This window comes from Erythrobacter longus, from assembly GCF_000715015.1.
GTDB lineage: Bacteria > Pseudomonadota > Alphaproteobacteria > Sphingomonadales > Sphingomonadaceae > Erythrobacter > Erythrobacter longus.
On sequence record NZ_JMIW01000001.1, the window covers coordinates 1,202,014 to 1,258,909 of the forward strand.

General features: G+C 57.8%; 52 protein-coding genes and 2 riboswitches (1 of these 54 cut by a window edge). Of the genes, 24 read left to right on the forward strand and 28 right to left on the reverse strand.

The genetic code is table 11. The annotated features are described in order from the left end of the window. The 3 genes from EH31_RS05650 to EH31_RS05660 all read right to left on the reverse strand — a co-directional run. Positions 1-111: the 5' portion of an HPF/RaiA family ribosome-associated protein gene (locus EH31_RS05650; protein WP_034958572.1), read on the reverse strand. It extends 234 nt beyond the left edge of the window; only the first 111 of its 345 coding nucleotides appear in the window; the start codon lies at positions 109-111; the stop codon falls past the left edge of the window. Positions 112-426: 315 nt separating this feature from the next. Then, complete coding sequence (locus EH31_RS16790) at positions 427-954, reverse strand: helix-turn-helix domain-containing protein (protein WP_051698962.1); 528 nt, start codon at positions 952-954, stop codon at positions 427-429. 113 nt (positions 955-1,067) lie between these two features. Then, positions 1,068-2,039 (reverse strand): hypothetical protein, encoded by a 972-nt coding sequence (locus EH31_RS05660; protein WP_034958573.1) that lies wholly within the window; start codon positions 2,037-2,039, stop codon positions 1,068-1,070. Between the two features lie 427 nt (positions 2,040-2,466). Here EH31_RS05660 and EH31_RS05665 point away from each other — a divergent pair, with 427 nt between their 5' ends. Continuing rightward, on the forward strand, positions 2,467-3,090 hold the full coding sequence (locus EH31_RS05665) for a lipocalin family protein (protein ID WP_051698963.1): 624 nt from the start codon (positions 2,467-2,469) through the stop codon (positions 3,088-3,090). Then, entirely contained in the window at positions 3,087-3,581 is a 495-nt protein-coding gene (locus EH31_RS05670; RefSeq protein WP_034958575.1) for a YaiI/YqxD family protein, read from the forward strand. Before EH31_RS05665 ends, EH31_RS05670 begins: the two co-directional genes overlap by 4 nt. Before the next feature lie 63 nt (positions 3,582-3,644). Here the strand turns inward: EH31_RS05670 and EH31_RS16795 are convergent, their stop codons facing one another. After that, complete coding sequence (locus tag EH31_RS16795; RefSeq protein ID WP_051698964.1) at positions 3,645-4,496, reverse strand: RidA family protein; 852 nt, start codon at positions 4,494-4,496, stop codon at positions 3,645-3,647. Between the two features lie 197 nt (positions 4,497-4,693). Between EH31_RS16795 and EH31_RS05680 the strand changes: the two genes are divergently transcribed. Next, entirely contained in the window at positions 4,694-4,990 is a 297-nt protein-coding gene (locus tag EH31_RS05680; RefSeq protein WP_034958578.1) for a GIY-YIG nuclease family protein, read from the forward strand. A gap of 324 nt (positions 4,991-5,314) precedes the next feature. On the opposite strand, the gene EH31_RS05685 is transcribed toward EH31_RS05680, so the two are convergent. The 4 genes from EH31_RS05685 to EH31_RS05700 all read right to left on the reverse strand — a co-directional run bounded on the left by EH31_RS05685 (position 5,315) and on the right by EH31_RS05700 (position 10,858). Next, a complete protein-coding gene (locus tag EH31_RS05685) occupies positions 5,315-6,253 on the reverse strand; it encodes a DUF4238 domain-containing protein (protein ID WP_081853236.1) in 939 nt (312 codons plus the stop codon). 6 nt (positions 6,254-6,259) lie between these two features. Further along, positions 6,260-8,149, reverse strand: coding sequence for a phosphomethylpyrimidine synthase ThiC (gene thiC, locus EH31_RS05690; protein WP_034958583.1), 1,890 nt, complete (start codon positions 8,147-8,149; stop codon positions 6,260-6,262). A gap of 36 nt (positions 8,150-8,185) precedes the next feature. After that, positions 8,186-8,296, reverse strand: a riboswitch (TPP riboswitch). Positions 8,297-8,341: 45 nt separating this feature from the next. Further along, positions 8,342-8,950, reverse strand: a complete 609-nt coding sequence (locus EH31_RS05695; RefSeq protein WP_034958585.1) for a hypothetical protein — start codon at positions 8,948-8,950, stop codon at positions 8,342-8,344. A gap of 207 nt (positions 8,951-9,157) precedes the next feature. After that, entirely contained in the window at positions 9,158-10,858 is a 1,701-nt protein-coding gene (locus EH31_RS05700) for a flavin-containing monooxygenase (RefSeq protein WP_241765833.1), read from the reverse strand. On the opposite strand from EH31_RS05700, the gene EH31_RS05705 reads away from it, so the two are divergent. Beyond that, entirely contained in the window at positions 10,859-11,977 is a 1,119-nt protein-coding gene (locus tag EH31_RS05705; protein ID WP_034958586.1) for an NAD(P)H-dependent flavin oxidoreductase, read from the forward strand. 22 nt (positions 11,978-11,999) lie between these two features. Here the strand turns inward: EH31_RS05705 and EH31_RS05710 are convergent, their stop codons facing one another. The 3 genes from EH31_RS05710 to EH31_RS05720 form a co-directional block, all read right to left on the reverse strand. Then, a complete protein-coding gene (locus EH31_RS05710; RefSeq protein ID WP_051698965.1) occupies positions 12,000-13,304 on the reverse strand; it encodes a metal-dependent hydrolase family protein in 1,305 nt (434 codons plus the stop codon). 74 nt (positions 13,305-13,378) lie between these two features. After that, complete coding sequence (locus EH31_RS05715) at positions 13,379-14,155, reverse strand: MipA/OmpV family protein (protein WP_206742012.1); 777 nt, start codon at positions 14,153-14,155, stop codon at positions 13,379-13,381. A 279-nt stretch (positions 14,156-14,434) separates the two neighbouring features. Then, on the reverse strand, positions 14,435-15,034 hold the full coding sequence (locus EH31_RS05720) for a DUF2585 family protein (RefSeq protein ID WP_034958587.1): 600 nt from the start codon (positions 15,032-15,034) through the stop codon (positions 14,435-14,437). Between the two features lie 103 nt (positions 15,035-15,137). On the opposite strand from EH31_RS05720, the gene crtY reads away from it, so the two are divergent. The 8 genes from crtY (at position 15,138) to EH31_RS05760 (ending at position 24,526) form a co-directional block, all read left to right on the forward strand. Next, positions 15,138-16,442, forward strand: coding sequence for a lycopene beta-cyclase CrtY (crtY, locus tag EH31_RS05725; protein ID WP_034958591.1), 1,305 nt, complete (start codon positions 15,138-15,140; stop codon positions 16,440-16,442). Further along, positions 16,439-18,019 (forward strand): phytoene desaturase, encoded by a 1,581-nt coding sequence (locus EH31_RS05730; protein WP_081853237.1) that lies wholly within the window; start codon positions 16,439-16,441, stop codon positions 18,017-18,019. Before crtY ends, EH31_RS05730 begins: the two co-directional genes overlap by 4 nt. A gap of 6 nt (positions 18,020-18,025) precedes the next feature. Further along, on the forward strand, positions 18,026-18,577 hold the full coding sequence (locus EH31_RS05735) for a hypothetical protein (RefSeq protein WP_034958593.1): 552 nt from the start codon (positions 18,026-18,028) through the stop codon (positions 18,575-18,577). Beyond that, a complete protein-coding gene (locus EH31_RS05740; protein WP_034958595.1) occupies positions 18,574-19,155 on the forward strand; it encodes an LOG family protein in 582 nt (193 codons plus the stop codon). The genes EH31_RS05735 and EH31_RS05740 overlap by 4 nt, the downstream gene beginning before the upstream one ends. A gap of 109 nt (positions 19,156-19,264) precedes the next feature. After that, complete coding sequence (locus EH31_RS05745) at positions 19,265-20,212, forward strand: phytoene/squalene synthase family protein (protein ID WP_034958596.1); 948 nt, start codon at positions 19,265-19,267, stop codon at positions 20,210-20,212. A gap of 161 nt (positions 20,213-20,373) precedes the next feature. Continuing rightward, positions 20,374-20,892, forward strand: a complete 519-nt coding sequence (locus tag EH31_RS05750) for a hypothetical protein (protein ID WP_152553466.1) — start codon at positions 20,374-20,376, stop codon at positions 20,890-20,892. Further along, on the forward strand, positions 20,892-22,778 hold the full coding sequence (locus EH31_RS05755; protein WP_034958599.1) for an acetyl/propionyl/methylcrotonyl-CoA carboxylase subunit alpha: 1,887 nt from the start codon (positions 20,892-20,894) through the stop codon (positions 22,776-22,778). Before EH31_RS05750 ends, EH31_RS05755 begins: the two co-directional genes overlap by 1 nt. A gap of 197 nt (positions 22,779-22,975) precedes the next feature. Beyond that, a complete protein-coding gene (locus tag EH31_RS05760) occupies positions 22,976-24,526 on the forward strand; it encodes an acyl-CoA carboxylase subunit beta (RefSeq protein WP_034958602.1) in 1,551 nt (516 codons plus the stop codon). Here the strand turns inward: EH31_RS05760 and EH31_RS05765 are convergent. Next, entirely contained in the window at positions 24,523-25,767 is a 1,245-nt protein-coding gene (locus EH31_RS05765) for a multidrug effflux MFS transporter (protein WP_034959115.1), read from the reverse strand. The two genes, EH31_RS05760 and EH31_RS05765, sit on opposite strands and share 4 nt — an antisense overlap. Positions 25,768-25,904: 137 nt before the next feature. Between EH31_RS05765 and dinB the strand changes: the two genes are divergently transcribed. Continuing rightward, the gene (gene dinB, locus EH31_RS05770) at positions 25,905-27,062 is read left to right on the forward strand and encodes a DNA polymerase IV (protein ID WP_034958603.1); all 1,158 of its coding nucleotides are present in this window, start codon (positions 25,905-25,907) and stop codon (positions 27,060-27,062) included. Here the strand turns inward: dinB and EH31_RS05775 are convergent. The 3 genes from EH31_RS05775 to EH31_RS05785 form a co-directional block, all read right to left on the reverse strand. Further along, positions 27,044-27,544: an NUDIX domain-containing protein gene (locus EH31_RS05775; RefSeq protein ID WP_034958604.1), complete on the reverse strand. Its 501-nt coding sequence runs from the start codon at positions 27,542-27,544 to the stop codon at positions 27,044-27,046. The genes dinB and EH31_RS05775 overlap by 19 nt on opposite strands. Then, positions 27,532-28,152, reverse strand: a complete 621-nt coding sequence (locus EH31_RS05780) for a 6-phosphogluconolactonase (RefSeq protein ID WP_034958607.1) — start codon at positions 28,150-28,152, stop codon at positions 27,532-27,534. Before EH31_RS05780 ends, EH31_RS05775 begins: the two co-directional genes overlap by 13 nt. Positions 28,153-28,219: 67 nt before the next feature. Further along, on the reverse strand, positions 28,220-28,783 hold the full coding sequence (locus EH31_RS05785) for a TMEM165/GDT1 family protein (RefSeq protein ID WP_034958609.1): 564 nt from the start codon (positions 28,781-28,783) through the stop codon (positions 28,220-28,222). 122 nt (positions 28,784-28,905) lie between these two features. Here EH31_RS05785 and EH31_RS05790 point away from each other — a divergent pair, with 122 nt between their 5' ends. The 3 genes from EH31_RS05790 to EH31_RS05800 are packed head-to-tail and all read left to right on the forward strand — an operon-like array spanning position 28,906 to position 32,008. Then, the gene (locus EH31_RS05790) at positions 28,906-29,700 is read left to right on the forward strand and encodes an SDR family oxidoreductase (protein ID WP_034958611.1); all 795 of its coding nucleotides are present in this window, start codon (positions 28,906-28,908) and stop codon (positions 29,698-29,700) included. Then, on the forward strand, positions 29,697-30,905 hold the full coding sequence (locus EH31_RS05795; RefSeq protein WP_034958614.1) for an acyl-CoA dehydrogenase family protein: 1,209 nt from the start codon (positions 29,697-29,699) through the stop codon (positions 30,903-30,905). Before EH31_RS05790 ends, EH31_RS05795 begins: the two co-directional genes overlap by 4 nt. A 5-nt stretch (positions 30,906-30,910) precedes the next feature. Beyond that, on the forward strand, positions 30,911-32,008 hold the full coding sequence (locus EH31_RS05800; RefSeq protein ID WP_034958617.1) for an acyl-CoA dehydrogenase family protein: 1,098 nt from the start codon (positions 30,911-30,913) through the stop codon (positions 32,006-32,008). A 21-nt stretch (positions 32,009-32,029) separates the two neighbouring features. On the opposite strand, the gene EH31_RS05805 is transcribed toward EH31_RS05800, so the two are convergent. The 12 genes from EH31_RS05805 to EH31_RS17940 form a co-directional block, all read right to left on the reverse strand. Continuing rightward, the gene (locus EH31_RS05805; protein ID WP_034958619.1) at positions 32,030-32,644 is read right to left on the reverse strand and encodes a hypothetical protein; all 615 of its coding nucleotides are present in this window, start codon (positions 32,642-32,644) and stop codon (positions 32,030-32,032) included. A 7-nt stretch (positions 32,645-32,651) separates the two neighbouring features. Beyond that, the gene (locus EH31_RS16800; RefSeq protein ID WP_051698967.1) at positions 32,652-34,319 is read right to left on the reverse strand and encodes a glycosyltransferase family protein; all 1,668 of its coding nucleotides are present in this window, start codon (positions 34,317-34,319) and stop codon (positions 32,652-32,654) included. After that, the gene (locus EH31_RS05815) at positions 34,312-36,678 is read right to left on the reverse strand and encodes a glycosyltransferase family 4 protein (protein WP_051698968.1); all 2,367 of its coding nucleotides are present in this window, start codon (positions 36,676-36,678) and stop codon (positions 34,312-34,314) included. Before EH31_RS05815 ends, EH31_RS16800 begins: the two co-directional genes overlap by 8 nt. Before the next feature lie 70 nt (positions 36,679-36,748). After that, positions 36,749-37,972: a polysaccharide biosynthesis/export family protein gene (locus EH31_RS05820; protein ID WP_241765834.1), complete on the reverse strand. Its 1,224-nt coding sequence runs from the start codon at positions 37,970-37,972 to the stop codon at positions 36,749-36,751. Positions 37,973-37,995: 23 nt separating this feature from the next. Continuing rightward, a complete protein-coding gene (locus EH31_RS05825) occupies positions 37,996-39,282 on the reverse strand; it encodes a glycosyltransferase family 4 protein (protein WP_034958621.1) in 1,287 nt (428 codons plus the stop codon). Next, positions 39,275-40,711, reverse strand: a complete 1,437-nt coding sequence (locus EH31_RS18095) for an ABC transporter ATP-binding protein (protein ID WP_081853238.1) — start codon at positions 40,709-40,711, stop codon at positions 39,275-39,277. The genes EH31_RS05825 and EH31_RS18095 overlap by 8 nt, the downstream gene beginning before the upstream one ends. Then, on the reverse strand, positions 40,708-41,511 hold the full coding sequence (locus EH31_RS05835; protein ID WP_034958622.1) for an ABC transporter permease: 804 nt from the start codon (positions 41,509-41,511) through the stop codon (positions 40,708-40,710). The genes EH31_RS18095 and EH31_RS05835 overlap by 4 nt, the downstream gene beginning before the upstream one ends. After that, positions 41,511-42,572 carry a KpsE/RkpR family capsule polysaccharide export protein gene (locus tag EH31_RS05840; RefSeq protein WP_241765835.1) on the reverse strand — a complete coding sequence of 354 codons (1,062 nt, stop codon included), beginning with the start codon at positions 42,570-42,572 and terminating at the stop codon, positions 41,511-41,513. Before EH31_RS05840 ends, EH31_RS05835 begins: the two co-directional genes overlap by 1 nt. Positions 42,573-42,604: 32 nt before the next feature. Next, positions 42,605-43,828, reverse strand: a complete 1,224-nt coding sequence (locus EH31_RS05845; protein ID WP_051698970.1) for a glycosyltransferase — start codon at positions 43,826-43,828, stop codon at positions 42,605-42,607. Continuing rightward, the gene (locus EH31_RS05850; protein ID WP_051698971.1) at positions 43,825-44,613 is read right to left on the reverse strand and encodes a phosphocholine cytidylyltransferase family protein; all 789 of its coding nucleotides are present in this window, start codon (positions 44,611-44,613) and stop codon (positions 43,825-43,827) included. The genes EH31_RS05845 and EH31_RS05850 overlap by 4 nt, the downstream gene beginning before the upstream one ends. 59 nt (positions 44,614-44,672) lie before the next feature. Next, complete coding sequence (locus EH31_RS05855) at positions 44,673-45,776, reverse strand: inositol-3-phosphate synthase (protein WP_034959123.1); 1,104 nt, start codon at positions 45,774-45,776, stop codon at positions 44,673-44,675. A gap of 446 nt (positions 45,777-46,222) precedes the next feature. After that, positions 46,223-46,468 (reverse strand): hypothetical protein, encoded by a 246-nt coding sequence (locus tag EH31_RS17940; RefSeq protein ID WP_241765847.1) that lies wholly within the window; start codon positions 46,466-46,468, stop codon positions 46,223-46,225. On the opposite strand from EH31_RS17940, the gene EH31_RS16810 reads away from it, so the two are divergent. Continuing rightward, entirely contained in the window at positions 46,361-47,272 is a 912-nt protein-coding gene (locus EH31_RS16810; protein ID WP_241765845.1) for a glycosyltransferase family 4 protein, read from the forward strand. The genes EH31_RS17940 and EH31_RS16810 overlap by 108 nt on opposite strands. Here EH31_RS16810 and EH31_RS05865 read toward each other — a convergent pair. Continuing rightward, positions 47,251-48,126, reverse strand: a complete 876-nt coding sequence (locus tag EH31_RS05865) for a CDP-alcohol phosphatidyltransferase family protein (protein WP_034958625.1) — start codon at positions 48,124-48,126, stop codon at positions 47,251-47,253. The genes EH31_RS16810 and EH31_RS05865 overlap by 22 nt on opposite strands. A 119-nt stretch (positions 48,127-48,245) precedes the next feature. On the opposite strand from EH31_RS05865, the gene EH31_RS05870 reads away from it, so the two are divergent. From EH31_RS05870 to EH31_RS05900, 7 genes are all read left to right on the forward strand, one after another. Then, entirely contained in the window at positions 48,246-49,307 is a 1,062-nt protein-coding gene (locus EH31_RS05870) for a CDP-alcohol phosphatidyltransferase family protein (RefSeq protein WP_034958627.1), read from the forward strand. A gap of 30 nt (positions 49,308-49,337) precedes the next feature. Continuing rightward, positions 49,338-50,459 (forward strand): non-hydrolyzing UDP-N-acetylglucosamine 2-epimerase, encoded by a 1,122-nt coding sequence (gene wecB / locus EH31_RS05875; RefSeq protein ID WP_034958628.1) that lies wholly within the window; start codon positions 49,338-49,340, stop codon positions 50,457-50,459. An 86-nt stretch (positions 50,460-50,545) separates the two neighbouring features. Then, a complete protein-coding gene (wecC, locus tag EH31_RS05880; RefSeq protein WP_034958630.1) occupies positions 50,546-51,802 on the forward strand; it encodes a UDP-N-acetyl-D-mannosamine dehydrogenase in 1,257 nt (418 codons plus the stop codon). A 66-nt stretch (positions 51,803-51,868) separates the two neighbouring features. Next, a riboswitch (cobalamin riboswitch) is annotated at positions 51,869-52,068 on the forward strand. A 193-nt stretch (positions 52,069-52,261) separates the two neighbouring features. Continuing rightward, positions 52,262-54,205, forward strand: coding sequence for a TonB-dependent receptor plug domain-containing protein (locus EH31_RS05885; RefSeq protein WP_034958631.1), 1,944 nt, complete (start codon positions 52,262-52,264; stop codon positions 54,203-54,205). Between the two features lie 29 nt (positions 54,206-54,234). Continuing rightward, positions 54,235-55,062 (forward strand): ABC transporter substrate-binding protein, encoded by an 828-nt coding sequence (locus EH31_RS05890; RefSeq protein ID WP_241765836.1) that lies wholly within the window; start codon positions 54,235-54,237, stop codon positions 55,060-55,062. Continuing rightward, complete coding sequence (locus EH31_RS05895; protein ID WP_034959126.1) at positions 55,055-56,032, forward strand: FecCD family ABC transporter permease; 978 nt, start codon at positions 55,055-55,057, stop codon at positions 56,030-56,032. Before EH31_RS05890 ends, EH31_RS05895 begins: the two co-directional genes overlap by 8 nt. Beyond that, entirely contained in the window at positions 56,029-56,805 is a 777-nt protein-coding gene (locus tag EH31_RS05900) for an ABC transporter ATP-binding protein (RefSeq protein WP_034958635.1), read from the forward strand. Before EH31_RS05895 ends, EH31_RS05900 begins: the two co-directional genes overlap by 4 nt. The last annotated feature ends 91 nt before the right edge of the window (positions 56,806-56,896 follow it).

Genomic DNA, 56,896 nt, shown 5'->3' on the forward strand with positions numbered 1-56,896 from the left:
GGTAAGGCGTTCTTCGAAGCGGGAGAGCTTCTCTCGCACCATCTCTTCAATTCGCTCCGCCACATTGGCGGTGCCCATGACGGAACTGTCGGAATTGAATTGAAATTGCATATTTGCATCTCCTCTTTTGATAGCACCTTATGTGCACTTCAAATGTGGTGATTAAGGGGCGGGATTTGAAGTGTTGTATCCTAGAGATTGATACTTAGGCGATACGCTGCCTAGCGTAAGCTTTGGACCGGGCCATCCGATGGTTCGTGAGGGGCGATCACACCCCGCTATGAGACACATGTGTCTCATAGCCTACACCTGTAGTCGTCATAACATTCTGAAATTGCTCGATTTCCCTTGTTAACCCTATGAGACACATTGGCGCGAGAGCCGGAAACCTGTCCATTTTACCCATGCAGTCTCACCCGTGCTGTTTCATCCATCCGGGGGCCACTCGTCACTCCACCGCTCCAGACCGAGCTCGATCCGCCGTAAAAGGCTCTCGAATTCGCTACGGGTTCCGTCGGGTCGATAGGCGGAAGCGGGGTGCGATTGCGGAATGTAACTGGGCCGCGCCTGCTCGCGCAGGGCCAGCAACGCAACCGTCAACCGCTCATCATATTTGCGCGATGTATGGATCAGCTCGCCTTTGTAAAAATGCGGGACTTCGACCCCGTTCAGCGCCCGGTCCAGCGCCGCATCAGCAAGCGCATCCATCCCGCACGAAAACGCAGCATCCCATGCAAGATCAAACGCCTCCCCCCTAAGATCAGCCCGCAATCGGTACGCCGACGAACGCCCAACCCCCACCATCCGCGCCGCGTCCGCGACACTATGGGTGGATGCAAGGGCGCGCAAAAAGGCGGTCTGCACATCAGGCGTCCAGCGCCTGCGCTCAGGTTCGATAATCGCCTGCGCTTGGTTTTGAGTAAGGTCGGTGCGGTTCGAAGATGTCTGTGTCATCCGCGATTATAAGGCAGATTTTCGTAAAGTAGGAAAGTTTGGCGGCCACCAGTGCACCCGCTCATTTCCCCAGCTCAGTACACCCGCTCAGTTCCCCAGCTCAGTGCACCAGCTCAATCCTTCAACCCAAACGCCTCATGATCGATGACATCCAAATTCGCCAGTTGCTGAACGGCGATATTGACCATTTCAGAGGGTTGCCCCTCAGCCTTGGTCGCGATTCTTTGGATCGAGGTATCAATCGCCTCTGACATCGGCGATGGCACGCGTACAGTCGCCAGAATGTTGTTGATCTCGGTGCTGCTAAGCCCTGCGACCTCGTTCAAGGTTGAGCGCATTTCGATCAGCGGGTTCACCAGATCACGCACCGGCTCATCCGGGTCGACGCGGTGGTGGTCAAATTCCTTGCCAAAAGCGGCGTTGATTTCGTTCAAGGAACCGGCAAGCTCGCCCACAAAATGCTGTTTTGCGTTTTGCACGTGATACAGATCGCGCAGGTGGAGTTCGGTCCAGCTTTTGTCCTTGGCTTTTGCCGCCGCGCGCGCATGGTCGATAATGTCGGTTTCCGCCGTCGAAAGCCGCTCAATCTCTGCGACCGCCTGCATGAAGCTTGTGACAGGGGCGGGAAGGTCGCCGGGAAGCGCAAGTTTGCGGGTGGGCACGGCTGGCACGTGCTTTTTATAGTCGCTGATCTTGGGATCAATTCCGCCGATCATGGTCGCAAGGCCAGCGCCTATGAGCACACTGCCACCTGCCGCGAGGATCGCGCCGATGGTGGATGTGGAGGCATTGGCCGCAGTGCCAGCCGCCGTCGCCGGCAAATTGGCCGCCACCGCAACCGCCCCGACAATTCCAACGGCAATCACACTAACGCCGGATGTGACCATGGAATGGCCGACACCGATCTTCTTCCAGTCAATCGCAATCGCGCCTTCTTTCGACAAAGCAAAATCGGGAAGCTCAGGCGTGTCGACGCCTGCTTCGGCCGGACGCGCATTGTCGGCACCGCTGCATGAGAACCAAGGGTTAGCGGGCCCGGGCAAGGTCTCTAAGGGATCACCGCCAAGCGGTCCTCTCCAGGGCATGTTCACTCCTTAAGCGCAAGGGCTTTGTTCAAATTGAGCAGCATTGCCAAACAGGCAGTGCTGTCAAAAGGACAGTCAAAAGGACAGTGCGAGCGATGCAATCGTGATTGAGTTATCACTTGAGCGATTGCTTGTTTAACCGGTCGCGCTGTCTATCATTTATTGGAAGTTTATTGTGCACTTGCGAATAACACTGTGCAGTTGGTCACACTATTTGTGAGCAATTGTAACATGATCGGTAAGCGCGCTTTGGCCCGCCCGCCTTTTACCCCCTGAACAGAAAGCCGAGCGCGGGCTCCCCATTGAAATCGTGAGGATACAAGCAACCATGCAGGCCGGGGTGGTTCAATTTACAAACCTTGTTAGGGTCAGGAGCCAAGAATTCTAACAAGCAAGAGTTTTTGGGCGTGCAAAGGAAAGCCAAGCTATGACTAAACCGAGACGCTCATGGGCAATCACTGCGACCGCACTCGCCCTCGCCGCGCCCATCGCGCTTGGCGCGTGTGTTGGATCGCCCGGCCCGGTTGGCAATGTGGCCGTGCCAGAGCCTGCAAAGCCGGTGGAGCTTAATGCCTATCTTGGCAAATGGTACGAATACGCCCGTTATGAGGCCCCTTTCCAGGAGGGCTGCGAAGGGGTGACGGCGGACTATTCGCTAAAAGAGACAGATGGGCGCGAGACCTCATCTGCCTCAAACATCCGCGTGGTCAATTCGTGCTTTGAGGGAAGCCTCTCCGGCAAATTCAGCCAAGCAACAGGCCGCGCTAGAATCGTCGAGGGATCGGACGGCGCAAAGCTCAAGGTCAGCTTCTTTGGCCCCTTCTTTGGCGATTACTGGGTGCTCGACCGCAGCGAACCGAGCGCGGATGGTCAATACGAATGGTCCATCGTTGGCGAACCCAGCGGGCGCTACCTCTGGATGCTCACCCGCGAGGCGGTGCCCAGCGAGGAGCGCCGCACCATGCTGGAGACCCGCGTGCGCGAGCTTGGCTATGACTGGGATCTGGTGCGCGTGACCAAACAGCCTGCACCCCCAGAGCCTGCTCCGTGAGTTCAATCACCATATTGATCGACGCGGATGCCTGTCCGGTGAAGGACGAGATTTACCGCGTCGCCGCCCGTTTCAAGGCACCCCTTCCCGAAGCACACGTGCGCGTGGTCAGCAACTCTCCTTTCCGCATTCCCGACAACCCGCGTGTAAAGCGCGTGGTGGTGGACGACAGCTTCGATGCCGCCGACGATTGGATCGCCGAGGAAGCCGTGCGCGTCTCCCCCAAATGCGTGGTCATCACCGGCGACATCCCCTTGGCCGACCGGTGTCTCAAAGCAGGCGCCCGCGTGCTCAGACACAATGGCGACGAATTCACCCCGGCCAGCATCGGCAGCGCCCTTGCCACGCGAGCCATCATGGAAGATTTGCGCGCAGGAATGGCCGGAATGGATGGAAGCATAGGCGGCGGCCCTCCCCCGTTCAGCAAGGCGGACAGGTCAAAGTTCCTGCAAAGCCTCGACCGGGTGATGATGGCACTATCTCGCAGTTAAGATGTTGGGGCGTAAGACGTCGCGGGGTTAATACGTCGCGGGGGTAACGCGCCTGCCCCTCCCCTATTCGCCGGAATCCACCACCGTTTCAGCCGGTGACGAACACTCGCCCAGCGCCTCAAAGTACTGGCGGAACGCCTGCACGTCCCCGCCAAGAGCCTTGCGTAGCCGCGCTTCAGCTTCCTTCGACGCGCTTTGCATGATGGCACGGTCCATATCATCGAGCCGGAAAAGGTTAGCCAAAGCAATCGCCTCTTCCAGAAACAAGGGCCGCGTAAAGGCCTCGAGAGCAGGCTTTGGGAAAAAACCGTCATCTATCGCATCAGCGTGAAGCCTCCACCGGCCCACACAAACGGTCGCTTCCTCAGGCGTGTAGGCATTGGGAGCCTTCGCCTCGCCCGCGTGGAGATAGGTGACCGCCATATCCCAATCGACACCTTGCACCGGCGCCTCTTTCGGATTGTGCGCGGTGCACTCGATCTCGATTTTGGCTCCGCCCACAAGTTCCTTCACTGCCATGGTAGAGCGCACGGGATAGCGGCCTTCTTGGAAGAACTTGGCGTACACCGCATTAAACGCGCCAAAGTCGTCGATGTCAGCCAGCCAAACGGTGCATTTGAACAGCGCATCGTGGGTGAGGCCATAAAGCGCCAAAGTCTCCCCAATCCGCTCCATAGCCCGCCGCGTTTCGGCCTCGATGCCGTTTGTCTTGTCGGTGTCAGAGGAGCGCGCAAGGCCGAGCTGCCCCGCAAGGTAGAGCGTATCGCCCACCTGCACCGCCCGCGAAAACGGCGCAGAGGAGGCACTGTTGGGGAGGAACTCGGGGGTGCTCGCCGGAGTGCTTTGCGCGATGGCAGGCGTGGCTGCGAGCGCTAGGGTGAGGGCTGCGGTTAGGGTGGTGGTGGGGTTGGTCATTGGAGGAGCATACACTAGAGAAACGTCATCCTGAACCCCGCCCCGTCATCCCGAACTCGTTTCACCGCATAACGCTACAATGCTCGTCATCCCGGACCTGATCCGGGATAACCCCAGCAACCACGCGCCAAGCATCGAGGGTTATCCCGAAACAAGTTCGGGATGACGAAGATGATTGCAGTCGTTATCGCAGTGTGATGGCGAAACACCCCTGCGTCTACATCCTGGCGAGCGGCAAACGAGGCTACATCTACATCGGCGTCACCTCAGACATTGCCGCGCGATACCACCAACACCAAAAAGGCACCTTCGAGGGCTTCGCCAAACGCCGCAATTGCAAACGGTTGGTGCACATTGAGATGTTTGCAACGATGGACGAGGCTATCACCCGCGAAAAGCAACTCAAAAACTGGCACCGCGATTGGAAGATCAATTTGGTGGAGGGGGATAACCCGGAATGGCGCGATTTGGGGCTGGAGATGGGATTGCGATGAGGAAGCGTCGTTAACCCCACCGTCCGCCCCATTAGTCATCCTGAACCCAACACCGTCATCCTGAACTTGTTTCAGGATAACCCCATCAACCACGCGCCAAGCCTCCAGTGTTATCCCGGATCAAGTCCGGAATGACAATTAGAATGGACCACCACACACCACCCTCAACCTTGCCACAAACGTCATTCCGAACTTGTTTCGGAATAACCCTCGCCATTTGGCACAAACCCGCTGTTATCCTGAAACAAGTTCAGGATGACGAGAAATAGGAAGGCAGAACAACAGAGTTCTCACCCTTCTTGTAACATCAGCATCGACGTCGGCTCAATCAGACACAATATCAATCGACCTACATATCATTGCGCCCCGTTCTTTATGTGTTTTACGGCTTACCAAGCCTAAGCGATGGCTTGCATACTTCTTAACAAGCCTTGCAATTCCGTGCGATGAAATTGGCGAAAAAACGAAATCCTCGGCACACCTCACAACTTGCCGATTGAAGATGCGAACTTGAGCTGGTGTCACATCAACTAACCTAAAGCGAAAGTCTCTTGGGTTGTCTTTCAACGTGGGCGATCTCACAACCGGAGATACCTTGATCGCAAGATCGGGTCTCAAGGGCACAAGTCTAGTCAAAGGTGGTTGCGGTCCCTCAATTGCAATAGGGAAATCGCTCGTAAGAAATGGACACTGTGTGGAATGCCCATTTCGCAGAATTTCCCAGGGATAGCTGGAAAACGCAATCGTGCTTTCAATTAGATTAGCAACACCAAGGGCATGCGGGTACTTACGATCGATATCAAACGTAAGCTTTCCATCGTTGATTAACTCCAGCACAGAAGTTGCCTCGAGCTCTTGCGGAATTGGAGGTAACTTATCAAGCTTTTCAGGCCTATCAAGCTCGAGCTTAGTGATCTCCGAGAGATTTGAGGCCCCAAGCCGTGTCGCTGTCGGTGCGCAACCTCCAACAAACGCCATGAACGCGGCTATCACTGCAACATCATCGTGCCCAAAGCTTCCAACGCTAATGGCCTCGCAAGACCGATTATATTTGGGCTCAAACGTACTGAGGAAGGCTTCCAAAAGTCTAGGCTCGCCAAGGTATGGGTTGGTGCTGCCTTCCTCGATCCGACATACATCTCGGGAATCACACGGGAACGAGTCTAGCTTTGATTTCCGAAATGCAAACATTTTGCGTCCATCAAGATGATGCGAATAGAAGTTTTTTAGATGAACCTGCGATACATAATGATCTAAAGCCAAATAGAATCACCCCTCCGGCAAATACAGCTCGCGTCCCTTCTCATCATAGAGCTTGGACATCTCCTCCATCCCCTTGATCGCGGCCTGACGGCTCGCCTCGGCTGTCTCGGCGCCCAGTTTTTCAGCTGCAAGAAAACTCTCGGGGCTTTCGTTTTGCTTGGCGGCGAAGTCGCGGACCTCTTGGCTGATCTGCATGGAGCAGAACTTTGGTCCGCACATGGAGCAGAAGTGGGCGGTCTTTGCGCCTTCTGCGGGGAGCGTCTGGTCGTGGAATTCTTCCGCCGTTTCGGGGTCGAGGGACAGGTTGAACTGGTCGCGCCAGCGGAATTCGAAGCGCGCTTTTGACAGGGCATCATCGCGCACTTTGGCGGCCGGGTGGCCCTTGGCGATGTCTGCTGCGTGGGCGGCGAGTTTATACGTCACAACGCCGACTTTTACGTCGTCGCGGTCGGGCAGGCCCAAGTGCTCTTTGGGCGTTACGTAGCAAAGCATAGCGGTGCCGTACCAACCGATTTGTGCCGCTCCAATGCCGCTGGTGATGTGGTCGTATCCCGGCGCAATGTCGGTGACGAGCGGGCCCAATGTGTAGAAAGGCGCCTCGCCGCAGACCTGCAGCTGCTTTTCCATATTCTCTTTGATCTTGTGCATGGGGACGTGGCCCGGCCCCTCGATCATGACCTGAACGTCCTGTTCCCACGCGCGGTGGGTGAGCTCGCCCAATGTGTAGAGTTCGGAGAATTGCGCCTCGTCATTGGCATCCGCGATGGAGCCCGGGCGCAGGCCATCGCCCAGCGAATAGGCGATGTCATAGGCTTTCATGATCTGCGTAATGTCGTCGAAATGCTCGTAGAGGAAGCTTTCCTTGTGGTGGGCGAGGCACCATTTCGCCATGATGCTGCCGCCGCGTGAGACGATGCCGGTGACGCGCTTTGCCGCCATGGGCACATAGGCGAGGCGAACGCCTGCGTGGATGGTGAAATAGTCTACGCCCTGCTCGGCCTGTTCGATGAGAGTGTCGCGGAAAATCTCCCAAGTGAGGTCTTCGGCAACCCCGCCCACTTTTTCCAAAGCTTGGTAAATCGGCACGGTGCCCACGGGGACAGCTGAGTTGCGGATGATCCATTCGCGGGTGTCGTGGATGTTGCGGCCCGTGGAGAGGTCCATAATAGTATCCGCGCCCCAGCGCGTGGCCCAGACCATCTTGTCCACTTCGGTCGCCACATCGGACGCCACGGCAGAGTTGCCGATATTGGCGTTGATCTTGACGAGGAAATTGCGCCCGATCGCCATGGGCTCGCTTTCCGGGTGATTGATGTTGTTGGGGATGATCGCGCGGCCACGGGCAACCTCATCGCGCACGAACTCCGGCGTGATCACATCGGGAATTTGCGCACCCCAGCTTTCGCCATCGCGCTTGAAATCAGCTGCGAGTTCGCGGCCAAGGTTTTCGCGTTCGGCGACATATTCCATCTCCGGCGTGATGATGCCTTTGCGGGCGTAGTGCATTTGGCTGACGTTGTGGCCGGCTTTGGCGCGCAAGGGCCGTTTCACCACATTGGGGAATTGCGGGACGCCGCCTGAGCGGTCGGGGCCAAGCTGGCCGTTGTCCTCGGGCTTTACTTCGCGGCCGTCATATTCCTCAACATCGCCGCGCGCGTGGATCCAGTCGGATCGAAGGCCGGGGAGCCCTGCGTTAATGTCGATATTGGCATCTGTGTCGGTGTAGGGGCCCGAGGTGTCGTAGACGCGCACCGATGGCTCATCCCCCTCAAGGTCGATTTCACGCATAGCGACGCGAATGCCGGAGCCCGTGCGAGCACCGACATAGACCTTGCGGCTGCCACGAATGGGTCCGGTGGTGACTCCGATTTCGACTGGGGAATTGATGTCGGCCATGTTTGCTCGCTCCTTAAGGCGGAATGCGAGCGTGTGGTCGAAGCCAGGCCCGCTCCCTCCGCCTGTGTTAACAGGTTCAGGTTCAACGGGTCAGGCGGCGCTTATCCCGCCCCTCTCAGCGAAAAGCTCGCTCCCCGGGGATGGGATGGTCATAGGGCCAGTGGCGGGACGTGTCCATCACCCTTCGCGCGATCAATCGCCCTTGGGCTGGGTGAGAAGGCACAGCGCGAGCAGCACTGTCGCCGCCACACCGCTTGCGCCCGATGGCATAACGCCGCCGCCGCTTGTGGACATGGACAGACCAAAGCCCATCACCACCGCATTGCTGAACATTGCAACGGCTCCGACCAAAAAGGTCAATCCGCCCAGCAATTTGGAACCTTGATTAAGCTTCGCCATACCGAACACCAGTGCGGCAAGGCCCAGCAGCACCTTGGCCGCATTGTAACCAAAGAAAGAGTAGGCGACGATGGAGCCTGCCAAAGGCGCAAGCTCCGGGTTCGCCTCAGCAATTTCGCGAAACGGGCCAAATTGGGTGAGGCCAATGCCCACTTGGACAACATTGAGCACGGCCGACATTGCAATCGCGGACCACCCCAAAATCGCAGTCTTGGCTTGCACCAGAGCAGATCCAGCAAGAGCGGCCATAAGCGCGAACAACAAGGCCTCAAACGACCAAATGGGGCTGCGGTCAATTTCAGGCGCAGCGACGTAAAGAATTGTGTAAACCGCTTGCGAGATGGCTGCGAGCAAGAGCAGCACGCCTGTGAGTTTGACCGTCCGGTCGAATGTGATTTCCATGGATTGGGACCCCCTGTTTAAAAGCCTTCTCCCTGCTTTTCGCACCCCGATCAAGCTCGGTTACACTTCGCCCTTGAAGGCGGCAAAAAGTCAGGATCGTGATGACACACCTTTTCAGGCCGCGCACACGCACGTTTGAGAGAAGAGTAAGAGGAGCAGTGCCTCTACACGCTGTGGCCGGATCGGACGTTCAAAGAGCAGTCGGGCTCAGGACTGAGCCTCTAGTTCACCCTGCGGCCTCGACACATCTCCCTGCGCCCGCGCAGTGTAGACAAACTCGCTGCCATCAAGGTTGATGGCCGGGAATTCTTCGCGCTCGGCCCAGTAATCCTGATTGTGCCGCCATTCGGGTTTGTCTCCCCGGCGCGGCATCTGGTCGAGCCCGCGCATCAGATAGCCCGGATTGAAATTGTCGCGCTCGATCCACGGGAGCAATTCCATCCCTTCGTCCTCGGGCCGCAAGGCCACTTCGACCCTCGCCGTGCCATTGGCGTGCATCCGGTTAAGCAGGCGGCAGACGAAATCGCCCATCATGTCGACCCGCAATGTCCAGCTGGCGCGGAAATAGCCCATGACCCATGCCATATTGGGCACGCCGGTGAACATCATTCCGCGATAGGTCACAGTGTCGTTCCAGTTGACCGGGGCGCCGTCGACCTCGAACGGAATGTCGCCCATTACCGACAGGCGGAAACCGGTCGCGGCAATGATCAGGTCGGCTTCGATCACTTCACCCGAAGCGGTTACCACGCCTTCGGGAGTGAAACGATCGATCGTATCGGTAACCACGCTCAACTGGCCCGCGACCGCAGCACGAAAAACGTCCCCTTCCGGACAGAAAGCCAGCCGCTGCTGCCACACGCGATATCGCGGAGTGAAATGCGGTTCGAATTCAAAATCGGGCTTGCCGGTAAAAGCGCGCACCAGCTCCTTCAGCTCTTCGAAGACAGCATCGGGTTCCTCGATACAGCGTTTGGTCATAACGTCCTGATCAAACATGATCTGTTGCCGCACCACGCGGTGGATGGTCGGCTCGTCAATCCCAACCTCGCGCAGGCGGTCGGCCAGCTCGTTCTTGTTCTCGCTGCAGAAGAAATAAGTCGGTGAACGCTGGAGCATGGTCACGTGCCCGGCGGTCTTGGCGAGTTCGGGGACAACGGTGGCGGCGGTTGCCCCGGACCCAATCACCAGAACGCGTTTGCCCGAATAGTCATAGTCCGGGTCCCACTTTTGCGCGTGCACGAAATCGCCCTTGAAATCATCCAGACCGCGCTCTGCCCAGTCTTCGGGGATGTAGGGCTTTTCATGGTCGTAATACCCTTGGCACATCCAGAGGAAATTGCAGGTGAAGGCGACCATCGCGCCATCGGCAAGCCGCTCGGCTTCGACAGTCCAGAGGTTTGTCTCGCGCGAAAAGGCGCAATTGACGATGCGGTGCCCGTAATGAATGTGTTCGCCGATCCCGTTTTCCTCGATCACTTCACCCATGTAATCGAGGATCGCCTGCGCGCTTGCGATAGGCGCACCGACCCATGGTTTAAAGCGATAGCCGAAGGTGTAGAGATCGCTGTCAGAGCGCACTCCGGGATATTTGTGCGTTTCCCAAGTGCCGCCGAAAGTGTCCTTCATTTCGAGGATTGCATAGCTTGCCCAGGGCGATTGATCTTGCAGATGATAGGCCGAGCCGATGCCGGAAATCCCCGCTCCTACAATCAGGACATCAACATGAGTGGTAGCGTTGTTGGCTGTGGCCGGGTCAAACATTTGTGTCATATCGTATTCCTCCATCCCGGAATGCATATTGACGCGCGCGGCGAAGCGGACATTGATGTGGGTCAATTCTGACCAGAACATCTTGCACCCGGTGCTTCGATTTGCCAGCACGGCTGGACCAAGGAGAGAATTCAAATGCCGTTTAAAATGACCGAGATGGTGGGATGCGAATTCCCGCTTTTTGCCTTTAGCCATTGCCGCGATGTTGTTGCCGCTGCGAGCCGCGCGGGCGGATTTGGCGTGCTGGGGGCTGTGTCATACACGCCAGAACAATTGGAGCATGAGCTCAAATGGATTGACGATCATGTCGATGGCAAACCTTACGGCGTCGATGTTCTGATCCCCGAAGTGCAGGCGGTCGACAAATCCATCACAGCCGATGCGATCATCGCTCAAATCCCCAGCGAATACCGCGATTTTGTTCGCCAGATCCTGCGCGATGCGGGGGTGAGCGAGGAGGCTGGGAGCCCTCAAGGTGGCAATCAGGCACCCAACACCTCGCTGGGGCAGGAACTGCTTGAGGTGAGCTTCAACCACCCGGTGCGCCTGATCGCCAATGCTCTTGGTACGGCCCCGCCTGAGATGATTGCGGCGGGCAAGAAGCACGGCATTCCCGTGGCGGCTCTGGTGGGGGCAAAGGAACACGCTCTTAAACAGGTTGAAGCCGGCGTCGATATCATCGTTGCGCAAGGCGGCGAAGGCGGCGGGCACTGCGGCGATGTGTCTACGGTCGTTCTGATCCCGGAGGTTGTGCGCGCTATCAAAGACGCGGGCGCGGATATTCCCGTGCTGGCAGCGGGCGGGATTATGACCGGCGAACAGATGGCCGGCATGATGGCAATGGGCGCAGACGGAGCATGGTGCGGGAGCGTGTGGCTCGCCTCACCAGAGGCAGAGACAACCGAAGTCTTCCGCGAAAAGATGATTGCCGCAGGGTCCAGAGACACCATCCGCTCCAAACACCGCACCGGCAAGTTCTCGCGGCAATTGAAAAGCGAATGGCACGAACGTTGGGAGAGCGCCGGGCTCCCCGCCCTGCCCATGCCATTGATGAGCCTGCTGGCCGAACCGGTACTGCGCGCGATTGATCAGGCCGCTGTTGGCGGCAACGCTCAGGCACAAGCGCTCTCCAGCTATTGGGTCGGCCAAGGCCTTGGCCTTGTGCAAGACAGCCGAGGCGTTGGCACCATCGTGCAGGACTTCAAAGCAGGCTTGGCCCGCGGGTTTGAAGATTTGGCAGAGGCGGTGGAGTAGGCTTTACTCCTGCGCCCCGGGCCTACTCAATCACCCGCCCGCGCACCATTACGAAGTCAACGTCTTCGAGCACGGTCACATCGGCCAGCGGATTGCCATCGACTGCGATAATGTCGGCGGAAAAACCCGCCTTGATCTGACCGATCTCGTCTTCCATGCCCAGCACGCCTGCGGCCACGGTTGTGGCGCTTGCCAACGCCTGCTGGTTGCTCATTCCGCCCTTCACCATCAGGGCAAATTCGCCTGCGTTCTCGCCGTGGGGGAAGACGCCTGCATCGGTGCCAAAGGCAATCGGCACGCCGTATTCAATCGCGCGCTCGATAATGCTGTCAGCATAGGCCGCGACCACGCGGATTTTCTCCTCAACGATGGGGGTGTAAATGCCATTGCCAAGGCCGCCCTTGATGCCTTGGAACGCCATCAGCGTGGGCACGAGATAGGTGCCGCTGTCCTTCATTGCGCGCGCTGCGTCTTCGTCGATATAGGTGCCGTGTTCGATGGTCTGGACGCCTGCTCGTGCGGCATCTTCGATCCCGCGCGCACCGTGGGCGTGGGCCGCAACATTAAGGCCAAGGCTTTGCGCGGTTTCAACGATTGAGACCATTTCCGCATTGCTGAAATGCGCCTCAAGCCCGCGCCCTTGCTGTGACAGAACGCCGCCGGTGGCCGTAATCTTGATCACATCTGCGCCATATTGCGAGGCCTGACGCACCTTTTGCGCGCATTCGACAGGGCCGGTGCAGGCAAAGCCGCTGGCCAATTGCTCGTTCACATTGCGGGTGAAGCCGGACACATCGCCGTGCCCGCCAACGATGGAGATCGTGCGTCCAGCGGCGACAACCCGTGGCCCCGGCACAATCCCTTCGGCCGTTGCCCGGCGCAGCGACTGTGTGGCTTGATCGGTTCGGCTGCCAAGATCGCGCACGGTGGTAAAGCCTGCAAGCGCGGTGATGCGCGCGTTTTTGGCCGCGATCAGGGTCGAATATTCCGGCGGCGTCGTGGCGGCGCGCCAGAACTCGCCCGACGGATCACCCGACAAATGGACGTGAAGGTCAATCAAGCCGGGAAGGACGGTCTTGTCCGACAGGTCGATGCGCTCGGTGCCCCGCGCCTCCCACTCGGCCACGGGTGCCGCGCCGGGCTCGTAAATCGACTGGATTTTGCCATCAACCACCACGATCACTTTGGGGCCTGTGGGCTCGCTGTCTGCATCGGTAATGACGCTGCCTGCATAGATCAGCGTGTCAGCAGCCGCCGGCGTTGCCATCAATGCCAAGGCGGAGACGGCGCTCGCGCACAAGCTACGCAGTGGGTTGAATTTTTTCATGGTTGAGGCCCCTTTGTCGTTCTCTCTCGCGCCAGTGATGGAACGCAAGCGACCGTCTGGCAAGGGGTCAGACTTTAGAAAGTGTAAGCAACCCCGATGCCGCCAAACAATTGGTTGGGCGTGCCGCGCACCGATGTGAAAGGCGTGTCGGCTGCATCACCTACAAGGCGCGAATATCCGACAATGCCGTAAATGCCAAAACCGCCGTTCAAGGCATTACCGTCCAGATCATAAGTGCCAATTGCGGTGAGGCCGAGCGATTCAATACCGCCATCTGCGGTAAATTGCGCGAGCCCCGTGGCCGCGCTTTGCGCAGGCGTCACTGTGTAATAATAATCGGCATAGCTATCATCGACTATGCTAACGCTTGCGCCAAGTTGCAGGCTGGCTGCGCGGCCTATGGGCGTGAAATAGCCGACGCTGGGTGAGATAATCATCCCGTCGTGCGCGCCAAGCACATCCCATGTCACCTGCGTAGAGACGCTGATCCGGTCGCGCGGGCGAAAGACGCTTGGGAAGGAGACACCGCCGCTTGCCCCCACTTCAAGTGCGGTGTCGAGCCGTTCGGCAAGCTCGACCACGTCGTCCTGTATCTGGTTGGCACGGTCATTGCGGAAACGAAATGATGGCCCAAAGGAAAAAGTCGGGTCTTGGGAATCTGTAGGAGGGCCCGCAGGCAGGTCTTGGGTCAGAAAATTGAGGGTAAATCCCGGACCATTGGGGCTGATCCCGATACCGCCCACGCGCCCGACCACCAGTGGAAGCGGGAAAAGGCGATAGTCGTCTGAGCCCGAGTAGCTTGGTACGAGCCCCACCCCGATGCCGACAGTGGCCCATGTTTCGTCGAACACGGGCTTTTCAAAGGGCGGTCGTTCCCCGCCAGCTCCCGGTGCAACTCCGGGCGGTGGGCCAGCCTGCCCTTGCGGCGCTTCACTATCTAAGGCCGCGCTTTCTGAAGGCTCACCTTCATTCGCGGAAAGTGGGCTCGCGATCGCTCCAACCAAAGCAATTGCTGCAAATTTTCGATATGTTTGACCTGATCGCATGGGGGAACTCCGTTTTGCCCACACAACCTTTTGGATGTGATGGGGTTCCCCCGATACGGTGGCCGGCCTTTACCTAGGCTGTACTTAAGCGCCGCCCGCGCCCGCTGCCTGCCACTGCGCAATAGCATCAATCGGGAACAGCAGCATGATAACCGTCAGCGTCAGCCCGTCGCGCACCACCCATGCTGCCAGCACCTCAAGCACGATTGCACCAACAATCGTCACCTTCACCGGCAATCGCATCGCAAGGTAAAACCCGAAGGCCATCCAGCCGATATCGGCAAAGGAATTGAGCACACTATCGCCTGAATATCCCCAATTGGCGGTGACAGAGCGGAACCGGTCGATCACCATCGGTGTGTTTTCCAGAACTTCCCAAGCGGCCTCTAGGAACACGGCCAGCGGCAGTCCCCATTTGACCGCGCCTTCGCCGCCAATCTTCCATTTGGCGAACAACAACCACCCAAACGCATAAAAAATCGGTCCGTGGATGATGTGGCTGGGGGTGTACCAATCGGCGATATACTGGCTGTTGCCCATCGAATTGATATCGCCATGCCACAGCTTCACATATCCGCATTCACAGATCGGCGGGCGGTTCATGCCAAGCAGGATACCAACGGTCGCCAGTGCGATAATGATGGAGACGATAATCGTCATCCGGGTCGGTTTGAGTAATGCCATGCGCAAAATCCTGAATCAAAAGCGGTAAACGCGCAAGAGTATTCGAGGAATACCCACTGTAGCGTTGCCCCCACACTGCGTGTGTCCTAGGGCCTTTACGCAGATGAGCGACTCAGAAATCGATAGCGTCCCCAATGACGATAGTTGCGACTGCGCAATCGTTGGCGGCGGACTTGCTGGCGGGTTGATTGCGCTTGCGCTCCAACGTGCGCGGCCCGAATTTCGCATCCGCGTGATCGAGGCAGGGCGCACCATCGGCGGCAATCACCGGTGGAGCTGGTTTGACAGCGACCTCTCCGACGCCGGCCGTGCGCTACTTGCCGACTTTCGCCAGACCGATTGGGAGGGCGGATACGAGGTGCGCTTTCCCAAATATCGCCGCAAGCTGAAGACCGCCTATCGCTCGATGGCATCGACCGATTTCCACGAAGGGCTTTTGCGCGCTCTGCCCGAAGGATCGGTAATCCTGGGGCGCAAAGCGGTGGGTTTGGACGCGCGCGGCGTGGATTTGGCGCCGTCGCAATATGGCCCCGCAACCCGCATCAACGCGCGCAGTGTCATCGACTGCCGCAGCTTCAAACCAAGCGCGCATCTCAAGGGCGGCTGGCAGGTGTTTCTTGGCCGACATATGCGGCTGCAAGAACCGCACGGGGTGGAAAATCCGGTCATCATGGACGCAACCGTCGACCAGCTTGCGCCGCACGGTAATGGCGGTTCATACCGGTTCGTCTATGTTCTTCCCTTGGGAAGCCACGATGTCTTTATCGAAGACACCTATTACGCCGATGACCCGCTGCTTGACCGCAATGCCTTGTCGGGCCGGATAGACCAATATGCCCGCGCAAACGGTTGGGAGAACGGCACGCCCGTTCATCACGAAGCAGGCGTCTTGCCGGTCCTGACGGGCGGCGATTTTTCCGCCTATCAGGACGAAGTGCGCATTCCCGGCGTTGCCATTGCGGGCGCGCGCGGCGGGTTTACCCATCCGCTGACCAGCTACACCATGTGCGTCGCGGTCGAAAACGCGCTTGCCATGGCCGAGCAACCTGACCTCTCGGGCGAGCAATTGGCGGCCTTTTTTGACAGCCGCGCACGCCGCCATTGGTCAAAGACGGGATACTACCGGCTGCTTGCGCGTTTCTTGTTCTTCGCGGCCAAGCCGGAGAAGCGCGTCAAGGTGTTCCAACGCTTTTACGGACTTCGCGAAGGGTTGATCGAGCGGTTCTATGCCGCGCGCTCAAACACCTTCGATAAGGTGCGCGTCCTATGGGGGGAGCCCCCCGTAGCTATACACTCGGCCATCCTGGCCATGTTCAAATCGGGTCCGGCGCTCAAGTCGGAAAAATCCGACAGGGGGGTCGCTCAGGCGGCGCTCGATGAAGAATTGCAAACGGAGAAAAGGCCATGAACGCCGATCAAAACATCGCTCCAGGGCTCGACTTTGCGCCAGCCAATACTGGCGAGCGCGGCATTAATCCGGTGATCGCCGAAAAATACAAAGGCCGCACCGCCTGTGTGATCGGTTCCGGTTTTGGCGGCTTGGCGCTAGCACTGCGGCTGCAATCGCATGGCATTCAAACGACCATCGTCGAAGCGCGCGACAAGCCCGGTGGCCGCGCCTATTTCTGGGAAAAAGACGGCTTTACCTTCGATGCTGGCCCCACGGTCATCACCGACCCGCCGTGTTTGAAAGAACTGTGGGAGCTGACCGGCCACGACATTTCCGAAGATGTCGAGCTGATGAAGGTTCACCCTTTCTACCGCCTCAACTGGCCCGATGGCACAAACTTCGATTATTCGAACGTTGATGAGGAATTGAACGCCGAAATCGCGAAGCTCAATCCTGACGATGTGATCGGCTATCAAAAATTCCTCGAATATTCGGCGCGCGTGCACGAGGAAGGCTATGTGAAGCTTGGCACGGTGCCGTTCCTCGATTTCAAGTCGATGCTGAAAGCCGCCCCTGCCCTTGTTAAAGAGCGCGCATGGCGCAGCGTTTACGATATGGTCTCAAGCTACATCAAGGATGAGCGCCTGCGCGAAGCGTTCAGCTTCCACACGCTGCTTGTCGGCGGCTCGCCGATGAAGACCAGCGCCATTTATGCGTTGATCCACAAGCTTGAAAAAGACGGCGGTGTCTGGTGGGCGCGCGGCGGGACCAACCGGTTGATCGCCGGAATGGTGCGCCATTTTGAACGCCTCGGCGGCACGATGCGCATCGGCGATCCGGTGGTTCAGGTCCACACCCAAGGGACCAAAGCGACCGAGGTTGAAACGAAGAGCGGTTGGAAAGAGCGCTTTGACGCGGTGTGTTCAAACGCCGACATCATGCACTCTTACAAGGAACTTCTGGGCGAATCCGACCGTGGCAGAAAATACGCTAAGTCATTGGCTCGCAAAAGCTATTCGCCTTCGCTATTCGTCGTACACTTTGGGCTTGAGGGGTCGTGGCCCGGTATTGCCCACCACATGATCCTGTTTGGCCCACGTTACAAGGAACTGGTCGACGACATCTACAAGCACGGCGTTCTGCCGCAGGATTTTTCGATCTATCTTCACCACCCGACCGTCACCGACCCATCGATGGCGCCCAAGGGCATGAGCACATTCTACGCGCTTGTCCCCGTCGCCCACCTTGGCAAGATGCCGATTGATTGGGACGTCGAAGGACCCAAGTTTGAAAAGGCGATTTTGGACGAGATCGGTCGCCGCCTGATCCCCGACATCCACGACCGGATCGTCACCAAATTCAGCTACGCACCAAAGGACTTTCAGGCAGACCTCAACGCCCATATGGGCAGCGCGTTCAGCCTTGAGCCGGTCCTGTGGCAAAGCGCCTACATGCGCGGCCACAACCGCGACGATGTGATCGACAATTTCTACCTCGTGGGCGCAGGGACACACCCGGGCGCTGGTATCCCCGGAGTGGTCGGTAGCGCGAAGGCAACGGCGGGGCTGATGCTTGAAGATCTGTCGGTCAAATAATCGGGTATGATGTCCCTTTTACTCGCCGCCCAGCTCGCTGCGACAGTCGCAAATCTGTCGCACACGGTGGCGACGCCGGAAAATCAGAGCGAAAGTTCGCAAGCGTTGGAAGAGCCGGCGAACGGCAGCGCTTTGCTCACCGCTACCCTTGCGCTGCCTCTCTCTGAGCTTGCCGATGAAAGTCACATCCACGAATGGGATGTGATCGAGCATATCAAAAAGTCCAGAGAGGAAGTCGTGCTGCTCGACCGGGCTGACCAACCTGATTACGTCGGCGACGATAAGACCTTTGCAACCGTCCTCATGCGCGGTGCTGAAATGGATCGCAGCGGGCAGCTCTATTTCATTGACGCTCGTATGGCGATTGACTGTGATCGTGTCAGCTATGCTCTCGTCGCCATTTCCAAACCGGTCATTGGTGAAGACTGGACAAAAAATATCAAAAAGCCCTTTGGCGAATTTGAGCCACTGGACAATGATCCCAGAGATGAGGACATTAAGGCTGCGGTTTTCAAACATGTTTGCGGCCCGCAATGGAGTTACACACCCCAACAATGAAACGTCTCGCTGTTTACTGCGGTTCGGCCACGCCCGAAGACCCGCGCTATATGGAACTCGCCGCGCAAGTAGGCAAAGCCCTCGCCGAACGGGGCATCGGCACCGTTTATGGCGGCGGGCGGCTGGGCCTTATGGGCGCGGTTGCGAAAGGCGCGCTTGATGCGGGCGGCGAGGTGATCGGGGTCATCCCCGAAGCGCTCGCCAATTCCGAGGTTGCCAATCACGATTGCAATGAACTCATCACCGTTTCGGGCATGCATGAACGCAAACAGCGCTTCACCGACCTCTCCGATGGGTTCGTAACCCTGCCCGGCGGCGTGGGCACTATGGACGAATTGTGGGAAGCGATGAGCTGGGCGCAGCTTGGCTATCATTCAGACCCCGTGGGCCTCCTCAACGCCTTTGGCTTTTATGATGAGCTGATCGCGTTCAACCAGAGAATGTCCGATGTCGGCTTTGTACGGCCGGTGCACTCCGGCATCCTTGTGCACGCGCAAACAATCGATGATCTGATCGAAAAAATGAAAGCTTACGAACCCCACACTCCGATCTTTCGGATGAAGGCGGATGATTTGTGAGCACCAACCTCTTTCGTCACCCCGGCGAAGGCCGGGGTCCAGATAACCGTTGTGTTCCTCGCAAACGTCGGCTGGATTCCGGCCTTCGCCGGAATGACGAGAAACAAGAATGGTGAACCCCGAAAGACGCGCTGAATTGGTCGCCCACGCTAGGGCAACGATCAAACACGGCTCGCAGAGCTTCTCTGCCGCATCGCAATTGTTCGATAGCAAAACGCGAGAGCGCGCATGGCTGCTCTATGCCTGGTGCCGCCAATGCGATGATATTGCCGACAATCAGGTGCTTGGCGGGGAACTGGGCGATCAATCCGACTTGGACGAGCGCCTCGCCCATATCCGCCGGCTCACGGCCCTTGCTTTCGAGGGCAAGCCCACCGGCGACCCGGCCTTCGACGCACTGGGAGTGGTGGCCGAAGAATGCGGCCTCACTCCCGCCATGGCCGAGGACGTGATCGCCGGTTTCGCCCTTGATGCCGACGATTGGAGGCCGCGCACCGAAGCCGATATGATGCGCTATTGCTACCACGTGGCGGGGGCCGTTGGTGTGATGATGGCGGTGGTCATGGGCGTAGACCCCGAGGATCAGGACACACTCGACCGCGCCAACGATTTGGGGCTAGCCTTCCAGCTCTCCAACATAGCCCGCGATATCGTGGAGGATGATGCTGCCGGACGCTGCTATCTCCCCATCAACTGGCTGGTCGAACAGGATATTGAGCCGGGCCAACACACAAAACCCCACCACCGCGAGGAACTTGCCGAAATGGCTGCGCGCCTTGTGGCCCTCGTCGAGAAACACGAGGCCGCCGCGCGAGTGGGCGCAGAACGCCTCCCCTTCCGCAGCCGCTGGGCCGTGCTCGCCGCCGCGCGCATTTACGGCGCAATCGGGCGCAAGGTCCGCGACCGAGGCACCGAGGCATGGAACAGCCGCACCTTCGTACCCCGCTGGGAAAAAGCGCTCTACGGCATGCGCGCCTTTCTCTCCGCTGCGATCAACCGCGAAAAGCATCCCGACGGGGAGATCACATGGGGCATCAAGGATTTTAGGCCTGCTTAGTGCACACCGTCATCAGTGCCAAAGAAACGTCATCCTGAACTTGTTTCAGGACAACCCCATCGGCCTCGCGCCGCCATAAAGGGTTATCCCGGATCAAGTCCGGGATGACGAATGAGGCAAATAGTTTCCAATGTAATAAAGTTGCGCTAGTCCCTTCGCTCATGAGAGGACTTCTGACACTTGCAGCCGCGCCGTTCCTATTGGGGGCCACACCCGCCCTTGAAGGCGATCACCAATCAGAAGCGGAAAATGCGGTAAAGCTGGCTGTAAACGGCTTTATGAATGCGATCGCGAGCGACGATAAAACCGACATTGCGGGCCATATGATTCCGCAAGCGATGATTTTCGTCCACAACAGGATGGACCCTGACAACCCGCGCGTCGATCACCTGCCGGTTGCCATGCACCTTGAAAACTGGGCTAAGCGCGATGCGCGCTATATCGAGGACATGGCATTTACCAGCGTGCTGATTGACGGGGATATGGCGCACGCATGGGGCCCCTATTCCTTTTGGGTGAATTACGAGCTTTCCCATTGCGGGATCAATTCGCTAAGCCTTGTGCGCACTGTCGAGGGCTGGAAGATTGCCAACACGAGCTTCACGATGGAGCGCCCGAGCGAGTGCGAAAGGCTTGGCGTTCCGGGCTTTCCCGTCGAAGAAATCAGAGACGACCAGTAATGATCAAAAAACTCCTTATCGCCAACCGGGGCGAGATTGCCTGCCGGATTATGCGCACCTGCCGCGAGATGGGCATTGCGACGGTTGCGGTCTATTCCGATGCGGATGCCAAGGCGCTGCACACCCGCTCTGCCGATGAGGCGGTGCATATTGGGCCCTCGCCGGCGGCTGAAAGCTACCTTGTGGGCGCAAAGATCATTGCCGCTGCCAAGGAGACAGGCGCAGAGGCGATACATCCGGGCTATGGCTTCCTTTCAGAAAACGCAGACTTTGCGCGAGCCGTGATTGAGGCGGGGCTCATTTGGGTGGGGCCAAAGCCGGAAAGCATTGAGGCGATGGGCCTTAAGGATGCCGCTAAAGAGCGCATGATTGCAGCAGGCGTTCCGGTGACACCGGGCTATCTTGGCGAAGACCAATCATTGGACCGCCTCTCCGCTGAGGCCGAGAAAATTGGTTATCCTGTGCTGATCAAAGCGGTCGCAGGCGGCGGCGGTAAGGGAATGCGCAAGGTCGACAACCCTGCGGATTTCGCGGCCTCCCTAGAAAGCTGTCAGCGCGAAGCCAAGGCGAGCTTTGGCAATGATGAAGTCCTGCTCGAGAAATGGATCACTTCGCCTCGCCATATCGAAGTGCAGGTCTTCGGCGATAGCCACGGCAATGTCGTCCACCTGTTCGAGCGCGATTGCTCGCTCCAGCGCCGCCACCAGAAGGTGATCGAAGAGGCCCCTGCGCCGGGCATGGACGAGGCCACCCGCGAGGAAATCTGCCAAGCCGCCGTGCGCGCTGCCAAAGCGGTAGACTATGAGGGCGCAGGGACAATCGAATTCATCGCTGATGCCAGCGAAGGGCTCCGGGCTGACCGCATCTTCTTTATGGAGATGAACACCAGGCTCCAGGTCGAACACCCCGTCACCGAAGAGATCACCGGCGTAGATTTGGTCGAGTGGCAGCTAAGGGTGGCCAGCGGCGAGCCGATCCCGCTGAAGCAGGACGAGCTCTCCATCAACGGATGGGCGATTGAGGCGCGGCTCTACGCGGAGGACCCGGCGAAGGGGTTTTTGCCGAGTACGGGGCGGTTGGAACACCTCTCAATCGAAGGAGACCGGGTGGATACTGGCGTCGAGGAAGGTGATGAAATCTCACCCTTCTATGACCCTATGGTCGCCAAATTGATAAGCTGGGGTGAGGATCGTGAGGAAGCTATTGAGGACCTGCTCGATGCTTGTCTCGACGTTGAAATCGAACCTGTTCGAACCAACGCGTGGTTTCTTGCGCGCCTCCTGGCAGAGACATCTTTTAGGGTCGGCGACCTCAGCACAGGCTTCATCGGCGAACATCAGGAAAGACTGATCAATCCGCCGGTAGCATCGCTGGCATTACTTGAGTCGGCCGCTGACGATTTAGTGACTGAGCACCATCCAGCGGACGGCAGTCTTATGCTCCAGTCAATACGAGGATTGCGTCTCAACCGCGAACCAAATCACGAGGTGAGGTTGCGGGTTGATGGCGAGGCTCAAACCGTTGAGCTTAGCGATAACGAGGTCTGGAACGGATATCGTCGCACAATAGTCAAGGACGGCGATGTTCGGACATTCTTCGAAGACGGTGCAGCTTTCAGGATAACTTCTGACCGAGAGGATGGCACAGGCTCCGCCTCCGCAGCCGACGGCGCGATCCTCGCGCCCATGCCGGGCAAGGTCATCGCTGTGGATGTGGCCGAGGGCGACCAAGTCACCGCTGGGCAGCGGTTGATGGTGTTGGAGGCGATGAAGATGGAGCATGCTCTCACCGCGCCCTTTGATGGGACGGTTACGGGGCTCGAGGCTTCCCAAGGCGGGCAAGTGCAGGTCGAAGCGGTGCTTTGTGTGGTGGAGCCTGCGGAATAGGCCCACCCCCAACCCCTCCCGCAAGCGGGAGGGGAGCGAGACTTGCCAGCTTGCTGGCTTAGCCGCAGCGGGGTGGGATGCTCTCACCACCAGCCACATTCGTCACCCCAGCGAAAGCTGGGGTCTCAGGCAATCTCGCACCACCCCGCCCTAGATCCCAGCTTTCGCTGGGATGACGGTTTGCCTATGGGTGGGACATGACCTGGGAAAAAGAACTCGAAGAACTACGCCGCCGCGAGGCGCTGGCCGAAGAAATGGGCGGGGCGGACAAGGTCGCGCGCCAACATTCTCGCGGGAAGATGGATGCGCGCGCGCGGCTTGATGCGATTTGCGACCCCGGCTCTTTTCGCGAGATTGGCAAGATCGCTGGCAAGGGCCACTATGACGAAAACGGCGACCTTGCAGGCCTTACCCCCGCCCCCTTCCTTTTCGGCAAGGCGACAGTAAACGGTCGCCCCGTTGTTGCCACCGCAGATGACTTCACCATTCGCGGGGGCGCAGCGGATGCTGGCATCAGGCGCAAGATGGTGCAGGCCGAGCAGATGGCGCATGAGCTAAAGCTCCCCATCATCAAGATGGTCGACGGCACCGGCGGCGGGGGCAGCGTCAAAACACTCGAGCAAATCGGCGCGACCTACATTCCGGCGGTTCCCGGCTGGGGCGATACGGTCAAGAACCTCGACACCGTGCCCGTGGTGGCTCTGGCGCTTGGCCCAACCGCTGGCCTTGGCGCGGCGCGGATAGCGGCAAGCCACTATTCGATCATGGTGCGCGGGCTTTCGCAATTGTTTGCCGCTGGCCCTGCCGTGGTCGATGGCCTGGGCGAGGCTTACAAGAGCGCTGAGGACCACCAACAGGCCAAGGAAGAGCTCGGCGGCGTCGACATTCACACCCGCAACGGCGTGGTCGATGATGAGGTGGCGAGCGAGGAAGAGGCGTTCGCAAGGGCGCGCTATTTCCTTTCCTTTATGCCCGAACACGTGGGCCAGCACGCGCGCCGCGTGGAACCCACGGACCCCGCAGACCGGCGCGAGGAAGCGTTGCTTTCCCTCGTCCCGCGCGAGGACAAGCAGGTGTATTCCATGCGCCGCGCGATGGATTTGATCCTTGATAAAGGCACCGTGTTTGAGATCGGCAAGAACTGGGGCCGCGCGGCGATCACCGCGCTTGCCCGGCTCGATGGTTGGCCCGTGGCCGTGGTCGCGAGCGATCCCAGCTATCTGGGTGGCTCATGGGAAGCAAAAACGAGCGAAAAGGTCGAACGCTTCGTGCGTCTCGCCGATCAATTTCGCCTGCCGATTGTGCATCTGGTCGACAACCCCGGCTTTATGATCGGGCGCGAGGCGGAGATGGCGGGGACGATCCGCTACGGAGTCCAAGCGATGAACGCGATCTACCGCGCCACCGTGCCGCTCGCCAGCGTGGTCATGCGCCGCGCTTACGGTATTGCAGGGAGCGCCATGAGCAATGCGGATTTGTACCAATATCGCTATTGCTGGCCGTCCGGCGATTGGGGGAGCCTGCCTATCGCTGGTGGTTTGGAAGTCGCGTATAAGTCCGAAATTGCCGCGTCCGATGACCCCGAGGCAGAACTTGCCAGGATCAAGGAACGCCTCAACAAGGTCACCTCGCCTTTCCGCTCAGCAGAACTCTTCAACGTCGAGGACATCATCGACCCGCGCGACACGCGGCCTCTCTTGTGCGAATATGCCAATCTCGCCTGGCGCAAGCTTAAGGCCGACGGCTAGCCATTGGGGCGGGTGAACAGCTTGCCCTTTTCGCTGAAAAGCACGATGCAAAGCGTCATTATCGAGCACACGACCATCGCCGTTGCCAATGGGAACGCCGTGCCGTCGTAAGCAGCGCCGATAAGCGCTCCGAGAGCGCCCCCTGCGGTCATGCGCAAAGCGGTGTGGATTGAACTTGCCGCGCCTGCGATATGGAAGAACGGCTGCATTGCGATGGACGAGAAATTCGCGCCCACAAAACCCAGCATCGCCATATTGATGCTCAACAGCGGGAGAAACTCCCACACGGTCTGCTGCCCATCGCTCGCCGACCACATTTGCAGGCTTGCAGAGACGATAAAGGCAAACAGCGCGGCGTGGCTCACCCGGCGCGCGCCAAAGCGTTCAACGATGCGCGAATTGAGGAAGTTGGCGAGCACCATGCCAAGAACGCAGCCGCCAAAGATAAACGCGAAATAATCGCCCATTCCAAAGCTTTCAGCGATCAATTGCTGCGAGGAATTGAGGAAGCCAAAAAGCGACCCAAAGACGAGCGATGAGCCGATCACATAGCCAATTGCGCTGCGATTTGAGAGCGCCTGAGCCATATTGCGCGCGATCGCTCCGGGGCGGATGGGCTGCGCATTTTCAGGCGCAAGTGTCTCCGGCATCCGGAAATAGGCCCAGGCGCCAACGCCGATGCCCATAAACGCCATAAAGCCAAAAATCGCCTTCCATCCAGCGACCATCAAGATCACCTGTCCAATGGCAGGCGCGATCAGTGGGACGACGAGGAACGTCATCATGATAAGGCTCATCAGCTTTGCCATCTTGTCGCCGCCCACCTGATCGCGCACGACCGCTGCGGGAAGCACACTGAGGCCAGCGGTGCACAAACCTTGGGTGAAGCGCATGATCAAAAGGCTTTGGAAATCAGGCACAAACATACACGCAAGCGAGAACCCGATGTAGGTCACAAGCGATATGAACAAGATGGGCCGGCGTCCAAATCGGTCCGCCAAGGCTCCGGGGAAAAGCGCCCCGATCCCTGCGCCAAGGAAATAGATCCCGATCACCAGCTGGCGGTCATTGCCTTGCGCTGACAGGTCGCGCGCAATATCGCCAAGCGCTGGCAGCATCGCGTCAATGCCAAACGCCTGGAGGCTCATCAGCATCGCCATCAGCACGATCAATTCGCGCTGACCCAGCGGCCTTTGCTCAGGTCTGGCAGGACCAGAATGGGATGGGATCGACGCGGACATGCTGCGCCTTTGCACACTCACGACAAGGATGGCCACAGATTGTTTCGCATATGCACAAAATGGGTGGAAGCCCGCTTGGTTCCAGCGCCGCCACTGCGATACTTTCTTCGTAAGGGGAAACGCACTAGTTTAAAGCGATGGCTGACACGACGCGCAACTTTGATGAATTGCCCGATGAGGCAGCCAACGAAGCAGCCAACGAAGCAGCCAATGAAGCAGGAGGCCTGCGCAAGATCATCCATGTCGATATGGACGCGTTTTTCGCAAGCGTAGAGCAGCGCGATAACCCGGAATTGCGCGGTAAACCCGTGGCAGTGGGCGGTTCAGGCGGGCGCGGTGTGGTCGCCGCAGCGAGTTACGAAGCGCGCAAATTCGGGGTGAAAAGCGCCATGCCCTCGGTAACGGCAAAGCGGCTTTGCCCCGATCTTATCTTCGTGCGCCACCGCTTTGACGCCTATAAAGAAGCCAGCCGCCAGATCCGCCGCATCTTTGAACACCACACACCGCTGGTGGAGCCGCTTAGCCTTGATGAGGCCTATCTTGATGTGACCCAGGACCGGCTTGGCATTGGGTCCGCCACCCGCATTGCGGAACTCATCCGGCAGGAAATCCGCGCCAAGACCAGGCTGACGGCGAGCGCTGGCATTTCGTATAACAAATTCCTCGCCAAGATCGCGAGCGACCAGAACAAGCCCGATGGGATTTTTGTGGTGCGCCCCGGCGAAGGCGCTGATTTCGTGGCTGGCCTTCCCATTCGCCGCTTTCACGGGGTCGGGCCCAAGGCGGAAGAGAAGATGAGGCGGCTCGGCATTGAAACGGGTGCAGATTTGGCGACCAAGGATATCGCGTTTTTACGATCCAATTTTGGCAGCTTTGCCGATTACCTCTACCGCGCTGCGCGGGGCGTCGACCTTCGCCCTGTCAGCGCGCACCGTGTACGCAAGTCGGTAGGCGGGGAGCGCACCTTTAGCGAGGATATTTCCAGCGGCGCGGCGCTGCGCGAGACGCTGGAAAATACGATCGAATACGTCTGGGAGAGCATTGAGCGGACAAAAGCGCGCGGGCGAACGGTCACGTTGAAAATGAAGTTCAACAACTTTAAAAACATGACGCGCTCCAAATCGGTCACCCACTGGATCGAGACGAAAGAGGAATGGGCCAAGCTTGCCCGTGAGCTGTTGGAAGAAGCGTTGCCCCTGCCCATGCCGATACGCCTGATGGGGCTGACCTTGTCCAACCTCGATCATGGCGAGGAAGGGCAAAAAGAGGATAGCGCTCAGCTGTCGCTTTTATAAGCCTGCCAGATTGCGATGCGTTTAGGCACATTGCGGGTGAGCAATTGGGGGAGCGCATCGTCAGGAAAGAACCGCGCCTCCACAATCTCGCGCCCGTCTGGTTGGGGCAAGGTATTCACCTCAACCGTGAACAGGTACGATGTGTGCGGAGAGCCTGAAAGCGTCTCGTTCAAAACTCCCAGCGGCTTCAATGCGGCCACCTCAAGCCCCACCTCTTCGCGCAGTTCGCGCCGCGCGCAATCGTGCGGGTCCTCTCCCGGCGACATCCCGCCACCGGGCAGCCCCCACGCTTTGGGGCCATAGGAATGGCGCAGGAGCATCACCTCGCCCGCTTCATTGGTGACGATCACGCTGATCCCGGAAATGGGAGTTTTGCGCCATTTGCGCCAGCGGTGGCGGACGCGGTGCGCAATCTGCAAGAGAGCCCGGTGAAGCGGCGCTGGCAACACACGCTCGGCAGACTTCTCAATCAGGTGAAGCATGTGACCGATTGGGAAGCTGCACCCAAAAGACGCGCAATCGGCAAATCATGCTCCCCCTTTATCGCAGCACCGAGCACGCCGAGCTTATCATCGCCCCGGATCACAAACATCAAAGCGTCGCTGTTGAGAAGCGATGGAATGGTGAGCGTAATCCGGTCAAAGGGCGCTTCGGGGGGGAGAGGATCGGGGGTGAGCCTGCGGATGGCGCGGCGATCATCCACTTGCGGGTCGGTATTGGGAAAGAGCGAGGCGATATGCCCATCTCCGCCCATTCCCATCCAACACAGGGCGAAATGCGGCGGCTGCGCGCCTTCGGTAAGCGTGACGACGCGCGCGCCCACAGGCTCAAAAATCGCGCGGATCTTGCCAGTGTTGGACGCTGCGTGGTCCTCTGGCACAATCCTGTCATCCCCCGGCCAAACGGCGATGCGCGCCCAATCAAGCGGCGCTTTTACAAGCTCTTCAAAAATCGGAAACGGAGTGGAACCGCCCGGCACACTCATCGCGGTTTCGCCGGGCGTTTTCGCAAGCGCATCGCCCAACCGGGCTGCAATCCACTGCGCAATCTCGCCAGCGTTCTGACCACTCACTAATGTCACATTGTCCATGGGCCCACCCATAGCAAAAGGGCCGCATTGGGCCAGTGCAATGCGACCAGAATACGTTTGCAGACGTCTAGAGAAACTGGAACCGCGCGTTCAGGCCGATCACAGCGCCCGCAATTCCCATGCAGAAGGCAAACACCAGACGAATGGTCCTGAGCGGCATCTTGCGCAAAGTCTCTGCGCCAAGCGACCAACCAAGGACCACCGCTGCAACACTGGCGATAACGCCCCCTAACAGCGCGGTTGTCGGGAACACCGCCCAGGCGGCAAGCGCGAATATCGCGAAGCGCGCGGCATCCTGCATCTGGCGAAAGATCAGCACCGCGCCGATTGCCACATAAGAGCGGGTGGGCTCTTTCATCGGCTTGATTTTGACCGGCCACGCAAGTTCCACCGCACCTGCGATTAGGGCAAAGGCCACAAGCATTTCCGCTGCACGCCGGGGCAGGATTTCGGCCATTGTAGAGCCCGCATAGGCCATGACGGCAGCGGTCGCGATGGCGCAGGCGACACCGATAATGAGCAGCGGCACATTGCGATCCGTCGCGGAGGAAAACTGCGCAATGATCATCTGTTCGCGCCCGCCAAGCGCGATCAGAAATGTCAGGATCAAGGCAAGGAGAAAGGCGTCCATTTGCGCCCTCTAGCATGGGCATGGCCGCTGACTAGTGGGGCGACGTGAAACAATTGCGATTTGAAACCTAGCGTGAGAGCAAAATCCGCGTTACGCCTTTGCCAGAGAGAACAGGAGAGGCAATGAAACTCGAAGCTGGAATGGCCGCGGTTGTGACCGGCGGCGCATCGGGGCTTGGCCGGGCGAGCGCTGCGGCGCTGGCGGAAAAAGGGCTGAAAGTCGCGATTTTCGATATCAATGATGAGGCGGGCGAAGAACACGCAGCCGCCATTGGCGGCACCTTCCACCATGTCGATATCATGTCCGAAGAAAGCGTGGAGGCAGGCTTTGCCGCCGCGCGCGCCGCCAATGGTCAGGAGCGCGTCACCGTCCACTGCGCCATGGCGAGCAAGCGCGGCAAGACCATCGGCTTTGACAAGACCACGGGCGGGTTCAAGCGCCTTCCCACCGAAGATTATGCCTTTGGCGCTGAGGGCATTCTCGTCGCGAGTTACCGCGTCGCCAGCATCTCGGCGCTTGGCATGGCGAACAGCGATCCCGTCAATGACGATGGCGAGCGCGGCTCGATCACATTGACCGCCAGTGTGGCGGCTCAGGACGGCCAGATTGGGCAGGTTATCTATGGCTCGTGCAAGTCGGGGGTAAACGGACTTGTCCTGCCCATGGCACGCGATTTGATGGACCTTGGCATCCGCGTAAACAGCGTGATGCCGGGGATTTTTGCGACCCCGCTGATGCTGGGGATGAAGGATCGCAATCCGCAAATGTGGGACCAGTTGAACGCCAGTGTGCCCTTCCCCAAGCGTTTGGGAGAGCCCGAAGAATTTGCCTCGCTGATCTGCGAGATTGCCAGCAACAGCTACATCAATGGCCACCAGTTCCGTCTCGACGGTGCAATCAGGATGCCCCCTAAATGAACGTTGAATTTTCACCCGAGCTCGAAGCCTTCCGCGCTGAAGTCGCAGAATTCTTCGCCACTGCACCAACGCCAGCGATCCGTGAGGCTGGGCGCAAGACCACAAGCGTGTTTGCACCGTTTGATCAGTGCATGGAATGGCACCAGATTTTGGCCAAAAAAGGGTGGTCTGCGCCGCATTGGCCGGTCGAATATGGCGGCACCGGGTGGAGCGTGGAGCAGCGCTTTATCTTCGCCGAAGAATACCGCAAGGCTGATCTGCCCCCGCTCTTGCCCCAGAGCCTTGGAATGGTGGGGCCGCTGCTGATCGACATTGGAACCGAGGAGCAGAAGGCGAAGTACCTCCCGCCGATCCTCGCTGGCCATGACTTCTGGGCGCAGGGGTATTCAGAGCCGGGGTCCGGGTCAGACCTCGCCTCGCTCCAATGCCGGGCTGAAGCGGACGGCGATGATTACATCATAAACGGCTCCAAAATCTGGACCACCTACGCCCACCACGCCAACCGCATGTTTATGCTGGTGCGCACCGACAATTCGGGCAAGAAACAGCAAGGGATCACCTTCCTCCTGCTCGACCGGGTGGATTACCCCGGCATGGAAATCCGACCCATTGTAGGGCTCGACGGGATGCCCGAACAATGCGAGGTTTTCTTCGACAATTGCCGCGTGCCGCAATCGGGCCGCGTCGGCGCGGAGAACGACGGGTGGAGCGTTGCCAAGCACCTTCTCAAACACGAACGCGGCGGTTCTGCCGCCTCGCCAACATTGGTGCGCTATCTTGAAAAGGCAAAGGAAGCAGCGGCGGTGACGCCCTCGCCCTTTGGCGGAATGCTGGCCGATGATCCGGTGTTTCAAAGCGAATTTGGCGAGCTTCATGCCGATGTCGCCAGCCTTTCGCATATGGAAAAGCTCGCGATCAGCGGGCACGAAATCGCGACTGATCCGGCCTTTCCGTCGCTCAACAAGACCATCAATTCAGAGCTCGTCCAGCGCGCTTCTGTCCTGATGAGCAAGGTGTCGGGCGTTGGCGGATTGGCGCGCCAGTTGGAGGCATTGCGGGTTGGCTCGAACGTCGAACCGCAAGGCAGCGAATTCGATCTCATCACCATGCCGCTTTATCTCAACAGCCGCGCGACCTCGATTTACGCAGGCTCAAACGAGGTTCAACGCGACCTTATCTCGCGCAGTCTTGCGGCAGGAGCGTAAACGACATGGATTTCAGCTTCAGCCAGGAACAGGACATGCTGCGCGACAGTGTCGCAAAGCTTCTGGAACGCGGTTACGATTTCGACACGCGCCAAGCGCTTGTGGCGTCCGACGCGCCTTGGTCAGCGGATGTTTGGGCACAGTTCGCAGAGCTTGGCCTGACCATGCTGCCCTTTAGCGAGGAACAAGGAGGGCTTGGTGGATCGGTCGCCGATTGTGTGGCGTTCGCAGGGGTATTCGGTGAGCATCTGGTGGTGGAGCCTTATGTTACCTCCACCCTGCTTGCTGGAGGAGCGCTGGCCGCAAGCGGAACGCCGCTGGCCCTCGAATGGATCGAAAAGCTCGCCAGCGGCGAGGCCACCCTCGCTTTCGCCTATGAGGAAGGGAACGGCACCGCCACTCCTGAGCAAATCGCGATGACGGCGACTCCGGCGGGCGACGGGGTCAATCTAACCGGCGAGAAACGCCTTGTGATCGCAGGCGATGCGGCGGATGGCATGGTCGTGGTCGCGCGTTCGTCCGATACCGGCAAGCTGGGCTTTTATCTGGTGCAGGCTGGCGCGGATGGGCTCACTACGCGCCCCTATAAGACAATCGACGGGCGCGCTTCGGCGACTGTCGTGTTCGACAATGTGGCAGCGTTCGTACTGCTCGAAGACGCTGGTGAAGCGCTGGACGCGATCCTTGCCAAGGCGATTATTGTCGCGTCGGCAGAGTGTCTGGGCGCGATGAAGGCGCTGCTTCGCCTCACGTCGGAGTACGCCATGACCCGGAAACAATTCGGCCAGCCCATCGGCATGTTTCAAGTGGTCGCACACAGGCTGGCGGACATGAAAATCGCTTACACCAAGGCGCTTTCCACGCTCACCTACACCACCGCGCTTGCCAACTCAGGCGCGGCCACCCCCCGCGATATTGCAACGCTTAAGGGGCAGATGGGTAAGCTGGGCCGTGAAATCGGGGAAGCAGCGATCCAGACGCATGGCGGGGTTGGCATGACCGACGAGCTTAGCGTCAGCCATTTCCACAAGCGCATCCTCGCCTTTGACGCCAGCCTTGGCGCGCACGCTTTTCACTTGCGCAAAGTCGGGCAGATGGCCTGACCGCCCAAGCGGTACTCACTTTTAGGGCCCTCGAAGCAGACTGCAGGACGCAGTGAAGAACGCTTTCGCATCGGCAAAGTTCCAGCCCGAAAGCTGAAGCAAAGTCAAGAGTACGGCAACACGCTCAGCCTTAGAAATATCAGAACTGGCTCGAGCCTTCGCCCTCAGTGTCCCCGCAATCCGATCACGGTCGCTCAGAGCATTTTCATTGCTAGGGTCTTCGCTGCACGCCTGCCCGACGACCTTTGCTGCCTCCTTCAAGCGGCCCTGCCGCTCTAAAATACTTGCAAAAAGAAGGCGCGCATTGGTCTTGGCATTTCCAAGAGCATTAGGTTCACGCAAAGCGATCTGCGCAAGGATCATCGCGCTTGAAAGCTGATTCTGGACCGCTTGCTTGTGCGCCTCGGCCAGAGCCTCCCCGGCAGGGATTGCGAGGACATCGCCGATTCGCAGGGGTCGTGATGCTCCCTCTGCGCCCTCGCATGTACCAAGTTGCTTCCTTACCGCATTAAGCATCGCCAATGACCAGACCGGATCAGATTCCAACCGTGTGAGGACAAGCGGCAAAACAAGCTGAGCTGTGGCTATTGCTTCGGAATCGGGGATTTCCATTGAAGGCGGATCTTGATCTGTCATCGTTAGTTCAATCCGTGTTGGTTGAATATGCGAGCATATCGGTCAGGATCGCTTGCACGTCGCAATTATCTGGCACGATAAACTCCGCCATACGCCCCGCCTCGCTCACATATTCAAAGTGCCTTTGCGCCACATGATAATGGGGCCTATCGAAATAGTCGTCGAAAAGGACGACAGTGCCCGGCTTTGCTAACGCCATGGACGCAAGGAAACATGAAACGCGGAAGCGGCCGTCGATAAGAACGAGGTCCGGTGACGCAAGGTCTTCGCTGCGAATTCGCTTCCAGACTGAACTGCAATACAAAGGCCAAAGTTCAATCGCGCTGCGATCCGTGGGGCGTCCCCAGTCGCCTGTGGGGCCAATATTAACAGGGTGGGCAACAAGCTTTGCTCCTTGATTGACCTTGCGTGCATCAACGTTGGTGGCTTCGAGAAAATCAGCATCAGATTCCACCGAAATGATCGTCGACACACCGATAGTTGATGCCAAAACGGTGCTGCCACCTGCGCCGTATTCCAGCAAACACTGTGATTTTTCCAGCCGTGCAATCAATTTTTCAAGACCAGCGGTTTCCATGTGGGGAAGCCGCTTTATTTGTGGGAAGCGTTTCTGGATCCGTGCTTTGGCATCGTCTTTGGGAGGAGCGGATGGTACGGGTGCCGCAGCCACCGGATCAGAGGGCGGGGATGAAGGAACTGCAGAAGGCTTTTCTTCCTTTGGCTTTGTTGCCTCACCACCTGCCATTGCTTCACCAAAAACGACTTCGGAAGTTCGCGTAGGAAGCTTCATTGGATTTTCTCTAAGTGGACCGGATTGGTTATGGAAAATACGCTCAAACTCATCCTGCTCTAGATCGGCCATTTGCGTTGGCACACGCGGCGCAATCACCGTCCGGTTAAAGCCCATGCGGTCAAATTCTTCCGGCTTGCAATGCAAACCAGATCGCCCAATAGGCAACCCCAAGTTGAATAGCGTCGAAATCCGCGCGGCCCCTTGTTTCAAGGTCGCACACTGCTTGACGAAATCCTGACTTGTCGCATCAGGATTGAACCCTTTGCTCTCCAGCCACTGCGTGATCTGCGAGGTGGGGCGCTGACGATATCCGTAAGGGCGCAATATGTTGAGATATTCATCGACCATTGGCTGACGCTTGAGCCAGAATTTACGCGAAAGACCAAAGCCCCAATTGTGCGCCATCGAGGTATACCTGTTAAGGCCAGCAAGCTGTTTTTCAGCACTCACCGTTACATCGGCAGGGTTTGCTGAGATCATTCCGACGCGCGGATCGCTTGCGAATTTGTCGGCCATCATGTCGATAACTTGCACATAACCGGGCGCAAGAACCAGATCGTCTTCACAAAACAGCACAAAATCAAAAGACCGTCGCACGAACAGCTCTCGTTCGATAAAATCGAAATGCAACGCGACGCCCAGGTTCTCTTCCTGAATAAACAGGTTTTCTTCCGGAACGAAGCGGCGCGCTGCTTGGGTCAATTTGGCGTGGCCGACCAGATCGCTTTTGGGATCGCCTTTGCAAAAACCGTCTTGAAAAATAAAGATTTCATAAGCGTCACCTACCGGCTTGCCATCCACATTCTGCTTCAGAATAGAAGGGACAACGGTCTCGAAATATTGGCTCCGATCATAGGCGACGATCGCAATAGCTTTACGCATACAGGCCCCCGTTGCTTGGGTCTTTGAACGCGTCGAGCGTGTCGAGACGGTTTAGGGCCAGAGCGTCGGTCAGAGCTCTGAAATCGGACTGTTCGCCATGACGATGAAGAAAGAAACCGCGCACGAAATAGGTCGGCAATCCACCGTCGGGTTGGGTCAACGCGGTGCATGATATTTCATATTCGCGTGGCGATTTCGAAGCAGGAAGATCAATCCAGACCCATCTGCTTTCATTAGGCGAAAGCACGCCCTCGTCGCGCTCGTCCTCGCAAGAAATCATATAATCGCACTGATTGTTTTCATCAGAACGCAACCACAAAAGCATGCGAAGACCGTCATGCGCTTGATCTATTCTGAACCGCAGCGCCCCGCTTTCATTGCGGACCCGGCAACCGCGATCTTCTGGCCAGAACCAGTCGAGATTTGAGCGATACTTCTCAGCCGAACTCATCCCTGGCCAGATGCGTGTCGAGGTGTTGCGGGTTATCGAATGCCAAGAGCCGAGGTGAGCGGCAGGCGTTTCAAGGCCTACCAGAGCCTTTTGCTCACCAGTTTTTCCTGCGTCTAGGAACGTCTCTAATTCTTGTGCGATCTGCCCTGCCACATCGCTCCACTTGCGCGGGGCGTAGCCTTTGGCAATGCGATCTTCCATGCTGGCCCGGTGACCTTCATCAAAGATCAGCCGTTCAGCCTGAATTACGAGTTCCTCCACCGATCCGCTGGTGAAATAGCTTGCAAAATCCTCGCCCGCCTCGGGGATGGAGGCCGCGTCTGACGCAAGGGGCACTTTGCCGTAACACAGCGATTCCGTGACCGGCAGCCCCCACCCTTCATAAGTGCTTGGGTAAACGGTAAAGCTGCAAGAGCGGTACAAAAGCGCCAGTTCTGCATCTGACAGGCCAGAGAGCATCACAACATGGTCTGAAAGCGCCTCATCGGTTTCGAGCCGATCGTAGATCATATCATTGAGCCATCCGCGATTTCCGACGCATACGAATTTGGGAATCGCATCTGCGCCGTGCTGCGCGATGAGACGCGACCACGCCTCAAACGCTAACATGTGCCCTTTGCGCGATTCGATTGTGGAGACGAACAGGACGAAGTTGCCCTCTTCGATTTGCCAGTCTTCAAGCGCATCTTCCTCAAGCTCTTCAATATCGGGCTTTCGAAAGTCGCAATTGAGCGGAATGACAGCAACATCCTGCTCGCGAACCTCGCGCCCTAATTGCGCGGCAACTTTGATCAAGTCTGTGCGCGTGGCTTTGGAATTGGCGAGGAAATAATCGGCATAGTCAAAGACGCCCAAAACCCAGCTGATGAAATCCTGCGTCAGCGCCCTTGTGCAATGTTCAGGCGTCATAATCGGGATCATGTCGTGGACGAAGGGGACATAGCGAATGCCACGTGTTTCTTTCGCATGGCGAACGTAGAGAAAATAATTCTGGATCCACCAGCTCGTCCCAAGGTTCACAAGCATCGCGCCGCGAGGGAACACAAATGGGCGCGAGAGGACGAGATGAAGGTGCAAATCTGACAAAGCGCGTTGCCACAAGGGATCGTCTGTTTTCCCGTCGATGGTGGCCAGCTTCACGAGCCGCGCAAAGATATCGAGCGGCACGCGTAGCCAGTCATCGCGGCTGCTGGTGAAACAACACAGATGGACAGACCGGTCTGCGGCTTTTTCAAGCTCAGCGGTGATCGCCTCAATTTGAACGCGCTGAATGCCCGTCGGCAGCCGCGCGTTGTTCCAAAACGAGATAAGGTCAGAGATATCAAACACGATGGCCGTCTGGGCCTGTGCATCACCGACAGCTTCTTCAGGTTCAGAGCTGCAAGCCACGATTTCGCGCAGCGTCGTGATAACGCCCGCTTCTTCATCGCTCGGCGGTAATGTCGCCAAATTGGCTATCGCCTTTTCTGCGTGTCCGTATTCCTTTTTGGCGGCCGTATCGCGCAAGAGGCTGAGGAGTTCATGCTCTTCGTGCGCGGCCTTTTTGCTTAGATATAAAGCAGCGGTGAAGTTGCGGATCGCCGGGCCTTGTTTGCCAAGCAGTTTGTAAACATGGGCCACATGCTGATAGCCATCGACATCGTCAGGTTGCGTCTTGATCGCGGTTTCATAGGCATCGGCTGCCTCTTTCAACCGACCTTGCTCTTTGCGCATGTGCCCAAGCTGCACCCAAATGCCGGTGAGCGTTTCATCCTCAGCAAGCACATCCATGTAATGCATTTCAGCCGTGACCCAATCGCGTTGGTCGCGCGCACCATCACCGCTCTGAATAGCGCTTTTGACGGATGGAGGCAGGCCGCTCCAAGAGGAGGAACTCTTGCCAAGGAGAAAATCAGTCAGGTTTGACATACGATTGTTTCCTGTTCGCGCACCGTTTCAATGGAGGTGGCGGTGGAGAGAGGGTTAATTGCAGCACCGATCAGTTGTTATTGGTTGTAGAAAGCGCATTGGTGATCCCGATAATCGAGAACGCGGCGCTTGAAATGGTCGCCACAAACCGCTGCAAATCGGCGCCAGGCGCGGTTGACACATAGATTACGTCTTCATCTTGGATGGCAAAATCTTGCATCGCGAAAAGGCTGGCTGGATCAGACAAATCAAGGCGATAGATGACCGGAACACGCCCGTCGGCGGTCACGCGCACATTGGGATCAAGGCTATCGCCCAAGGCCGCTTTGTCCTGCAGACGGAAGATAAAGACGCCCTTCACATCAGCCCGCCCATCGTTCAGTCCGCCGACCCGTCCCAAAGCCTCTGCCAAGGTTACGCCGGCACCATCGAATGGCACTTCTGCACTGGTGCGCACCGCGCCAAGGGCAACGAAGCTAAAGGGTTGATGAAGAACGGTCACAACATCGTTGGGAAAAAGCGGCACATTTTGCGAAGGGTCAGCAACAACGCGCTCAAGCGGCATAGATGCAACCTGCTGGCCCCGGGTGATCTGAATGATCGAACGGTCCACAGGATTGCTCGTGCCGCCAGCGGTAGCGACAGCATCAAGCAGGCGTTCTCCGCGCGCTGTCAAAGGCATGCGTGTGCTTTGTGTGACCTCTCCCAAGATCGTGACAGTCCGGTTTTGGTTCTGGACGAGCCGGACAATAGCTTGCGGATCGTGCGCGCGGCCTCTTAGGCGCCGAACGATTTCACGCTCAATATCAGAGACTTTGCGGCCCACCACGTTGATGGCGCCCACAAATGGGACGCTCACTGTGCCAGCGTCGCTTACCATTTGCTGCGGGATACCGACTTGTGATGCCAATTCAGGGCCAGCAGCAAGGCTTGCGTTTGCCCCTGTCGAGCCGAATAACACGGCAGGCGGCGCTTCCCATATGGCGATATCAAGCACATCACCATACCCTACCAATTCAATGGATGGCGCAGGCTCGGTGAAAATCTCGGCAAACTGAGAAGTGCGCCCATATTGATCCAGCCGAGACAATGCGCTGCTATTAAGCTCAACGATCTCAATCCCTTGACCAAGATAGCTTTGTGCGTTCGCATCGCGGATATCCCCGCCTCTGGGTCCACTGGCGCCGAGCGTTGAACACCCGGCCAAAGCGAGCGCCAAAACAGCGCCAATGACAGGTTTCAATTGATCGCCTATTGCCCATTTGGCGCCATGCGCTTGTGACATTGTGTTCATTGGTTTGGTCCAGATTTTTAAATTCATGACAGAAGCCTGCGGTAAAGGTCTTCAAGGCGCCCGCGATAGGCAGCGGGCGAAAAGCGTTCAGCTTGCGCAGCACCTTTCACACTCAGCTCTTGGCGAAGGCGGCTATCTCCATCCATCTGGCTAAATGCGTGCGCAATCGCTTTGGAATCGTAAGGGTCCACCTGAAGCCCGGCGTCGCCAATAACCTCTGGAAGGGAGCCGGTGTTTGAGCCGATTACCGGCGTGCCCAACGTCATCGCTTCGAGCGCAGGTAATCCAAAGCCTTCATAAAGCGAAGGAAACAACGCAGCTTTCGCCCCTCGGATTAGATTGATGAGGGTGGCTTGCGGGCAATAGGAGAGCTGGATGATCCGGCGCTTTCCTTGCGCGGCGCTATCGGTAACCAGCCGCAATTCCTCTTCAGATTTCCACGCCTGCGCGCCGACAATCACAAGGGGTGTCTCAACTCCGCTGGCAAGATAACCTTCAACCATCCGGTGGATGTTCTTTTTCGGCTCTATCGAGCCCCAGAATAGATAATAGTCTCGGTATCCCACGCCAAATCCACCTTCGACAATACGCGCGACTTCTTCGTCAGAAAACTTCATCGCGTCATCTGGCAAAGCCACGGATTGATAGGTGTTTGTGATCTTGTTCTCTGCAACGCCAAGAAGATCGATAATATCGCGTTTCGAGCATTCCGAAACCGTCACAATATGATCGGCCCGCTGTGCAATTTGTTTCACAAGCTTCAAATACGCCCGTTTATTATCAAGCGTGGTATAAGGCAGGCGCAGGGGCACCAGGTCGTGGCATGTGTAGACATTGACCGCATTCTTGACCTCTATGGGTAACGGATAGGTCCAATGCGCCAAATCGACCGGCCCCGGCATATGCACACGAGAAAATCCGCGCCCAACGGCATAGCCTGCATTGGCGCGGTGAAAGAGGTCTTCTCCATTATAAATGCGCTTGCACGAAGGCAGGCGGCCAGCGAAGTTGTGAGGCACCACTTTACCCGACAAATCCATTTCGCGAGGCGTCTGATCAAACGGGCTGCGCGCACCGCTTTTAACCGCTCGCATGGCGTTGCGAAACTTGCCTTTGGGAAGCTCGACGGGATCAAAAAACGCAATCTCACGCAAAAGCGGATCATCGTCCTCGGCAATACGCTGACCATAAAGGACCGATACATCGTGACCTAAACCGCCCACCTCTTCACACAGGTTTCGGGCGTAGGTCGCAATCCCGGTACCTTTGGTCATTGCAAGGTTATAGCCATCGACAAGGATATCAGCCATCGGCCTTGCTCCTTCTTTCAATCGCCGCCTGGGCGAGCGACCATCCGGCAAAGCCATCGACATCCATCAATACGGGCCAGGCATCTTGCGGCATGGTGATCCGGCGTGCGACGGCGATTGCATCTTCTGAGGCGCTGCTGGGCCGGGCAAGCACCACCAGGTTTTTCGCCCAGACTTCTGGCTCTCCGCTTATCTTTTGCGCGGCATTTGATTCTGGCGCTATGCCAGGCACAAAGCGGGGATCATCAATCATGCTGGCAAGAAGCGCATCGAGTGTCTCCCCAGCTCGGACCAGATCAAGCAATTCTTGGTCGCTTAAATGCGCCGTCTGCCACGCAGCGCGCGCGAACAACAACACGTCTGGAATGCCTGCCGGCTGATCTTTCGCGGTGGTGCCGGTGTAATTGTGCAACGGATAATCGCGCAGAGAAATGCGCAACTGTTTGGTTGTGAAAAGAAGGTGTGGCCGCACATCCTGAAACGGCTCTCCCAACGCACAAGCGGTGCGATACGCAGCTTCTGCCCGAAGAAAGGCGCCCGCTTCTTTCGCGCAATGCCCCTTTTGCACCCAATAGGAGCGTTGATAGGGATAGAGATCAAGCGCCTTTTCGTAGGTCACCTCTGCCTCTTCCCAGCGTTTCTGATCACGCTTCCAATCGGCATCTTGTATCAGGACCGTGAAGGCATCATCGCGAACTGCAACCGAATGGGTCGTCTCGACCAACTGCCGACGATCGGCTGGAAGCTCTTGTGTTTTAGGCTGCTTTTTCTGGCCAATACCGATCTTCTCACGGAAATCAGAATAGGCCGTTTCAAAATCATCAAACTCGACCATTTGGCCATCATTGAGGACTGCAAAACGGGTGCAGTGATCGCGTACATAAGAGGCATCGTGCGAGATAATGACCATGGCGCGGTCGCCACGATTGCCGAACAGCTCTTTATTGCACCGTTGGTGGAACCGGGCATCGCCAACCGCTCCCACCTCATCGATAAGGAAGCAATCGAATTCAATGATCATGGATATGGCAAAAGCAAGCCTTGCGCGCATACCCGATGAATAGGTCCGCACCTCTTCCCGCAAGTATGCACCAAGTTCTGAAAAATCCTCAACAAAAGCAAGGTTCTTTTCAAAATCCTGATTGTAGATGCGGCTGATGAAGCGGATGTTATCAACGCCTGTAAGGGTATCCTGAAATGCACCGCCAAAGGCGAGCGGCCATGACACGCTCATGCTCGTGTCTATGCGACCCTTTGTGGGAAGCTCTGCCCCGCTGATCAGGCGAACTAGCGTCGATTTACCGGCACCATTGCGTCCAAGCACGCCCAGCTTCTCGCCGTGGTCAAGATTAAAGCTAATGTCGTCGAGGACAAGTTTCTCGCCAAAGCGCGTGGGGTATATTTTCGAGACGTTTTGGACCCTGATCATCCCGGCACCAGACGCTTCGAGACGTAACGGGCAAGCATTAAGGCCGAAGCAGCCAGGGCAAGGGTGAAAGGAATGACATAGCCCAAGTCATAGATAGCGCGCGCTTGCGATCCGAAATACCCATCGCGCACCATTTCAACCCCGTGCACCATCGGGATCCACAGCACCACTTTTTGCGCAAAAGGCGGCAATGCTGCGACGATAAAACCAGCGCCTGAAAGCGGAAACAAAAGATAGGATGCCGGGTGCCAAAATTTATCAACCAGCTCATTGAGGTAGGAGAGCGCCCCCAGCGTAATCGCTAGCGATGCGCCGAAACATGATATGATGAGCCAGCCACCCACAACGGTCAAAAAGTCCTCAGGCGGCGCAAGCCAGTCAATGCTGATGAAGACCAGCGAAAGCGCAAAAAACGAAATCGTTGCACCGCCAAATTCCAGCAGAATACGGGCAATATAGATATCAAGCGCTTTGATGTTGCGATGGTAAAGCAAATTGGAATTGGCCGTCAGCGCGCCGATGCAACGCCCCGGCATATTTCGCCAAAGCAGCACACTGGAGTAACCGGTAAGGGCAAAGGCTACGATCGGAAGCGCGCTGCCGTGGACAGACTTGGTCGCCGTCCAAAGCGCAGTCACTCCGAGGGTGAAGATCATCGGCTCCACAAAGAGCCACAGAAAGCCAATGTTGTGACGGCCATAGCGGGTCAACGTCTCACGGATCAGCAGAGCGCCAATCACACGGCCTTGAATCCCAAGACTCTCTCTCAAGGAGGGTCTATCTGAAGACGTTGAGGCCATTAGTCCCGGTGCTCCCGCACACCAATCATCAGCATGGACAACACGCCCCACGCAAGCAGCCCCATAACGAGAGTGGCAAGAATGCTGCGAATCCTGCGTGGTTGTTCGGGATAATCCGGCAAGCTGGGATCTGAGATACGCTCGACATAAGCCCTCTTTCGAAGCGCTTCGGTCTGAGCTTCCTGAAGCGAGGCGAGAGAAATCGCCAATTGCTGTTCGGCAAATTCGGAATTGGCCACCAATTCCTGGTACCGAGCCATTGCCGATGACAAGGACTGCGAGCCGCCGGTCAGCTCTTCACGAGCGCTTGCGATTTCAGATTCAAGCGCACTCACTTGTGTGCGAAGGAACGGAATTTGCGAAGCTTGCGGTGTGTAAGTCTGCAATTGACGGAGCTGCGTTTTGGTAGCGATCAATTCGTCTTGAAGCTTACCGATCATCTGTAAGCCAGCAAGCGATTGCTGCTCGGGATCAACAATGCCCTCAGAGCCGCGAAACTGAGCGAGTTCAATCCTTGCGAGCCGCGCCATCTGCGTGACCTCATCAACCTGCGATTGCGCATCGGTGAGCGAATCTCGTCGTGCGCGCTCGGACAAGCTATTTACCAACTCTTCGGATTGAATGAGGAGGCGTAAGTTTAGCTCTCGCGCCTGAACAGGGTCAAACGCGCTGACGCGCAAGGTCATTACCTGGCTCGAAAGTCCCTGCGCGATCGCCACCTTGCCAATGAAGTAGTTGAACAGCTGTTCCTGACTGGAGCCGGTTAAACCGCCAAATCGGTCGATTACGAAGATATCTTCATCGGTGAAGGCATTAACGACAAAGTTATCATGATTCGCCTCTTCCAGCGCTCGCCGGGAGAGCACGTACTGTCCAACGGAGTCATTCCCATCGGCCACGCCGCCCCCGCCGATTCCAGCCTGTCCCAAAACCGCACTAATCGGCGAGACAGTACCCTTGGATGGCGCGCGAACGACAAAACGGCTTTCGGATACGTAAACATCGCTCGCCAATATCCCAAAGTACGAAATCGCAAGCAAAGTCGGCACAATTACCGTCACAATAAACAGCGGGTTGATGAATCTCAAACGTTCTAACACTCGACTTGCATTCTCTTTATTGCCACCTGTTCGTCATTTGCCAGGCTTTCTAGCCAAGGATCTATAATCGCAAAATGGTTTTGCCAGGTAGGGGGAACAAAATGTCCCATCATGTTGATTTGTCGATCACGTTCATGATCGGTGAAAGCAAAGCGGCCAATTGCCCGCTTCCAGGCGCCTTCATCCTCTACGTCTAGCAGCATCGGGATGCCTTGCCCAATTTCTTGAAAACTGGGAATGTTGTTTGCAATCACCGGGGTGCGATGCTGCAACGCTTCGACCACCGGCAGGCCGTATCCTTCGGCATGGGTGGGCATCAACAGAGCCCGCGCGCCCTCAAGCAAATTCGCGACATCGCCGTCCCTTGCCCCGGTTTCAAACCTTACGAATCGCGAAAGCTCAGGCTTTGCGCGGTAAGTTTCGAAAATGGCGGAGCTTTGCGGACCTTCTTGCCCGACGATGATCAGCTTTGGGCAAGATGCCCCATATTCGCTCGCCATCCTCTCCCAAACCCGCAACAGCATCCCGTAATTCTTGCGCTGTTCGATAGTGCCGATGGCCAAGAAATACGGTTCAGCCTCATCGTTGATGCAAGGGGCTGCGCGATTAGAAGCCGACGCGCTGGCACGTTGAAGCTCTGCCCCGGCAAGCGGCGCAACCGTGACGGGGGGAAGCCCAAGCCGGCGCTTGCTCGCAAATTTGGTAAGCTCCACCATCGTCGCGCGCGTATTCACGATCGCGCCATACCCATGCCGCAGCAAGCCGCGAACCCGGCCCAAATGGCGCTTTACCGCGTGTGCGCTCGTCAACCGTGGGTGGGTTAACGGGATGAGATCGTGGAGGAAATACACGCTGCGAAGATTGCTTTTGGCGACCCATTCATGGTGCGTGGGCAGGTCAAAATCGGTGTGGCTGGGATTGATGTAGAGCATCCCGTTTCCATCAATACGCGAGGGCGAACGCGCCAAAGCCAAAGGCGCAAACCGAAGCACTTTTGAACGAAAACTTTCACCTGGTTGCAAGAGCATTTCGAACAATTTGTCCGAATCGCGCCGGCTTAGCACTTTCACGACGCCGCGATGCTGCACCACGGCGCGCGCGCGCTCCCGGAAATGGCTGCCATAGGCCTCGCATACACGGTCAATGCCCGTTGCACTGCGCTTGGTCCAACTGCGCGCAACAAGGCGCGTCACATCAAGAAGCAGCTCAGAGCTCATGCGTTTACGCCCGCCTCAAGCCGGTGGCCCCATGCCGCATCATTGCCAAGCAGCGAAAACCGCTCATCCAGCAGATCCTGGGCCATGCGGTGCGCTTTGGGATCATCCACATCCATCCACCACGCATCGCCAATATCGTGGGTCGCTGCCGCGCCCCGGTCAGCAAGCATCTGCATGCCATCAGAAAGCGAGCCCGGCTTGCCCTGGTCTATCGCTTCAACAATGGCCTCAGCGAGCGCAGGGGTTGCCAAAAAAGCGCCGCAATCGACCGCATCGTATGCCTCAAGCCCTTTGCCGATCCGTTCAATCAGGCAAGCACCGCGGGTTTGCACCCAGGTCGCGTCATCGGGATCGATCAGGGGGCTGACGGTCTGCCGATCAATTGCAAGCGTCACGCCGTGCTGCGAATGACCAGCACCTGCCAGTCCGCGCAGGATCGCAGAGGAAAGGATGTGGTCGCACATCACGAGGAGGTAATTGGCACGAAGCAATTTCGCGCCCGCAAGGACGGAATGCCCGTTTGGCTTTTCCCAATCATCGACCCGTGTAGTGATAATCTCAAGCTCCATCCGGGCGCGCAGATCAGCCACTGCCGCCTCGACCGCGTCAGCTTGGTAGCCAGTGACAACAACGATCCGTCCGCCATCCTTACCCGCACCTGCGCTGGCAAGTTGGCGCACAGCGATTTCCAGCAGCGTGACACCGTTCACCTCAGCCAAAGGCTTTGAGGCAAAAAGGTCGCGCAGCCGACTACCGAAACCCGCAGCAAGAATGAGACCGTCCATCGTCGATCCTGTCGTTGTGATGGCGTGACGCCGCACGTTAAGCGCCCTCGCGCTCCGATCTACTCCGCTGCCTCTGGCAGGCTGGTCTGATATTGATCGAGCAGGCTGTTTGCTACGTCTTCAGGGATTTGCTCAGGCGGGTGCTTGCAATAATACGCGCTCGGCAGGGTTAAAGCTCCGCTTTCCCCGCGATCAAGTGCCTGTTTGCAAAAACGGATCGCATCGACGACACAAGCGGCCGCATTGGGGCTGTCTTCAACCGACAGGCGCAGCTCAAGGTTCATTGGGACATCGCCCCATTGAGTGCCCTCAACCCGCAGGAAACACACCTTGTTGTCTTTCTGCCAGGCGACATATTCAGACGGGCCGATCAGGATGTTTTCATCGGCAAGACGCGTTGCCAAAGCCGCTTGCACGGCCATGGTCTTCGATTCTTTCTTATGGCTCAACCGGTCGCGGTCGAGCATGTTCATGAAATCGGTATTGCCGCCGGTGTTCAGCTGATACGCGCGCTCAATCGTGGCACCGCGCGCTGCAAACAGGCTCGACAAAGCGCGGTGAACAATGGTTGCCCCCACTTGCGCCTTAATGTCGTCGCCCACAATCGGCAGGCCTTTTGCCTTAAAGCGAGCCTCCCACTTTTCATCGCTGGCAATGAAAACCGGGATGCTATTGACCACAGCACACCCCGCCTCGAGCGCGCATTCCATGTAAAATTCGGTCGCTTCTTGCGATCCAACCGGCAGAAAATTGACCAGGACGTCAGCCCGCTCCTCGCGCAGCGCGGCAACAATCTCGTCTTTCGAAACAGGTATCTCTGCGTCCGGCAGCATGAAGCCGCGGTCGCCAGCTTTGGTCATGTGTTCAGCCACGCCGTCGAGCACGGGCCCGCGAATAACCGTCGCACCGTTCGAGGTGACTTCTGATTGGAAAACAGTTGTGTTGTTGGGCTGGACAAAGATGGCTTCGGATAACTCCTTACCTACCTTGCGGTCGTCCACGTCAATACCAAGGACGAACTGAATATCGGAGACAGCGTAACCGCCGACAATCTCCCGGATCAAGCCGCTGGTTGAATTGTTTGATTTGTAGAAATCGATACCTTGAACAAGGGAACTTGCACAATTTCCAATACCAACGATGGCAACTCTAATCAAACGCATCATACTTCCTAGCACGCCCTCTATACCGCACTTTCGCAAGCGCAGCTTCTTTGCCCCCTCCCCTCGGTAGTTGTTGTTTACAATCCGAATAGACACCGCTTCGGATTGCAGCAAAAAGTGACCGTCCCCTTGCGGCCAAGCTATTTTGCAAAACGCCAGTACTACCTGAGTGCTCGGTCCCACAATTTCATCGTGCGCACAACCAAAAAAAGATCAATTTGGGTTAAACTTCGACAAGTTGGGCAGATAAGCAACATACTCAGAATCGACAATGAGATTCACATAAAGGCATAGAAACATTACACTATCGAGAAACGATGCATGATTTTGATTCGTACCAGCAACGCGCAGCCCACAGCAGGGATTGAGCCAAAGTGACAGTCGTTTGCATCGATTGCAGATACATCGGCAATAAACCCAGCGGGATCGGTGAAGTCACCGGGGCCTTAGTGCGTCATTTGCCAGTACTCGCGCCTGATTGGAGGTTCCTTTTTCTCAAGAACCCGCAGCGCCAGAAACCGCTCGCCACCGCCCCAAATGTAGCGGAGATCGTCGTCAAAAGTCCGGCCAACAGCCCAGCAACCATGTGGTGGTTGCCGCAGGTCGTTGATCTGAGCGGTGTCGACCTTTTCCATGCCCCTTTCAATATCCTGCCAGCTGGCCTGAAAATGAAGACGGTCACGACGATCCACGACATTATGTGGCTGAAACATCCAAAATGGTGCAATCCTTCGCCCTATGGGCTGATTGAGCGCCATTTTTACGCGCATGGCATCAACCGCGCGCTTGGCCGATCAGATGCGATTGCGACGGTTAGCAAGGCGACTGCCCGCGAAATCACCCATCTCAGGCCTGATGCAGCCGACAAGGTCACTGTTACTCTTTCAGGGGTTTCACCCGATTTTCACCCGGTCGAAGTGAGGGAGGACACTCTCGCTTCTGTCGGCATCAAACCGGGCCACAAATTCATCCTCACCGCCGGACAGTTTGCGCCTTACAAAAACCATGCGGGCGCGATCAAAGCGTTTGCGCGCGCTTTTGCAGCGCGTGATGACATCGACCTTGTAATGGTTCAGCGCCGTAACTCCGGCGCGGGCGAGCTTGCCTCACTGGCGAGAAGCCTTGGCATCGAGGCCCGCGTTCATTTCACCGGGCCGGTCAGTTTTCCCACCCTGCTTGAGCTTTATTCCGGGGCTATGGCGCTGCTCCACCCGTCACTTTGCGAAGGCTTTGGCAACCCTCTTGCAGAGGCAATGGCTTGCGGCTGCCCTGTCGTCACCAGTGACGTGAGCGCAATGCCCGAAGTCACAAACGGTGCAGCCTTGCTTGCAAACCCACATGACACAGACGCCATCGCCGCTGCGCTGACCCGAATTGCCTCAGACGACAAACTCGCCGCCGAGTTGAGCCAAAAAGGCTTGGCGCGCGCGAGTGAGCTTTCGTGGGAAAGCTTTGCCGAGGCCAATCTTGATATTTATCGCAGGGTTCTTGCCTGATCTTGTATCCGGCGCGTCGCTCTTGCGGCTGTGATGATCGAGACGGCCAGAACAACGCTCAGCCCGATGGCTTCGAAAGCGAAGAAATAAAGCGGCGATCCGGCAAGCATCGACACCCCAAAGGCAAGCGTTCGGTAGTTCGCGCTTAAAAGATAGGTCGACCGTAAAACCGGGATGGTCTGTGTGCGAATGATCTTTTGCAAGGCAGGCAGCGTCCCATCTGGGCACTGCGCCACTATCGCGTCCACTTCGCGCCCCCCGGGGGCCAGAAGCTTCGCCAAGTTCACATAATAGCTTGCAAAAAAGCCAATGATCCCGCGCGGCTCGCCCGCTTCCTTGGCCGATGTGCGAAGCCACGGCGTGCCGTAGACCCAATGCTGATACTGGCGGCGCTGCACCTCGTAATGGGCCGCTTGCACGATGCGCCCGGCCCCTGCTCCAATCGCAAAAGCCCATGCGGTGGCCGCGCCGATCTCGCCGGCGAGTATCGTGCCAAGCGTCACGTATAAAATGATGTGGCCCACATAATCACAAATGCCGTCGATGACCTCGCCTGTGCTGCTGGTGCGTCCGGTAAGGCGGGCCAAATCGCCGTCGGCCCCGTCGAAAACGTGCCAGCTCATATGGAGGAGAAGCCCCAGAACAACCGCCGGCCACGCGTTGCCAAGGGCATAGGCAAAGGTTGCCAGCACAATCATCGCGCCGCCTGCGACCGACACCATATTGGGCGTGATCGGCGTTCCCACCAAGGCTTTGGCAAGGCGCATCGAGAGCGGGTGATAGATACGGCCGTTGAGCCAGTCTTCAAGCTCCGCCGGGCGACCTTGGGGTACAGTTGTTTCGTGCTCACCCATATTCGTGGTGCGTCGCTCTTCTTTCGGCTTTGGCTTGTTTACGTATCTAATTCTGCCTAGGCCTTAGCCCAAGCCCGAACGTTTCACAGATACGATATTTTCCTGAAAGCTCCCACGCGATGGCAAGAGCGGTCCTGCTTTTCTCCAGTAACGCGCATGCCAATCATCTGATCGCAGGCATTCCCGCCGCTGTACGCGCTGCGGTGATCTTGCACCAGAGCCAGAGCCTCGGAAACAGCGATATCGTGATTATTGCGGTCCCGGGAGGTTGGAAACCATCCAAGTGGGCAAAGTCGGAATTTGCGCGGCTTTTGCCAGATGTGCGCATTGCGATGGGCGACCCAACACACGATACCCTGCCCGTGGGAAGCCCGATTATGGACGCTGTATCCGTGCTGTGCGGGGAGCCTGTCGTTCTGGCAAGCAATGATGCGGTTTCCCAATGGCTGAGTGATGAGGGGCACAAACCGGATCACATTCGCCTTCTCAACACCATCGGTTCGGACATCATCCGCGCAACCGGCAAGCAATCTGATGGTCTTGTCTCGCGCTATCTAAACCGGCCCGTTTCGCGTTCCATCTCGAAAATGCTGCTCAAATTTCCCGGTGTCACGCCCATGCACGCAACCGCTTTGGCGGCGTTCACCGGGCTTTTGATGGCGCTATGTCTGGCATTTGGCGGTGCAGCGGGGCTTATCGCAGGCGCTTTGCTGTTCCATGCGGCCTCAGTCATTGACGGGGTGGACGGGGAGATTGCACGCGCGACAAGGCGGTCGTCCGAATTTGGCGCAAAGCTTGATACGATCATCGACGGGATCACCAATCTGGCTTTCCTTAGCCTCGCCTCGCTTAATCTGTGGCTGCAAGGCGAGATGGAGGCCGCGACCTATGGCGCGGTGGGTCTTGCCATCTTGGCCACCGGCCTAACCGCGCTGGGCGCAAGGTCCATCGCTATGGGAGGGCCATTTACTTTTGACGCTGTGAAGAACAATTTTCACAGCCGCCCTTCCAAGATCACGAGCTTTCTTGCCGCCATCACCTCGCGCGATGTCTATGCCGCCGTCTTTGCCCTCACTTTTGCGCTTGGCTTTGCTGAGTGGATGTTGCTTATCTTTGCCAGTGCGGCTGCGATCTGGCTGGTCACCGTGCTGATTGTGCTGGTCAGGACAAGAGCAACATAATGCTAACCAAGACAGTCTATTAGGGCCGCCATGTCAGAGCAAAAGCGCATCCTCACCGTCTTCGGCACACGGCCAGAAGCAATCAAGCTGTTTCCCTTGCTGCACGCACTGGAAGCAGACAGCCGGTTTGAAAGCCGCATTTGCGTCTCGGCACAGCACCGCTCGATGCTCGATAGCGTGCTGGAAATCGCTGGCATCTCTCCGCACCATGACCTTGACCTGATGAAGCCTAACCAGTCTTTGGACGCGCTTACCGCAGCGGCTCTCACCGGGCTTGGCAAGGTGATGGACGAAGAGAAACCCGATTGGGTGGTCGTGCAAGGCGACACCACAACCGTCATGGCAGGCGCAATCGCGGCCTATTACCGGCAAATCCCTGTCTGCCATGTCGAGGCAGGGCTTCGCAGCGGCGACATTTACCGCCCGTGGCCAGAGGAAGTGAACCGCAAAGTGGTGGGCAGCTTTGCCAAGTTGCACTGCGCCCCGACTGAAACGGCGGCCAATGCCTTACGGCGCGAAGATGTGGACCCGGCGACCATCCATGTGACCGGCAATACGGTGATCGACGCCCTTCACTGGGTCACCAAAGAAGTCGCCGCAAAGCCCGGCCTCGCCTCTGGCCTCGCCGAAATCGAAGCGCGTTTCGCGGGCAAACGCATCATCGGCATGACCAGCCACCGGCGCGAGAATTTCGGCGACGGGATGGAAGCGATTGCCAAAGCCGTGCGCGAGATTGCGTCGCGAGAAGACGTAGCGATCATATTCCCGGTCCACCTCAACCCCAATGTGCGCTCCGTCATGAACGAGGCGCTTGCCGGGCTGGAAAATGTCGCCTTGATCGAGCCGCTTGATTACCCGCACTTTGCCCGCCTTCTCGACATCGCGCATATCATGTTGACCGACAGCGGCGGGGTACAGGAAGAAGCGCCAGCCCTTGGCAAACCCGTCCTCGTCATGCGCGAGACGACCGAGAGACCCGAAGGGGTTGAGGCTGGCACAGCCAAGCTGGTGGGCACCGATGCGGGCGCAATTGTGCGCGAAGTCAATCGCTTACTCGACGACCACCAAGCCTATGACGCCATGGCGCGCGCGCACAATCCGTTTGGCGATGGCAAAGCCTCCCTGCGGATATGCGACCTTTTGGCAAGCTAGGCTGAAACACACTTACCATATCTTATCTTCTTGTCGTTAACGCACACCCATGCGGGCGCGGAAACCGCGAGCAATGGAGTGCGATTTTGCTTAAGAAGACGACCCTCAATGCCAGCGTAATTGGCCTTGGCTATATCGGTCTGCCAACCTCCGCCGTCATGGCGCGCGCAGGGTGCAAGGTTCAGGGCGTCGATGTGAGCCAGAATGTGGTCGACACCATCAATCGCGGCGAAGTGCACATTGAAGAGGTCGATCTCGACGGCCTGGTTCAGGCGGTCGTCAATGACGGGCTTCTGACTGCGAGCCTTGAGGTTGAAGAATCCGACGTTTTCGTCATCGCGGTCCCCACCCCGTTCAGCCACGACGGCAAGCATACACCCGACATTTCCTACATCCTGCAGGCCGCAGAAAAGGTCGCTGGCGTACTTAAAAAAGGCGACTGCGTCATTCTCGAATCCACTTCGCCCGTGGGCACAACCGAGAAAATGCGCGATGTGTTCGCGGAAAAGCGCCCCGATCTGGCGATGCCGGGTCTTTGCGAGGGGACGCCGGATATCTCTATCGCTTATTGCCCGGAGCGCGTGCTTCCGGGCCGCATCTTGGAAGAACTCATCCACAATGACCGCTCTATCGGCGGGATCACTCCGCGCTGCGCGAGGAAAGCGCTCGCCTTCTACAAACGGTTCGTAAAAGGCGAATGCGTTGTCACCGATGCGCGCTCGGCTGAGATGACGAAGCTTGTCGAAAACGCCTTTCGCGATGTGAACATTGCTTTTGCCAATGAACTTTCGATGATCGCGGACAAGCAAGGTCTGGACGTGTGGGAGGTTATCCGCCTTGCCAACCGTCACCCGCGCGTCAACGTGCTGCAACCCGGACCCGGCGTGGGCGGCCACTGTATCGCGGTTGACCCGTGGTTTATCGTCCACGGCGCGCCTGACGAGGCCAACATCATTCGCCAAGCGCGCGAGACCAATGACGCGAAAATGCACCATGTTCTGGCCCGCGCGAAAGTGCTGGCCGAAGAAAACCCTGACGCCAAAATCGGCTGCCTTGGCCTTGCGTTCAAAGCGAACATCGACGATTTTCGCGAAAGCCCCGCGCTCGAAATCGCCGCCAACCTGGCCCGCGATTACAATGAACGCGTACAGATCGTTGAACCTTACGCGCACGAGCTTCCCGATGAATTTGCAGGCACCGGCGCACAATTGATCGACATTGACGAAGCATTGGAGGATTGCGACATCCTGCTGCTGCTTGTCGATCACGATGTGTTCAAAGCGATCCCTGCCGAAGAACGCAGCGACAAGATCGTTTACGACACGCGCGGCGTGTGGAGCTGAGCCGCTTTTCGACCTTCAAATTGACATGAACACGCCTCTTGGCTAGCCCGCGCATAGATGGTGCGGACCGTGCGGTGTCGTCTCGGCGACTTGCATGGAAAGCTAAGAGGGAAGCCGGTGTGATACCGGCGCTGTGCCCGCAACTGTAAGCTGGGAGCCCTGAACCACTTGTGTCACTGGCGCGCGCCCTATTGGCGTTTGCTGGGAAGACGGTTCAGGCGTGACGATCAGCAAGCCAGGAGACCTGCCATCGCGTCGTTCGTCCGGGGCCGGGTCCAGCCCAGTGGGACAGGGAAGTCTGGGACACAAGTGTTCTGGTTTTCCGAAGTAGCGACAGCGTAACGGCTCGTTTTTTCCGCTGTGGGTGCATGATCGTGCGCTGCGGCTGGGCCACTGTCATTTGCGCTGTTCGGGGGTGGGAAAAGCCTCCCTTGCGGCAATACTTCGGATCATAACCCAATGAAATATTGCGTTTATCTTGCAGGCATATCTTCCCTTGCGCTGCTACCTTCATCTCTCAATGCGCAGACCACCGACCGGAACACAGATCGTCAGGGGGCCGAAAACACCGGCTCTGAGCAAATCGTCGTCACCGCCAACCGCACGGCGCGCCCGCTTTCTGAAGTGGGTTCATCGGTAAGTGTCATCCCCGAAGAGGAAATCGTGCGCCGTCAGGCAAGCGATGTGATCGACATTCTGCGCACCGTCCCCGGCGTCACATTCAACCGCAATGGCGGGATCGGCACAGCCTCCGGTGTATCCATCCGAGGCGCGCAAAGCGATCAAACTGTCGTGCTGATCGACGGGATCAAGTTGAACGACCCTTCGTCCATTGGCGGCGGATTTGATTTTGGCCCGCTTCTTACCGGCAACATCGCCCGGATAGAAGTGGTGCGCGGCTCGCAGTCGGTCCTCTATGGCAGCCAGGCGATTGGCGGGGTCGTCAATATGCTCACCCGCGAACCGACTAAGGCGCTGGGCGTCTTTGCAAGGGCTGAATATGGCGGGCGCGATACAGCGGAATTTGTCGGCAATGTCTCAGGCAAATTGGGTCCCGTCGCGGCAAGCTTTGGCGGCACCTATCTTACCACCGACGGCATCTCCACCTTCAACGAAGCGCGCGGCGGCGCAGAGGCGGATGGCTTTGAAAGCCTTGGCTTCAACGCAAAAGTCCTTGTGGCTTTGACTGACAATATCTCACTGGATTTTCGAGGCTTTTATGCCGATGGGGAAACCGAGATTGACGGCTTTGCCCCGCCGACCTTTGCCTTTGGCGACACCAATGAAGTGTCCAACCGCGAGGATTTCGTCGGCTATGCCGGGCTAAACGCCGCATTCCTTGATGGCCGTTTTCGCAACCGTCTGGGCTTTGCCTACACCGACATCAGCCGCGAAAATGTCGATCTCGACAGCGATTTTGTGACGTTTGACGGCAATGGCGAAAACCGCCGGTTTGAATATCAAGGCGTGTTTGATGCAAGCGACAACGCCCAATTGGTCTTTGGCGCAGAACGCGAAGAATCACAGTTTACCGCCTCCAGTTTTGGAGCGCCTCCCACAATCGCCGACGTGTCACTGAACTCGCTCTATGGCCAGGTGAACGTGGTCCCGGTGGACGGCCTCTCCCTGACCGGCGGGGTGCGCTATGACGAACATGAAACCTTTGGCAGCGAGGCCACATTGGCGGCAAGCGGAGCCTACTCACCCAATGACGGCGACACTGTCCTTCGCGCAAGTTACGGCGAAGGGTTCAAGGCCCCTTCCCTGTTTCAACTGTTCAGCAATTTCGGGAACACCGCCCTTGATGCTGAGGAATCGGAGAGCTGGGATGTGGGCGTCACGCACAGTTTCCTTGATGGCGCCGCGCAAGTGGGCGTCACCTATTTCAACCGCGATGGCAGCAATGAAATCACCTTTGTGAGCTGTTTTGAAAACCCGCTTGCCGCGTGCAATGACCCCGACGCACCGCGCCCCTTTGGCACCTATGACAACATCGCCAGCGTTTCGGCGGACGGTTGGGAATTTGGCGTAGCCTTGCAGCCGGTCCAAGGGTTTGACGTATCGCTGAATTATTCGATCATCGATGCCTTTGACGACACCACCGGCAATCGCCTCGCCCGACGGGCAAGAGAAACCGCGAGCCTTGTGGCAGACTATCGCACACGCAGCGGTTTTGGCATTGGCGCGACCGTCCTGATCGTGGGCGACAGCTTTGATGATGTCGCAAACACACGGCAAAACGATGGCTATTTCGTCGCTGACCTGCGGGTGAGCTATGCCATCACCGAGACGCTCGAACTGTTTGGTCGGATCGAGAACGTCACCAATGAGGAATACGAAACCGTCTTTCAATTCGGACAGCCGGGCCGGGCCGTCTTTGGCGGCGTGCGTTACGCGATGTAATGCGAATGCGCTCGATCCTTGCCGCGTGTTTGACCCTTTCACTCCTTGCCTGTTCACGGAGCAAGGATGAGGGGCCAAGCGCGCTGCAAAGATCGGATGCGCCGACCCGTATCGTCAGCCTTGATTATTGCGCCGACCAATATGTCCTGGAATTTGCCGACCGGGACGACATTCTTGCGCTTTCAATCGATGCGGACAAACGCTTTTCCTACCTGCGCGATAAGGCAAAGGGCCTTCAAAAAGTCCGCCCGCGCAGCGCCGATGTGCTTGCGCTTCAACCCGATTTGATCGTGCGGTCCTATGGCGGCGAGCCCAATATCGCCGGTTTTATGCAGCGCGCAGGCGTGCCGGTGGTCCAAGTCGGCTTTCCGCAAAACATCGCTGAGGTTCGCGAAGAAGTGCTGCGGATCGGCAGCGCGCTTGGGCAAGGCGAAAAGGCGCGCCAAACTGTCGATGACATGGATCGCCGCCTTGCCGCTTTGGCGGGTTCGCAAGAGGGCGCGCCTGATGCACTTTACATGACGCCGGGCGGAGTGACGGCGGGCGAAGGCACGCTTGTCCATGAGCTTATGAAGGCCGCTGGTCTTGGCAATTTTCAGACGAGCGCTGGGTGGCACCCTATTCCGCTCGAACGTCTCGCCTATGAACGGCCAGACCTTGTGGTTGCGGCCTTTTTCCAAGGCGAACACAGCGCGGTCCACAATTGGAGCGCGACACGCCATCGGGTTGCTCAGGCTCAGCTGAGCGATCTGCCAGTCGCAGCCGTAGACGGCGCATGGACATCGTGCGGTGGATGGTTCCTGGTAGAGGCGGTTGAGGTCATGGCGAAAACAGCAAAGAGTGCGCGCGGTGAGTAAAATCAACGTGATCCTCGCAATTGCCCTGTGCGCTGCAATCGCCGCGTCGCTATTGCTTGGCTCAGTTCCCCTCCCTTTGGACAGGGTTGTGGGCGCTCTCACTTTTCAGGCAAGCGCGGGGGATCAACTGGTCGTCTGGGACATCCGCCTCCCCCGTAGCCTTGCCGCAGCGCTCGTCGGGGCAGCCCTCGGCATGAGCGGGGCAGGCTTGCAGGGGCTTTTGCGCAATCCGCTTGCCGAACCGGGCATCCTTGGCGTGTCAGCGACAGCGGCGCTTTTTGCAAGCTTTGTGCTCTATTTCGGGCTCACAGCGACCTCGCCCATGATCCTGCCCCTTGCGGCCGTAGCGGGCGCATTGATCGCGACTTTGATCGTTGCCGCCGCCGCCTTGCGCAACCTTTCAGTCGTGACACTGATCTTGATCGGTGTGGGCCTCTCCAGCTTTTCAGCAGCGCTTATGGCGCTTCTAATGAACTTGGCACCCAACCCGTTTAGCCTTGCCGATATGGTGAATTGGATGCTGGGTTCGGTTGCCAATCGCAGCTTTGCCGACCTCGCATTTGCTGCTCCTATGGCGGGGCTAGGCATGGCGATTTTGTGGATGTCACGGCGCGGGCTCGCAGCCCTTGGCCTTGGCGAAGAAACCGCAGCGGGGCTTGGCGTCAATCTCAAGAATCAGCGGCTAGCCGTCATTATCGGGGCAGGAATTTCAACCGGAGCCGCCGTCGCAATTGCGGGAGCGATTGGTTTTGTCGGCATTGTCGCGCCGCATTTGGTGCGCCCCTTTGTGCGTTATGATGCCTCGCGTTTGCTGGTGCCATCTGCCTTGCTGGGTGCGCTGCTCCTGGTGATGGCAGACATCGGGGTGCGGGTCATTCCGACCGATTTTGAGCTTAAACTGGGCGTTGTCGCCTCGCTAATCGGCGCGCCGATATTCATCTGGATCGCCGCGCGAAGGAGGCTTGCATGAGCCTGTTTGTCGCACAGAACCTCTCTTACACGGCAGGGGAAAGCGCGCTTGTTTCAAATGCCAGCTTCGCCCTTGAAAAAGGCACGCTCACCGCTTTGGTCGGGCCCAATGGGGCTGGCAAAAGCACCCTTCTTCGCCTCGCGCTGGGCCTGCTGAAGCCGGATGCTGGGCACGCCGAAATTTCAGGGGACAAGGTGTCCGACCTTGCGCCCGCTGAACGTGCTCGCCAAATCGCCTATCTGCCGCAGGAACGCCCGCTTGCCTGGCCTCAACCTGTGCGCGACATCGTCGCGCTTGGCCGGTTTTCCTATGGCGGTGCGCCCTTGCATCTATCCCAAGAAGACGAAGACGCCGTCGCGCGCGCGATCACCGCCTGCGACCTCGAAGGCTTCGAAGAGCGCGCAGCCGACACGCTATCTGGCGGCGAAATTGCAAGGGTGCATTTGGCAAGGGCGCTTGCTGGCGAAACCCCCGTCCTTATCGCAGATGAACCCATCGCAGCGCTTGACCCGCGCCATGCTCACGAGGTGCTGCAATTGTTCAAGCGCCTGGCAAACGAAGGCAGAGCCTTGCTCAGCGTTGTCCACGATCTCTCACTCGCCGCACGCTACGCCGACCGGCTGATCTGGATGAAAGAAGGGCAGATTGTCGCTGATGGAACGGCGCGGGACACCATTACACCTGATCGGCTGCGCGATGTCTTTGGCGTTGAGGCGAGGGTTGATCTGACAGCGGATGGCCGGGTTTTGCTGGAAATCCTAGGGCCTGCCTAGAGCCCTCAGCAAAAAGCACGCCCCTTACCGCTGGACGCGTCCTGATCCATCGCCGCTCATGAGCTTTTCAACCTCGGGCACGGTGACCCGG

Coding starts and splice junctions, on each gene's coding strand:
- EH31_RS05745 (WP_034958596.1), top strand. CDS start 19,265: ATGGTGAACCCCGAAAGACGCGCTGAATTGGTCGCCCACGCTAGGGCA.
- dinB (WP_034958603.1), top strand. CDS start 25,905: ATGGCTGACACGACGCGCAACTTTGATGAATTGCCCGATGAGGCAGCC.
- EH31_RS05710 (WP_051698965.1), bottom strand. CDS start 13,304: ATGAAAAAATTCAACCCACTGCGTAGCTTGTGCGCGAGCGCCGTCTCC.
- thiC (WP_034958583.1), bottom strand. CDS start 8,149: ATGGCCGACATCAATTCCCCAGTCGAAATCGGAGTCACCACCGGACCC.
- EH31_RS05735 (WP_034958593.1), top strand. CDS start 18,026: ATGATGTCCCTTTTACTCGCCGCCCAGCTCGCTGCGACAGTCGCAAAT.
- EH31_RS05845 (WP_051698970.1), bottom strand. CDS start 43,828: ATGAGCTCTGAGCTGCTTCTTGATGTGACGCGCCTTGTTGCGCGCAGT.
- EH31_RS05870 (WP_034958627.1), top strand. CDS start 48,246: ATGGCAAGAGCGGTCCTGCTTTTCTCCAGTAACGCGCATGCCAATCAT.
- EH31_RS05805 (WP_034958619.1), bottom strand. CDS start 32,644: ATGACAGATCAAGATCCGCCTTCAATGGAAATCCCCGATTCCGAAGCA.
- EH31_RS05855 (WP_034959123.1), bottom strand. CDS start 45,776: ATGCGTTTGATTAGAGTTGCCATCGTTGGTATTGGAAATTGTGCAAGT.
- EH31_RS05850 (WP_051698971.1), bottom strand. CDS start 44,613: ATGGACGGTCTCATTCTTGCTGCGGGTTTCGGTAGTCGGCTGCGCGAC.
- EH31_RS05680 (WP_034958578.1), top strand. CDS start 4,694: ATGGCGAAACACCCCTGCGTCTACATCCTGGCGAGCGGCAAACGAGGC.
- EH31_RS05705 (WP_034958586.1), top strand. CDS start 10,859: ATGCCGTTTAAAATGACCGAGATGGTGGGATGCGAATTCCCGCTTTTT.
- EH31_RS05740 (WP_034958595.1), top strand. CDS start 18,574: ATGAAACGTCTCGCTGTTTACTGCGGTTCGGCCACGCCCGAAGACCCG.
- wecB (WP_034958628.1), top strand. CDS start 49,338: ATGTCAGAGCAAAAGCGCATCCTCACCGTCTTCGGCACACGGCCAGAA.
- EH31_RS18095 (WP_081853238.1), bottom strand. CDS start 40,711: ATGATCAGGGTCCAAAACGTCTCGAAAATATACCCCACGCGCTTTGGC.
- EH31_RS05820 (WP_241765834.1), bottom strand. CDS start 37,972: ATGAACACAATGTCACAAGCGCATGGCGCCAAATGGGCAATAGGCGAT.
- EH31_RS05885 (WP_034958631.1), top strand. CDS start 52,262: ATGAAATATTGCGTTTATCTTGCAGGCATATCTTCCCTTGCGCTGCTA.
- EH31_RS05815 (WP_051698968.1), bottom strand. CDS start 36,678: ATGTCAAACCTGACTGATTTTCTCCTTGGCAAGAGTTCCTCCTCTTGG.
- EH31_RS05730 (WP_081853237.1), top strand. CDS start 16,439: ATGAACGCCGATCAAAACATCGCTCCAGGGCTCGACTTTGCGCCAGCC.
- EH31_RS05695 (WP_034958585.1), bottom strand. CDS start 8,950: ATGGAAATCACATTCGACCGGACGGTCAAACTCACAGGCGTGCTGCTC.
- EH31_RS05785 (WP_034958609.1), bottom strand. CDS start 28,783: ATGGACGCCTTTCTCCTTGCCTTGATCCTGACATTTCTGATCGCGCTT.
- EH31_RS05750 (WP_152553466.1), top strand. CDS start 20,374: ATGAGAGGACTTCTGACACTTGCAGCCGCGCCGTTCCTATTGGGGGCC.
- EH31_RS05900 (WP_034958635.1), top strand. CDS start 56,029: ATGAGCCTGTTTGTCGCACAGAACCTCTCTTACACGGCAGGGGAAAGC.
- EH31_RS16790 (WP_051698962.1), bottom strand. CDS start 954: ATGACACAGACATCTTCGAACCGCACCGACCTTACTCAAAACCAAGCG.
- crtY (WP_034958591.1), top strand. CDS start 15,138: ATGAGCGACTCAGAAATCGATAGCGTCCCCAATGACGATAGTTGCGAC.
- EH31_RS05780 (WP_034958607.1), bottom strand. CDS start 28,152: ATGGACAATGTGACATTAGTGAGTGGTCAGAACGCTGGCGAGATTGCG.
- EH31_RS05775 (WP_034958604.1), bottom strand. CDS start 27,544: ATGCTTCACCTGATTGAGAAGTCTGCCGAGCGTGTGTTGCCAGCGCCG.
- EH31_RS05835 (WP_034958622.1), bottom strand. CDS start 41,511: ATGGCCTCAACGTCTTCAGATAGACCCTCCTTGAGAGAGAGTCTTGGG.
- EH31_RS05825 (WP_034958621.1), bottom strand. CDS start 39,282: ATGGCTGATATCCTTGTCGATGGCTATAACCTTGCAATGACCAAAGGT.
- EH31_RS16810 (WP_241765845.1), top strand. CDS start 46,361: ATGTGGTGGTTGCCGCAGGTCGTTGATCTGAGCGGTGTCGACCTTTTC.
- EH31_RS05660 (WP_034958573.1), bottom strand. CDS start 2,039: ATGCCCTGGAGAGGACCGCTTGGCGGTGATCCCTTAGAGACCTTGCCC.
- EH31_RS16800 (WP_051698967.1), bottom strand. CDS start 34,319: ATGCGTAAAGCTATTGCGATCGTCGCCTATGATCGGAGCCAATATTTC.
- EH31_RS05795 (WP_034958614.1), top strand. CDS start 29,697: ATGAACGTTGAATTTTCACCCGAGCTCGAAGCCTTCCGCGCTGAAGTC.
- EH31_RS05800 (WP_034958617.1), top strand. CDS start 30,911: ATGGATTTCAGCTTCAGCCAGGAACAGGACATGCTGCGCGACAGTGTC.
- EH31_RS05720 (WP_034958587.1), bottom strand. CDS start 15,034: ATGGCATTACTCAAACCGACCCGGATGACGATTATCGTCTCCATCATT.
- EH31_RS05665 (WP_051698963.1), top strand. CDS start 2,467: ATGACTAAACCGAGACGCTCATGGGCAATCACTGCGACCGCACTCGCC.
- EH31_RS05790 (WP_034958611.1), top strand. CDS start 28,906: ATGAAACTCGAAGCTGGAATGGCCGCGGTTGTGACCGGCGGCGCATCG.
- EH31_RS05760 (WP_034958602.1), top strand. CDS start 22,976: ATGACCTGGGAAAAAGAACTCGAAGAACTACGCCGCCGCGAGGCGCTG.
- EH31_RS05755 (WP_034958599.1), top strand. CDS start 20,892: ATGATCAAAAAACTCCTTATCGCCAACCGGGGCGAGATTGCCTGCCGG.
- EH31_RS05865 (WP_034958625.1), bottom strand. CDS start 48,126: ATGGGTGAGCACGAAACAACTGTACCCCAAGGTCGCCCGGCGGAGCTT.
- EH31_RS05765 (WP_034959115.1), bottom strand. CDS start 25,767: ATGTCCGCGTCGATCCCATCCCATTCTGGTCCTGCCAGACCTGAGCAA.
- EH31_RS16795 (WP_051698964.1), bottom strand. CDS start 4,496: ATGACCAACCCCACCACCACCCTAACCGCAGCCCTCACCCTAGCGCTC.